At 69.4% G+C, this 55,482-nt stretch carries 53 protein-coding genes (2 of these 53 running past the window's edge); 30 read left to right on the top strand and 23 right to left on the bottom strand.

Annotated elements, in window-relative coordinates:
- Positions 1-172: the start of a class I SAM-dependent methyltransferase gene (locus tag ACO06I_RS05765; RefSeq protein WP_421931635.1), read on the bottom strand. 731 nt of this gene lie to the left of the window's left edge; only the first 172 of its 903 coding nucleotides appear in the window; its start codon is at positions 170-172; its stop codon lies beyond the left edge, outside the window.
- 158 nt (positions 173-330) lie between these two features.
- On the opposite strand from ACO06I_RS05765, the gene ACO06I_RS05760 reads away from it, so the two are divergent.
- From ACO06I_RS05760 to ACO06I_RS05740, 5 genes are read left to right on the top strand one after another with little or no spacing between them, the layout of a single operon-like run.
- Positions 331-963 (top strand): TetR/AcrR family transcriptional regulator, encoded by a 633-nt coding sequence (locus ACO06I_RS05760; protein WP_421931634.1) that lies wholly within the window; start codon positions 331-333, stop codon positions 961-963.
- Positions 964-974: 11 nt separating this feature from the next.
- A complete protein-coding gene (locus ACO06I_RS05755; protein ID WP_421931633.1) occupies positions 975-1,751 on the top strand; it encodes an ABC transporter substrate-binding protein in 777 nt (258 codons plus the stop codon).
- Positions 1,748-2,734, top strand: a complete 987-nt coding sequence (locus ACO06I_RS05750) for a FecCD family ABC transporter permease (RefSeq protein ID WP_421931632.1) — start codon at positions 1,748-1,750, stop codon at positions 2,732-2,734. Before ACO06I_RS05755 ends, ACO06I_RS05750 begins: the two co-directional genes overlap by 4 nt.
- Positions 2,731-3,492, top strand: a complete 762-nt coding sequence (locus tag ACO06I_RS05745; protein WP_421931631.1) for an ABC transporter ATP-binding protein — start codon at positions 2,731-2,733, stop codon at positions 3,490-3,492. The genes ACO06I_RS05750 and ACO06I_RS05745 overlap by 4 nt, the downstream gene beginning before the upstream one ends.
- Complete coding sequence (locus ACO06I_RS05740; protein ID WP_421931630.1) at positions 3,489-4,001, top strand: hypothetical protein; 513 nt, start codon at positions 3,489-3,491, stop codon at positions 3,999-4,001. The genes ACO06I_RS05745 and ACO06I_RS05740 overlap by 4 nt, the downstream gene beginning before the upstream one ends.
- 13 nt (positions 4,002-4,014) lie before the next feature.
- Here ACO06I_RS05740 and ACO06I_RS05735 read toward each other — a convergent pair whose 3' ends face one another.
- Positions 4,015-6,168 (bottom strand): transglycosylase SLT domain-containing protein, encoded by a 2,154-nt coding sequence (locus ACO06I_RS05735; protein WP_421931629.1) that lies wholly within the window; start codon positions 6,166-6,168, stop codon positions 4,015-4,017.
- A 128-nt stretch (positions 6,169-6,296) separates the two neighbouring features.
- Between ACO06I_RS05735 and dapA the strand changes: the two genes are divergently transcribed.
- From dapA to ACO06I_RS05720, 3 genes are read left to right on the top strand one after another with little or no spacing between them, the layout of a single operon-like run.
- Positions 6,297-7,181, top strand: coding sequence for a 4-hydroxy-tetrahydrodipicolinate synthase (gene dapA, locus ACO06I_RS05730; protein WP_421931628.1), 885 nt, complete (start codon positions 6,297-6,299; stop codon positions 7,179-7,181).
- Positions 7,181-7,636 (top strand): SsrA-binding protein SmpB, encoded by a 456-nt coding sequence (gene smpB, locus ACO06I_RS05725; protein WP_421931627.1) that lies wholly within the window; start codon positions 7,181-7,183, stop codon positions 7,634-7,636. Before dapA ends, smpB begins: the two co-directional genes overlap by 1 nt.
- A complete protein-coding gene (locus ACO06I_RS05720) occupies positions 7,636-8,385 on the top strand; it encodes a GNAT family N-acetyltransferase (RefSeq protein ID WP_421931626.1) in 750 nt (249 codons plus the stop codon). Before smpB ends, ACO06I_RS05720 begins: the two co-directional genes overlap by 1 nt.
- Here the strand turns inward: ACO06I_RS05720 and ACO06I_RS05715 are convergent, their stop codons facing one another.
- The 3 genes from ACO06I_RS05715 to ACO06I_RS05705 are packed head-to-tail and all read right to left on the bottom strand — an operon-like array spanning position 8,386 to position 10,045.
- Positions 8,386-8,793 (bottom strand): GFA family protein, encoded by a 408-nt coding sequence (locus tag ACO06I_RS05715; protein WP_421931625.1) that lies wholly within the window; start codon positions 8,791-8,793, stop codon positions 8,386-8,388.
- An 11-nt stretch (positions 8,794-8,804) separates the two neighbouring features.
- Positions 8,805-9,452 (bottom strand): uracil-DNA glycosylase, encoded by a 648-nt coding sequence (locus ACO06I_RS05710; RefSeq protein ID WP_421931624.1) that lies wholly within the window; start codon positions 9,450-9,452, stop codon positions 8,805-8,807.
- Positions 9,452-10,045, bottom strand: a complete 594-nt coding sequence (locus ACO06I_RS05705; protein ID WP_304697449.1) for an NYN domain-containing protein — start codon at positions 10,043-10,045, stop codon at positions 9,452-9,454. Before ACO06I_RS05705 ends, ACO06I_RS05710 begins: the two co-directional genes overlap by 1 nt.
- Before the next feature lie 35 nt (positions 10,046-10,080).
- Here ACO06I_RS05705 and folK point away from each other — a divergent pair, with 35 nt between their 5' ends.
- Positions 10,081-10,614 carry a 2-amino-4-hydroxy-6-hydroxymethyldihydropteridine diphosphokinase gene (gene folK / locus ACO06I_RS05700; protein ID WP_421931623.1) on the top strand — a complete coding sequence of 178 codons (534 nt, stop codon included), beginning with the start codon at positions 10,081-10,083 and terminating at the stop codon, positions 10,612-10,614.
- On the opposite strand, the gene ACO06I_RS05695 is transcribed toward folK, so the two are convergent.
- Positions 10,578-11,189, bottom strand: a complete 612-nt coding sequence (locus ACO06I_RS05695; RefSeq protein WP_421931622.1) for a DUF998 domain-containing protein — start codon at positions 11,187-11,189, stop codon at positions 10,578-10,580. The genes folK and ACO06I_RS05695 overlap by 37 nt on opposite strands.
- 148 nt (positions 11,190-11,337) lie before the next feature.
- On the opposite strand from ACO06I_RS05695, the gene rpoZ reads away from it, so the two are divergent.
- Positions 11,338-11,697, top strand: coding sequence for a DNA-directed RNA polymerase subunit omega (gene rpoZ, locus ACO06I_RS05690; RefSeq protein WP_215340105.1), 360 nt, complete (start codon positions 11,338-11,340; stop codon positions 11,695-11,697).
- A gap of 95 nt (positions 11,698-11,792) precedes the next feature.
- Positions 11,793-13,961 carry a RelA/SpoT family protein gene (locus ACO06I_RS05685; protein WP_421931621.1) on the top strand — a complete coding sequence of 723 codons (2,169 nt, stop codon included), beginning with the start codon at positions 11,793-11,795 and terminating at the stop codon, positions 13,959-13,961.
- On the opposite strand, the gene ACO06I_RS05680 is transcribed toward ACO06I_RS05685, so the two are convergent.
- The 4 genes from ACO06I_RS05680 to ACO06I_RS05665 all read right to left on the bottom strand — a co-directional run bounded on the left by ACO06I_RS05680 (position 13,958) and on the right by ACO06I_RS05665 (position 21,537).
- Entirely contained in the window at positions 13,958-17,131 is a 3,174-nt protein-coding gene (locus ACO06I_RS05680; RefSeq protein WP_421931620.1) for an amidohydrolase family protein, read from the bottom strand. The two genes, ACO06I_RS05685 and ACO06I_RS05680, sit on opposite strands and share 4 nt — an antisense overlap.
- Positions 17,132-17,175: 44 nt before the next feature.
- On the bottom strand, positions 17,176-19,611 hold the full coding sequence (locus ACO06I_RS05675) for a TonB-dependent receptor plug domain-containing protein (RefSeq protein WP_421931619.1): 2,436 nt from the start codon (positions 19,609-19,611) through the stop codon (positions 17,176-17,178).
- Between the two features lie 349 nt (positions 19,612-19,960).
- A complete protein-coding gene (locus tag ACO06I_RS05670; protein WP_421931618.1) occupies positions 19,961-20,662 on the bottom strand; it encodes a glutathione S-transferase family protein in 702 nt (233 codons plus the stop codon).
- On the bottom strand, positions 20,659-21,537 hold the full coding sequence (locus ACO06I_RS05665; protein WP_421931617.1) for a TauD/TfdA dioxygenase family protein: 879 nt from the start codon (positions 21,535-21,537) through the stop codon (positions 20,659-20,661). The genes ACO06I_RS05670 and ACO06I_RS05665 overlap by 4 nt, the downstream gene beginning before the upstream one ends.
- Positions 21,538-21,727: 190 nt before the next feature.
- Between ACO06I_RS05665 and ACO06I_RS05660 the strand changes: the two genes are divergently transcribed.
- Positions 21,728-22,624, top strand: a complete 897-nt coding sequence (locus tag ACO06I_RS05660) for an EamA family transporter (RefSeq protein ID WP_421931616.1) — start codon at positions 21,728-21,730, stop codon at positions 22,622-22,624.
- Here the strand turns inward: ACO06I_RS05660 and ACO06I_RS05655 are convergent.
- The gene (locus ACO06I_RS05655; RefSeq protein WP_421931615.1) at positions 22,612-23,136 is read right to left on the bottom strand and encodes a GNAT family N-acetyltransferase; all 525 of its coding nucleotides are present in this window, start codon (positions 23,134-23,136) and stop codon (positions 22,612-22,614) included. The two genes, ACO06I_RS05660 and ACO06I_RS05655, sit on opposite strands and share 13 nt — an antisense overlap.
- 77 nt (positions 23,137-23,213) lie before the next feature.
- On the opposite strand from ACO06I_RS05655, the gene pyrE reads away from it, so the two are divergent.
- The 10 genes from pyrE to aspS all read left to right on the top strand — a co-directional run bounded on the left by pyrE (position 23,214) and on the right by aspS (position 33,543).
- Positions 23,214-23,798 (top strand): orotate phosphoribosyltransferase, encoded by a 585-nt coding sequence (gene pyrE, locus ACO06I_RS05650; RefSeq protein ID WP_421931614.1) that lies wholly within the window; start codon positions 23,214-23,216, stop codon positions 23,796-23,798.
- Positions 23,795-24,553 carry a pyridoxine 5'-phosphate synthase gene (locus ACO06I_RS05645; RefSeq protein ID WP_421931613.1) on the top strand — a complete coding sequence of 253 codons (759 nt, stop codon included), beginning with the start codon at positions 23,795-23,797 and terminating at the stop codon, positions 24,551-24,553. The genes pyrE and ACO06I_RS05645 overlap by 4 nt, the downstream gene beginning before the upstream one ends.
- On the top strand, positions 24,550-24,948 hold the full coding sequence (gene acpS / locus ACO06I_RS05640; protein ID WP_421931612.1) for a holo-ACP synthase: 399 nt from the start codon (positions 24,550-24,552) through the stop codon (positions 24,946-24,948). Before ACO06I_RS05645 ends, acpS begins: the two co-directional genes overlap by 4 nt.
- Before the next feature lie 59 nt (positions 24,949-25,007).
- On the top strand, positions 25,008-26,147 hold the full coding sequence (gene bla, locus ACO06I_RS05635; protein ID WP_421931611.1) for a class A beta-lactamase: 1,140 nt from the start codon (positions 25,008-25,010) through the stop codon (positions 26,145-26,147).
- Positions 26,148-26,244: 97 nt separating this feature from the next.
- Positions 26,245-27,024 (top strand): signal peptidase I, encoded by a 780-nt coding sequence (gene lepB / locus ACO06I_RS05630; RefSeq protein ID WP_421931610.1) that lies wholly within the window; start codon positions 26,245-26,247, stop codon positions 27,022-27,024.
- A complete protein-coding gene (gene rnc, locus ACO06I_RS05625) occupies positions 27,021-27,719 on the top strand; it encodes a ribonuclease III (protein ID WP_421931609.1) in 699 nt (232 codons plus the stop codon). Before lepB ends, rnc begins: the two co-directional genes overlap by 4 nt.
- A complete protein-coding gene (gene era / locus ACO06I_RS05620; protein ID WP_304697463.1) occupies positions 27,716-28,648 on the top strand; it encodes a GTPase Era in 933 nt (310 codons plus the stop codon). Before rnc ends, era begins: the two co-directional genes overlap by 4 nt.
- A gap of 3 nt (positions 28,649-28,651) precedes the next feature.
- Positions 28,652-29,383: a DNA repair protein RecO gene (gene recO / locus ACO06I_RS05615; RefSeq protein WP_421931608.1), complete on the top strand. Its 732-nt coding sequence runs from the start codon at positions 28,652-28,654 to the stop codon at positions 29,381-29,383.
- A 57-nt stretch (positions 29,384-29,440) separates the two neighbouring features.
- A complete protein-coding gene (gene parC / locus ACO06I_RS05610) occupies positions 29,441-31,690 on the top strand; it encodes a DNA topoisomerase IV subunit A (protein ID WP_421931607.1) in 2,250 nt (749 codons plus the stop codon).
- 65 nt (positions 31,691-31,755) lie between these two features.
- Positions 31,756-33,543 carry an aspartate--tRNA ligase gene (gene aspS, locus ACO06I_RS05605; protein WP_421931606.1) on the top strand — a complete coding sequence of 596 codons (1,788 nt, stop codon included), beginning with the start codon at positions 31,756-31,758 and terminating at the stop codon, positions 33,541-33,543.
- 32 nt (positions 33,544-33,575) lie between these two features.
- Here aspS and ACO06I_RS05600 read toward each other — a convergent pair whose 3' ends face one another.
- The 3 genes from ACO06I_RS05600 to ACO06I_RS05590 all read right to left on the bottom strand — a co-directional run bounded on the left by ACO06I_RS05600 (position 33,576) and on the right by ACO06I_RS05590 (position 37,623).
- Entirely contained in the window at positions 33,576-34,499 is a 924-nt protein-coding gene (locus ACO06I_RS05600; RefSeq protein ID WP_421931605.1) for a pentapeptide repeat-containing protein, read from the bottom strand.
- 64 nt (positions 34,500-34,563) lie between these two features.
- Positions 34,564-35,052 (bottom strand): pentapeptide repeat-containing protein, encoded by a 489-nt coding sequence (locus tag ACO06I_RS05595; protein WP_421933601.1) that lies wholly within the window; start codon positions 35,050-35,052, stop codon positions 34,564-34,566.
- 75 nt (positions 35,053-35,127) lie between these two features.
- Positions 35,128-37,623, bottom strand: coding sequence for a ribonucleotide reductase (locus tag ACO06I_RS05590; protein WP_421931604.1), 2,496 nt, complete (start codon positions 37,621-37,623; stop codon positions 35,128-35,130).
- Positions 37,624-37,793: 170 nt separating this feature from the next.
- On the opposite strand from ACO06I_RS05590, the gene ACO06I_RS05585 reads away from it, so the two are divergent.
- Both ACO06I_RS05585 and ACO06I_RS05580 read left to right on the top strand, forming a co-directional pair.
- On the top strand, positions 37,794-38,192 hold the full coding sequence (locus tag ACO06I_RS05585; protein ID WP_421931603.1) for an NADH:ubiquinone oxidoreductase subunit NDUFA12: 399 nt from the start codon (positions 37,794-37,796) through the stop codon (positions 38,190-38,192).
- A 2-nt stretch (positions 38,193-38,194) separates the two neighbouring features.
- A complete protein-coding gene (locus ACO06I_RS05580; protein ID WP_421931602.1) occupies positions 38,195-38,842 on the top strand; it encodes a DUF2155 domain-containing protein in 648 nt (215 codons plus the stop codon).
- On the opposite strand, the gene aat is transcribed toward ACO06I_RS05580, so the two are convergent.
- Genes aat through ACO06I_RS05555 form a run of 5 tightly spaced genes read right to left on the bottom strand, consistent with a single transcriptional unit; the run spans position 38,779 to position 42,428 of the window.
- Complete coding sequence (gene aat, locus ACO06I_RS05575) at positions 38,779-39,429, bottom strand: leucyl/phenylalanyl-tRNA--protein transferase (protein ID WP_421931601.1); 651 nt, start codon at positions 39,427-39,429, stop codon at positions 38,779-38,781. The genes ACO06I_RS05580 and aat overlap by 64 nt on opposite strands.
- A complete protein-coding gene (locus ACO06I_RS05570) occupies positions 39,426-40,082 on the bottom strand; it encodes an SAM-dependent methyltransferase (RefSeq protein ID WP_421931600.1) in 657 nt (218 codons plus the stop codon). Before ACO06I_RS05570 ends, aat begins: the two co-directional genes overlap by 4 nt.
- Positions 40,083-40,102: 20 nt before the next feature.
- Positions 40,103-41,458, bottom strand: a complete 1,356-nt coding sequence (gene accC / locus ACO06I_RS05565; protein ID WP_421931599.1) for an acetyl-CoA carboxylase biotin carboxylase subunit — start codon at positions 41,456-41,458, stop codon at positions 40,103-40,105.
- Between the two features lie 4 nt (positions 41,459-41,462).
- On the bottom strand, positions 41,463-41,960 hold the full coding sequence (gene accB / locus ACO06I_RS05560; RefSeq protein ID WP_421931598.1) for an acetyl-CoA carboxylase biotin carboxyl carrier protein: 498 nt from the start codon (positions 41,958-41,960) through the stop codon (positions 41,463-41,465).
- Between the two features lie 30 nt (positions 41,961-41,990).
- A complete protein-coding gene (locus ACO06I_RS05555; protein ID WP_421931597.1) occupies positions 41,991-42,428 on the bottom strand; it encodes a type II 3-dehydroquinate dehydratase in 438 nt (145 codons plus the stop codon).
- 90 nt (positions 42,429-42,518) lie between these two features.
- Here ACO06I_RS05555 and thiS point away from each other — a divergent pair, with 90 nt between their 5' ends.
- The 3 genes from thiS to ACO06I_RS05540 all read left to right on the top strand — a co-directional run bounded on the left by thiS (position 42,519) and on the right by ACO06I_RS05540 (position 44,384).
- Positions 42,519-42,719 (top strand): sulfur carrier protein ThiS, encoded by a 201-nt coding sequence (gene thiS / locus ACO06I_RS05550; protein WP_310539010.1) that lies wholly within the window; start codon positions 42,519-42,521, stop codon positions 42,717-42,719.
- A 1-nt stretch (position 42,720) separates the two neighbouring features.
- Positions 42,721-43,518: a thiazole synthase gene (locus tag ACO06I_RS05545; protein ID WP_421931596.1), complete on the top strand. Its 798-nt coding sequence runs from the start codon at positions 42,721-42,723 to the stop codon at positions 43,516-43,518.
- 65 nt (positions 43,519-43,583) lie between these two features.
- The gene (locus tag ACO06I_RS05540) at positions 43,584-44,384 is read left to right on the top strand and encodes an SDR family oxidoreductase (RefSeq protein WP_421931595.1); all 801 of its coding nucleotides are present in this window, start codon (positions 43,584-43,586) and stop codon (positions 44,382-44,384) included.
- Positions 44,385-44,493: 109 nt separating this feature from the next.
- Here ACO06I_RS05540 and ACO06I_RS05535 read toward each other — a convergent pair whose 3' ends face one another.
- A complete protein-coding gene (locus ACO06I_RS05535) occupies positions 44,494-45,984 on the bottom strand; it encodes an FAD-dependent oxidoreductase (protein ID WP_421931594.1) in 1,491 nt (496 codons plus the stop codon).
- Between the two features lie 262 nt (positions 45,985-46,246).
- On the opposite strand from ACO06I_RS05535, the gene ACO06I_RS05530 reads away from it, so the two are divergent.
- Positions 46,247-47,053: a class I SAM-dependent methyltransferase gene (locus ACO06I_RS05530; protein ID WP_421931593.1), complete on the top strand. Its 807-nt coding sequence runs from the start codon at positions 46,247-46,249 to the stop codon at positions 47,051-47,053.
- On the opposite strand, the gene ACO06I_RS05525 is transcribed toward ACO06I_RS05530, so the two are convergent.
- From ACO06I_RS05525 to ACO06I_RS05515, 3 genes are read right to left on the bottom strand one after another with little or no spacing between them, the layout of a single operon-like run.
- Positions 47,050-47,778 carry a DsbA family protein gene (locus ACO06I_RS05525; protein WP_421931592.1) on the bottom strand — a complete coding sequence of 243 codons (729 nt, stop codon included), beginning with the start codon at positions 47,776-47,778 and terminating at the stop codon, positions 47,050-47,052. The two genes, ACO06I_RS05530 and ACO06I_RS05525, sit on opposite strands and share 4 nt — an antisense overlap.
- 37 nt (positions 47,779-47,815) lie before the next feature.
- Positions 47,816-49,219, bottom strand: coding sequence for a M48 family metalloprotease (locus tag ACO06I_RS05520; RefSeq protein WP_421931591.1), 1,404 nt, complete (start codon positions 49,217-49,219; stop codon positions 47,816-47,818).
- Between the two features lie 50 nt (positions 49,220-49,269).
- Complete coding sequence (locus ACO06I_RS05515; protein WP_421931590.1) at positions 49,270-51,933, bottom strand: Rne/Rng family ribonuclease; 2,664 nt, start codon at positions 51,931-51,933, stop codon at positions 49,270-49,272.
- Between the two features lie 408 nt (positions 51,934-52,341).
- On the opposite strand from ACO06I_RS05515, the gene ACO06I_RS05510 reads away from it, so the two are divergent.
- The gene (locus ACO06I_RS05510) at positions 52,342-53,547 is read left to right on the top strand and encodes an N-acetylmuramoyl-L-alanine amidase family protein (RefSeq protein ID WP_421931589.1); all 1,206 of its coding nucleotides are present in this window, start codon (positions 52,342-52,344) and stop codon (positions 53,545-53,547) included.
- A gap of 59 nt (positions 53,548-53,606) precedes the next feature.
- On the top strand, positions 53,607-55,482 hold the 5' portion of the coding sequence (locus tag ACO06I_RS05505) for a penicillin-binding protein 1A (protein WP_421931588.1). The gene runs 542 nt beyond the window's last position; the window shows 1,876 of its 2,418 coding nt (coding positions 1-1,876); its start codon is at positions 53,607-53,609; its stop codon lies beyond the right edge, outside the window.

Raw genomic sequence — 55,482 nt, 5'->3', positions numbered from 1 at the left:
CCTCGCCGAGGGACGGCGCCCACAGGCACTGGGGCTCGGGCCGGACCACCGAATAGCGCCCATAGCGCTCAAGCTTGCGCCCATTTCCTGAGTCCAGCAGGGCGTAGTCGGCCCAGCCGGTGGTGCGCATGACGCCGGGAGCCTCGGCGACGGTGGGGGCGGACTTGGTCATGTCTTGGCCTTACCCGCTCCGGCGCGCAGCCGTCCAGTCAACCGGCGGCGGAGCGTCGTGGCGCGCGGCGCCGTGATGTCGCAATGTTTCAGGACTGACTTGCGTGGGCGGAGCTTTTGGTTTCCGCTGCAAGCTGTTCGGTTGACGGAAGGATTCCCGTGACGACCACGGCAGTGACCACTCGGCGTTCGGCCCGCAAACCCAAGGGTGACGGACACCTGCGGCGTGAAGAGATTCTGACGGCCGCGGAGCGCATCTTCGTGGCCGAGGGCTATGAAGGCGCCACCATCCGCAAGATCGCCGACGAGGTGGGGGTCTCCTCCACCGCCCTCTACATGCACTTCCCCGACAAGGGCGGCATCCTGCTGGAGATCTGCGAGCGGACCATCATCCAGCTCCTGGAGCGCAACGCGGCCATCGCCGCCAAGCCGCTGGACGCCGCCACCCGGGTCAAGCAGATGCTGGACTCCTACATGCGCTGGGGTTTCGAGCACCCGAACGCCTATCTGCTTGTGTTCGCCGGCGTTCATCCCGTATCGCCCATCTGGCATGACGGCACGGCGGACATGAGCGCGCGATGCTACGACATCTTCAGCGGCGCGGTGCGCGAGATCGCGGCCGAGGGCCGCCTGCGGACCGGCACGGCCGACAGCGCGGCCCAGGCCCTCTGGGCGGCCTGCCATGGCGTGGTGGCCCTGCTGATCAGCCGTCCGAACTTCGACTGGGCCCCCACCGAGGAGCTGATCGAGGTCACGCTGGACGGCCTTATGAACGGTCTCGTCGTCGACTGATCGTCGCATCCTTGGTCGGCCTGGCCCTGGCGGGCCAAGCCCAGGCCGCGCCTCGGGTTCTTTCCCTGGACCAGTGCGCCGACCAGTTCGTCCTGGCGCTCAGCCCCCGGGAATCCATCGTTGGTCTCTCCACGCGGGCCGACGATCCGGATTCCCGCCTGCGGGCCCAGGCCAAGGGCCTGCCCCTGCGCCGCACCACCTTGGAATCGGCCCTGGCCGCCCGGCCCCAGCTCGTCGTTCGCTACTGGGGCGGCGATCCGCGGTTCGTGGCCCAGCTTGAACAGCGCGGCGTCCGCGTGGTGACCATCCAGGACGCCTCGGATTTCGACGGCGTGCGGGCCAATGTCCGCCGCGTCGCCGCCGCCCTGGACCGCCGGCCCCAGGGCGAGGCGGTGATCGCCCGGATGGACGCGCGGCTGGCCCGCTCGGCGGGCGCCTGGCGCGGAGCCACGGCCCTCTATATCACCCCGGGCGGCTTTACAGGCGGGCAGGGGACCTTGGTGCATCAGATCCTGAAATCCGCCGGCCTCACCCCGACCCCGCCGGGTCCCGGTTATCAGCCCGTCTCGCTGGAGCAATTGGCCCTGAAGCCGCCTCGGGCCGTCGTTCTGGGCTTCTTCGACAGCTTCATGTTGGCCAACAACCACTGGGGGATGGGCCGCCATCCGGTGATGCAGCGCCTGGCCGCCCGGCGCACGGTGGCCAGCCTGCCCGGGGCGATGCTCGGCTGTCCCGATCCCTCCGCCGCCGAGGCGGTGGAGATCCTGGCCGTCAGGGCGCCGCGATGAGCGGCCTGAGGCTCAACCTCCTGCTGGTCCTGGTCCTGCTTGGCCTGCTGGCGCTGGGCCTGCTGCTGGGGGAGACGCCGCTGAGCGGCGCCCAGTACGCCCAGGCCTTCACCGACCCCGCCTCCGCCCCCGGCGAGATTCTCTGGACCATCCGCGCGCCGCGCGCCGTGGCCGCCGCCGTGGTGGGGGGCGCGCTTGGCCTCGCCGGGGCGGTGATGCAGGGCCTGTTGCGCAATCCCCTGGCCGATCCCGGGGTGCTGGGAGTCTCCGCCGGCGCCGGCCTTGGTGCGGCCCTGGCCATCGCGCTCGGCCTGGCCGCCACGCCGGGCGGCACGGAGGTCGCGGCCCTGATGGCGGCGCTCGCCACCGGCCTGCTGCTCACCGCGCTCGCCGCGCGCTTCCGCGAGCCCGAAACCCTGATCCTGTTCGGCGTGGCGCTCTCGGCCTTCGCCGGGGCTCTGACCGCCCTGATCTTCAACCTCTCGCCCTCGCCGGTCACCACGGCGGAAATCCTGTCCTGGCTGATGGGCTCGGTGGCCAATCGTGGCTGGAACGATATCGGCCGCGAGATCCTGCCGATGGCCGCCGGCGCGGGCCTCTGCGTCTACGCCGCGCGCGGCCTGGTGATGCTGACCCTGGGGGAGGAGACCGCGGCGCTGTCGGGCCTGCCCATGGGCCGGCTGCGCGCCGCCGCGGTGGCGGGGGCGGCCCTGCTGACGGGAGCCGCCGTGGCGATGGCCGGGATCATCGGCTTCGTGGGCCTGGCCGCGCCGCACCTGGTGCGGGCCGGGGCGGGCGCCGATCCGGGTAGGACCCTGACCCCCTCCGCCCTGGCCGGCGCCGCCCTGTTGGTGGCCGCCGATGTCGCCGCGCGGATGATCCCGACCGACCAGGAACTGAAGCTGGGGGTGGTCACCGCCCTGTTCGGCGCCCCGCTCTTCGCCCTGATCGCCTGGCGCGCCGCGCGGAGCTGGCGCGCATGACCGCGGCCCTGTCCCTGCACGACGCCACGGTTCGCCGGGGCGAAGCCGAGGTGCTGGGTCACGCCAGCCTCGAGGTTCAACCCGGCGAGGTCGTGGGGGTCGTGGGCCCGAACGGCGCGGGCAAGACCACCCTGCTGCGGGCGGCGCTCGGCCTGGCCCGGCTCGCCACGGGCCGCGCCGAACTGGCGGGGCGCGACATCGCGGGCCTGGACGAGGCGGCCCGCGCGGCCCTGGCAGGTTACCTGCCCCAGGAGCGGCGCGTCGGCTGGAACCTGCCGGCCTGGCGGATCGCCAGCCTGGGGGCGGCCAGCAAGCCGCCAGCCCTGGCCCAGGCCGTCGCCCTGAGGGCCCTGGAGCGGGTCGGACTCTCCAATCTCGCGGAGCGCGGCGTGCTCGATCTCTCCGGCGGCGAACGGGCGCGGGTGCTGCTGGCCCGCCTGCTGGTCACGGGCGCGCCGCTGCTGGTGGCCGACGAGCCTGCCGCGGGGCTCGACCCCGACGCCCAGCTCCTGGCCCTGGACCTGTTCCGCGAGGAGGCCGCCCGCGGCGCCGCGGTGGTCCTGACCCTGCACGACCTGGGCCTGGCTGCCCGGACCTGCGACCGGCTGGTGGTGGTGGGCTCCGGCCGTATCGTCGCCGATGGCGCGCCGGCCCAGGCGCTCACGCCGCAGGTCCTGCGCCAGGTGTTCGGCCTGGAGGGCACCCTGGAGGCCACCTCCGCCGGCCTGACCCTGGCGGCGCGCAGGGTGCGGTCGTGAAGCTGCTGGGCCTGCCCGGGCGCGAGCCGGCGACCCTGGATCAGATGCAGGCCCTGCTCGCCCGCCTGGAGGTGGGCCAAACCGAGACGGAAGTCCGCCGGCACGGCTTCTGGGACACCGACTGGACCGACCCCGACCTGCTTCCGGAGGCCAGCGCCGTCAGTCGGATCTCGGCCGACCTGGTCGTCGCCAAGTCCATCGGAACCCTGATCACCATGCTGGCGGCGGCCCGTCACGGCTTTTCGCCGACCGCCTGCGTCTTCATCGCCACGCCCCTGAACCGCCTGATCGCCGAGGACCGCATCCCCCTGCTGGAGGCGCACTGCGACACCATCCCCACCCTGTTCATCCAGCAGGCGGAGGACTTCAACGGCGCCTACACGCCGCTCGCGGAGATCGTGGCGCGGCGCCCGCGCTGCACGGCGGTGGAAATCCCGGGCGGCGATCACCTCTATGAGGACGTGGACCTGATCGCGCCGCTGATCGAGGCCTGGGTCAACGAGGCCTGAGCGCCGCCGGCTGCTAGTTGGGAATGGGCCGCATCCCGCCGGCCGCCGCGCTCGGGCTTGTGTTCTGGGTCTCCACCATAGGGGTGGAGGGCGTGTACCCCGTGCCATAGGCGCCGCGCTTCAGGTCCTGGGACAGGGTGATGGGGGCGGTCCCGCCGTTCAGCCGGGCGCGGTAGACCTGCATCCCCTCCATTACCCGCATGACGTAGTTGCGGGTCTCGGAGAACGGGATGCACTCGATGAAGTCGATGGGATCGGTGGCCGCCCCGCGCGGGTCGCCGCAGAAGGCCGACCACTGGGTGGGGCGACCGGGCCCGGCGTTATAGGCCGCGATGGCCATGGGGTACGAGCCGGAGAAGGTCCCCACCATCTGGCCCAGATAGCTGGAGCCCAGGCGCATGTTGTAGTCGGGATCGTCCAACATGCCGGGCGAGTAGCTCACCCCCATCCGACGGGCCACCACCGAGGCGGTGCCGGGCATGAGCTGCATCATGCCGCGCGCGCCTGCGCCCGACCGGATCATCGGGTCGAAGCCGCTTTCCTGACGGGTGATGCCCAGGACCAGGGCGGGTTCGGGGGCGCCGGGGACGTCGGGCGCCGAGCGGATGGGATAGCCGCGCTCGGGCAGGATGAAGCCGCGCTGGGCGGCGGCCCGGACCACCTTCATCGAGGTGTCGATGTCGCCATAGCCCCGGGCCAGGTCCACCAGCAGAGCCTCTTCCTCGGCGGTGGGCAGGATGTCGTCCAGGGTCAGGACGAAGGTCTTGAACAGGTCCTTGTTCCCGATCTCGTAGAGCAGCCGGGCGGCGCGCACGGTCTCGCGGCCCTCGAAACGGTTGCGGTCGGCCTGGGTGATGATCGGGTCGCGCCCCAGGGTCAGCTTGCCGTAGCCGATCTTCTCGCCAGCCAGCTGGCCATAGAAGGTCGTGTTGTACTTGGCCGCCGCCCCATAATAGCCCTGGGCGCGATCCTGCTGACCGCGATCCTGGGCCGCCCGGCCACGCCAGTAGAGAGCGCGGGCCCGGGTGATCGGCGAGGAGCCGATCCTCTCGATGGCGGCGAAGTGGCGGTCGGCGTCCTCGGGACGCTTGAGCCGGGTCAGCGCGATCCAGCCGGCGTAGAACTCCGCCTCGGTGGCGTCCGTGCCCTGGGTGAGGCCGGTGTCGGCGGCGGCCTTGTAGGCGCCCAGGGAGTCGCCGTTGCGCAGCGACGAGATCACCAGCTGGTAGCGTTCGTCCCAGATCCGCTCGCCCATCTCGGTGAAGGGGATATCCGTCGGGAAGCTCTTCACCAGGCCGAGCGCGACCTGGTCCATCCCGCGGCGGCGCATATAGGCGGCGCGCTCGAAGGCCAGGCCGGGCGAGTTGCTGACGCTGGCGGGCAGGGCGTTCACCAGGGCGTTGGCGCTGGGGGAGTTCTGGCGCAGGGCCATGCGGGCCTGGGCGAGCTGGGCCTGGTCGGCCGGCAGCAGGGGGATCATGTCGCGTGCGGCGGGCCCCTGGGAGCCGAACAGGATGACGTCGGCGCGGCGGACATGGTCGTCCACGGTCAGCACATCGCCGAAGCGGGCCAGCATCGAGCGCTGCGGATCGGCCTCGAACAGGCGATCGCGCCAGAAGTGCCGGATCAGGTTCGCGGCCTCCTTGGACCTGCCGGTGGCGCGATAGGCCGAGGCCAGCGCGATGGCGCCCTCGGCGCTCACCGGCTCGGCGCCGCCGAACCAGTCGATGATCCGTTGCGGGCTCTGGCCGGAGGTTTCCAGCAGCTTCTCGGCCGCCACCTGGCGGCGGGAGGATCGCGGCCAGCCGGCCAGGTCGCGCCGGGCCTGATCGATCTCGAAGAAGCTCAGGGAATCGGCGGCTGAATCGGCGAGCGCCCAGGTGGCGATCTTCTTGGCGATCGGATCATTGATCATGGCGATCGCCGACCTGGCGCCGGTGACGTCGGCCCGCTTGGCCGACTCCAGGGCGCTGCGCAGGGCCGCGCCGTCGGCGTCCGACAGGGAGCCGCGATAGGCGGTTGGCTGGGTCTGGGTCAGCTCGATCGGGGGCGGGGGCCCCTCATAGGGACGGGGACCGTTGGCCGGCGGCTGTTGCGCCTCGGCGACACCGGACAGCAGAACGGCGGCGGCGGCGGTGAGGATTGCCTTGCGGGCCTGTGACGGCAAAACGAATTACTCCGGGTCGTGCGAAATACGGAACGAGTTGGTTGCGGCTTAGGGCCTGGCCGCCATATTGTCCGGCCAAATCTTGAGGCCGCAACAACTGGCCTCGCTTTCACGGCTTTTTGCAGACCATGTCCGAACCTTTGTTCAAGGGCGTCATCCCGGCCCTCGTGACGCCCTTCCGCGATGGCGCGATCGATGAGCCGGCGTTTGTCGCCCTCGTCGAGCGCCAGATCGCGGGTGGCGTCCACGGCCTGGTGCCCGTCGGCACCACAGGCGAAACCGCGACCTTGAGCCACGACGAACACCGTCGGGTTGTGGAGCTGTGCGTCGCCACCGCCGCGGGGCGTGTGCCGGTGATCGCCGGGGCGGGCTCCAATTCCACCGCCGAGGCCATCGAGCTGGTGCGCCACGCCAAGACCGTGGGGGCGGACGGCGCCCTGGTGGTGACCCCCTATTACAACCGCCCCAGCCAGGAGGGCCTCTACGCCCACTATGCGGCGATCAACGAGGCCGTTCAGCTTCCGGTCCTGGTCTACAACGTGCCCACGCGCACCAGCGTCGACATCTCCGACGCCACCCTGGGGCGGCTGTCGAAGCTGCCCAATATCGTCGGCGTCAAGGACGCCACCGGCGACATGACGCGGGCCACGATGCAGCGCCTGCTCTGCGGCCTGGACTGGGTGATGCTGTCGGGGGACGACCTGACGGCCCTGGGCTATATGGCCCACGGCGGCCACGGCTGCATCTCGGTCACCTCCAATGTCGCGCCCGACCTGTGCGCGGCCTTCTACAACGCGGCCCTCGGCGAGGACTGGAAGACCGCCCTCTACTGGCAGGACCGGCTGATCGGCCTGCACAAGGCCCTGTTCTCCGACGCCTCCCCGTCACCCACCAAGTTCGCCCTGGGCCACCTCGGCCTTTGCGAGGACCACGTCCGCCTGCCCATCGCCCCGTGCTCGGAAACCGCCCGCCACGAGGTCCTGGCCGCCTTGCGGGACACCGGCCTGATCTGATGGCCGGCAAGCTCATCGCCGAGAACCGCCGCGCGCGGTACGACTACTTCCTGGAGGAGACCTTCGAGGCCGGTCTGATGCTGACCGGCTCGGAGGTGAAGTCCCTGCGGGTCGGCCGGGCCAATATCGCGGAGTCCTACGCCGCGGTGGAGGGCAAGGACATCGTGCTGATCAACGCCGACATCCCGCCCTACGGCCAGGCCAACCGATTCAATCACGAGCCGCGCCGGCACCGGAAGCTGCTGCTCCACCGCAAGCAAATCGACAAGCTGATCGGCGCCGTCCAGCGCGAGGGCCGGACCCTGGTGCCCACCAAGCTCTATTGGAACGACAAGGGCCTGGCCAAGCTGGAGATCGCGCTCGCCAAGGGCAAACAGACCCACGACAAGCGGCAAGCCACCGCCGACCGTGACTGGCAGCGCGACAAGGCCCGCCTGATGCGCGACCGGGGCTGATGATCGAGGCGGCCCAGATCGAGGCCATCGAGCGCGCGACCCTGGCGGCCGTGGCGCCCGAGGAGGTGCTGGAGATCGAGGGCTGGCTTGTCGGCCTCGATCCCGGCTCCATCCGCCGCGCCGCCAGCGCCGTACCCCTGCGCCACGACCTTCCCGCCGACCCGGAGGTGTTCGACCGCATCGAGGCCGCCTATTCCGGCCGCGGCCTGACCCCGGCCTTCCGCATCGCCGACGGCCCGGGCCTGGAGGCCGTCCGCGCCGAGTTGACCCGCCGCGGCTATGTCTCCGAACAGCCCACCCTGGTGAAGACCGCGCCGCTCGAATCGGTGGCCGTCGTGACGGACCAGCCTCCCGCCGAGGTGGCCGAGCGGCCGGATGAGGCCTGGGCGGCGGTGTTCCTCGGGGAGGGGTTCGACCCCGTCGACGGCGCCTATCGGGTCAAGGCGCTCAGCCGGTCGGCCGGCGCCCGCTTCGGTATGGTGCGGGATGGCGCGCGCACGGTGGCGGTGGGTTGCGGAACCCTGGGTCACGGCTGGGCCAGCTTCCACGGCATGCGCACCGACCAGAGCCGCCGAGGCGAGGGCCTGGCGGGGCGCGTGCTGGCGGGCCTGGCGACCGCGGCGCGCGAGCGAGGCGTCGAGCGCGCCTTCCTGCAGGTGGAGGAGAAGAACGCTCCAGCCCGCTCGCTCTATCGCCGGGCTGGGTTCGAGCAGGCCTGGCGCTATTTCTACTGGAGCAAGCCGAGCTAGCTACTCGCCGTAGTTTCCTGGAATCTGCTTCACCCCGTCGCCGATCCCATGCCAGTCGGGCTTGGACGCCACGTTCATGTGCAGCACGGGCCGTACGATCGGATCGTCGTCAAGGGCCGAGGCGGCGATGGGAAAGACCTCGTGGTGGCCCACGGGTTCGCCAAGCGATGATCCGCAGACCGCGCAGAAGCAGCGCTTGTGGATCCAGGGCGCGGGCGGTTCATAGGTGCGGATCTGGTCGGCGCCGGTGAGCAGCCGGAAGTCGGCGGCCTTCACCATCACCACCGCCGACGACAGACCCGAGGCCTTCCGGCAGCGGTCGCAGTGGCAATAGGTCAGGTGGAGGGGCGTTCCGGTGATCTCGAAGGTCACCGCGCCGCAGAGGCAGCTTCCCTTGATCGGCGCCATGACCGCCCTCCCTAGCTCTCGATCAGCGCCCTGGCGCGCCGGAACACCGCCTCGAACATCTCGCCCGTCAGCCGGCCGGTGTTCGTGTTGAGCCGCGAGCAGTGGTAGCTGTTGAGGATCACATAGGGTCCGGCCTGGAACTCGGTCCCGTGGCCGGGCGGCCCCGCCGAGGCCTTCAGGCCGATGGCCTTGAGGACATTGCGCCGCGACACGTCCCCCAGGGTGATGATGACCTTGAGCCGGGGCAGGGCGCCCAGGCGCGCGCTGAGGAAGGGCCGGCAGGTCGCCTCCTCGCTGGTCTCGGGCTTGTTGCCGGGCGGGGCGCAGCGGACGGCGTTGGTGATCATGCAGTCCACCAGCTCCAGCCCGTCGTCGGGCCGGGCCTCGTAGATCCCCCGGGCGAAGCCGGTCTTCAGCAGAGTCTCGTAGAGCATCACCCCGGCCCCATCGCCGGTGAAGGGCCGCCCGGTGCGGTTGGCGCCGGTGCGGCCGGGCGCCAGGCCCGCCACCAGCAGGCGCGCGGTCTCGTCGCCGAAGGAGGGGGCCGGCCCGTTCCACCAGTCGGGATGGTCGGCGCGGTTGGCCGCCCGATAGGCCACCAGGCGCGGGCAGAGCGGGCAGTCCCGTGGCGGCTCGGCCACGGCGGTCGTGACGGACATCAGGCCTCGGCGTCCGCCTCGCGGTCGGCCCCGGTGCGGCTTTCCTGGATGAAGCGGGGCAGGCGCGAGGGCCGGCCGATGATGTCGGCCAGGTCGGCCAGGTCGATGAAGCAGTCGGCCTGACGGCGCAGGTCGTCGCTTGCCATCGGCGGCTGGGACTTCACGGTGGAGACCACGGTCACCCGCGCGCCCTTGCGTTGGACCGCCTCCACCAGGCAGCGGAAATCGCCGTCGCCGGAGAACAGCAGCAGATGGTCGGCATGGGCGGCCATCTCCAGCATGTCGACGGCGATCTCGACGTCCATGTCGCCGCGCCAGCGCTTGCGCCCCTGGGCGTCGGTGTATTCCCGGGCGGGCTTCGTCACCAGGCGGAAGCCGTTATAGTCCAGCCAGTCCACCAGGGGACGGATCGGCGAATACTCCTGATCCTCCACGAGCGCGGTGTAGTAGTAGGCGCGCACGAGGATTCCGCGCTTGCGGAACTCTTCCAGCAGCTTGCGATAGTCGATATCGAAGCCGAGCCCCTTGGCGGCCGAATACAGGTTCGCGCCGTCAATGAAGAGCGCCAGCCTGTCCGTGGGATAAAATGTCATTGGGATCGGAAATCCAAATAGGGGGCGGGGGGCGCATGGACCTGGACGGGACCGTCATCGTCGCGCTGGGCGGTAATATGGCCGGCGACTATGGTTCGTCCGAAGCTCTTCTGGAGGCGGCGCTCGCTCGTTTCGCCCAGGCGGGATTGCCTGTGGTTCGCCGGTCGTCCTGGTGGAGCTCTGCCGCCTGGCCGGACCCGACCGTCAACGAGTATCGCAACGGCGTCGCGCTTGTCGAGACGAAGCTTGGCCCGCTGGAAGCTCTGCATACCCTTTTTTCAATCGAGGCGGCCTTCGGTCGCGTGCGGAGCGAGAAAAACGCGGCGCGAACCCTCGATCTGGACCTCATCGCCCATGGTCAAGCTGTGCTGGCGCGACAGGACCTGACCCTGCCGCATCCCCGCGCCCACGAGCGGCTGTTCGTCATGGGGCCGCTGGCGGAGATCGCCCCGGACTGGCGTCATCCGACCCTGGGGGCGACGGCGCGCGAACTGGCCGCCCGCGCCACCGTCGGCCTGGACGCGCGGCCGGTTCAGGCCGACGCGGCGCGCCGCCGGCCCATGGCCTGATCCAGGCAGAGGGCGGCCACCGCGATCCACGGGATGCTGCTGAGCGCATAGGCCCGCTGCCACAGGCCGACGTCGGCCCGGTGAACCAGGCCACCCACCCCCATCATGATGGCGAACAGGGCGCCCGAGGCGATCAGCACCAGCAGCAGGAAGGTCTTCAGGCCGGTCATCTGGGCCCGGCCGGTGAGAGCCAGGAAGACCAGCAGGGGCGCGACCTGGATCGCCATGCCCAGGCCAAAGCCGCCGTGCCGCTCGTCGGGCATGGGGAACATGCCGCCCATGATCATCGAGACGCCCCAGAGGCTGATGCTCAGCCCCGCGAGGCTCGAGAAGATCCAGCCCTTCGACAGGGCCCGCAGCACCAGGGCGAATCCCAGGCCGGCGAGGACCGCGCAGACCCCGGCGGAGATGATTCCGTAGTTGAAGATCTCGGGCCGGGCCGCCGATGCCGAGCCCAGTTCGCTGGCGTACTGGGTGACGTGGCTGTAGCCGGGATAGAAGAGGGATCCGACGATCACGGCGCCGAAATAGAGGACCGGCGCGGCGATGCCGAGCCGCAAGAGCCACCTGTCCATATGACCGCTCCAAGCTTGACTGTGAGCGTCAGCTTGGCCGCCTGCGACCATTCACGTCAAGTCGGGCCCCGATTGGCGCCGTTGCGGCGTTGCACAATGAGCTCAAACCCTCTATTTTGTTCGGTTCTACCCCCGACTTGAGGATTCCATGGCCCGCGTCACCGTCGAAGATTGCATCGAACGAGTTCCGAACCGCTTCAGCCTCGTGCTGCTGGCGGCCCATCGGGCCCGCGCCATTTCGGCCGGCTCGGCCATCCTGGTCGATCGCGACAACGACAAGAACCCGGTCGTCTCCCTGCGGGAAATCGCCGATGACGTGGTGGACGCCGAGGAGCTCCGCGAGACCCTGATCGGGACCCTGCAACGCGTCGACGAGCGTTCGGAAGCCGAGGAAGAGGCCGAAACCCTCGCCCTGCTGGCCGATCCGACCCACATGCAGATGAGCGAGCTGGAACTGGTCCGCGCCCTGCAGAGCGACCGTGACGGCGGTCAGGAGGAGCGGTACTGAGCCCGGAAGGCGCAGAACCCCTCACGCTTACGGCGGCGCCTGACACCGCCGCCGACCAGAAGATCGCGCCGCCGAGTCCGTCTCGGCCGCCGCGCATGCTCCGCCAGTATGAGTTGATCGAGAAGGTCCGCTCCTACGACCCGACCGCCGACGAGGCGATCCTGAACCGCGCCTATGTCTACGCCATGCGCATGCATGGCTCGCAGAAGCGCGCCTCCGGCGACCCCTATTTCGCCCACCCCATCGAGGTGGCCGGCATCCTCACCGACTACCGGCTGGACACCGCGACCATCGTCACGGCCCTGCTGCACGACGTGATCGAGGACACCCCGGTCAGCGCCCAGGACATCACCGACCTGTTCGGCTCGGAGATCAGCGAGCTGGTGGAGGGCGTCACCAAGCTCACCAAGCTGGAGCTCAACAGCGAGCACACCAAGCAGGCCGAAAACCTGCGCAAGTTCATCCTGGCCATCTCCAAGGACGTCCGCGTCCTGATGGTCAAACTGGCCGACCGCCTGCACAACATGCGGACGCTGCACTACATAAAGAGCCCGGCCAAGCGCGAGCGGATCGCCCGCGAGACCCTGGACATCTACGCGCCGCTAGCCCGCTCCATCGGCTGTCACCGCATCTGTTCGGAGCTGGAAGAGCTGGCCTTCGAGCACCTGAACCCGGTGGCCCGCGACGCCATTGGCCGCCGGCTTGAGGCCCTGCGCATCGAGCAGGGCGGCGCCGTGGCGGTGGTCTCCGGCGAGATCGCCTCGAAGCTGGAGGCCGGCGGCCTGACGGCCCGGGTCTTCGGCCGCGAGAAGAACCCCTATTCGATCTGGCGAAAGCTGCAGCGCAAGTCGATCGGCTTCTCGCAGCTCTCCGACATCTACGCCTTCCGGGTGATCGTGGACTCCGAGGAGGACTGCTACCGGGCGCTGGGGGTCATCCACCGCGCCTGGCCCAGCGTGCCCGAGCGGTTCAAGGACTTCATCTCGACGCCCAAGCGCAACAACTACCGCTCGATCCACACCACGGTGGTGGGCCCCAAGGGCATGCGCATCGAAATGCAGATCCGCACCGAGGCCATGGACCGGGTGGCCGAGGAGGGCGTGGCCGCCCACTGGCGCTACAAGGACAAGTCCTATGGCTTCGACGCCGAGGCCCAGGCCGACGCCGGCGGCCGCGACCCGCTGCTCAACCTGCGCCACCTGGTCCAGGTGCTGGAGCACGGCGGCGACGTCGAGGAGCTGGTGGAGCACGCCAAGCTCGAGATGTATCTCGACCAGGCCTTCGTCTTCACGCCCAAGGGCAAGCTGGTCAGCCTGCCCCGCGGGGCCATGCCCCTGGACTTCGCCTATGCCGTCCACACTGACGTGGGCGACACCTGCATCGGGGTGAAGATCAACGGCGAACTCAAGCCCTTGCGGACGACTCTTCAGAACGGGGATGTGGTCGAGGTCATTCGCGGCGCCAAGCCGGTGGTGCCCCCGGACTGGCGCTCCCTGACCGTCACCGGCCGCGCCCGCTCGGCCATCCGCCGCCACATCCGCCAGACCGAGAAGGAAGAGTTCACCCGGCTCGGCCGCGCCACGGTGGACCAGACCTTCGAGCGCGCCGGCAAGGCCCGCAAGGACGTCTCCCTGAAACCCGCCCTGGAGCGCTTCGCCGTCGCCGGCGAGGACGACCTGTTCGAGATCGTCGGCCGCGGCCGCATCTCGCCGACCCAGGTGTTGGACGTGATCTTCCCGGGCCTCAAGGCTTCGGACCGCGAGGCGGCCACCGCCGTGCGCCGGATCGAAGGCGGCAAGGCCGCCCGGCTCTATGTGCGCGGCGGCGGCCTGACCCCGGGGGTCTCCCTGCACTTCGGCCAATGCTGCACCCCGGTGCCCGGCGACCGCATCGTCGGCATCATCGAGCCCGACGGCGGCGGGCTGACGGTCCACACCATCGATTGCGCCAAGCTGGCGGAATACGAGGACAAGGAAGAGCTCTGGCGCGACCTGCAGTGGACGCCGGAGGCCGAGCGCAACACGGTGACCCTGTCACGCCTCACCGCCACCATCCGCAACGCCCCTGGCGTGCTGGGCCAGGCCTGCACCGTGATCGGCGAGGCCGGCGGCAACATCGTCAACCTGCGCATGCACCGCCGCCACGCCGACTTCTTCGACGTCGACTTCGATGTCGAGGTGAAGGACGCCCGCCACCTGACCCACATCGGCGCCGCCCTGCGCGCCAACCCGTCCATCGAGACGGTGGAGCGGGGAAAAGGCTAGACCTCGACCGCCACGAACCGCCGTCGTCCGTTCTGCTGAACGGCGCAGAACGGATCGACGCAGCAGGCGGCGCGGCCGGATTCCACATAGGCCGCCTCGTGCCACCATTGGCCGCCCCTCCGGGTCGCGAAGGGCTTGACCGGCGTCGCCTGCGCGCGGGCGACATCCTTGAAGGGGGCGATCAGGCCGGCGATGTCGAAGACCTCGCCATTCTTCATCACCTGGCGCACGGCGGCGGCGTCCTCGATGCGGACCAGGGGATTGCCCTCGGTCACCACCAGGTCGGCCAGGGCGCCGACGGTGAGCGTGCCCAGGGGCTGCTCCAGGAACTCACCGGAGAACCGGGTGGCCGTGGTCAGGGCCTCGAAGGGGGTCAGGCCGTACTTCACCATGGCGCGCAGGTTCATGTGCAGGCTGACGCCGTTGAAATCGATGGGAGAATCGGTCCCGGTCACCACCCGTCCGCCGCTGCGCAGGATGTCGCGCAGGTGCTCGACATTGTGGGCGAGGGAGGCCAGCGCCACCGAGGGATCTCCGGCGGCGGCCTGTTCGGCCCGTTCCAGCAGCCGGGCGTATTCCCACGGCGGATAGAGGGCCTTGGTGCGGGCGTCGTCCACCAGGGAGCGGTCCTGGCCGTACATGGCCGAGGCCGAGAACAGGGTGGGGGTTCGCCGCGCCCCGCTCTGCACGAAGAGCGCGGTTACGTCCTGGTAGCTGACCCCCATCGCGCTGGTGGTCCGCGAATAGCCGAACCGGCTGGTGGCCCCGATGTGCTCCATGCCGTCCAGACCGAAGCTCAGCGCCGGATAGTGGTAGTGGGAGGTGACGGGCAGGCCCCGCGCATGGGCCCACTGGGTCAGCTCGCGGCTGGCGGCGAGCGGCAGGCGCACATAGGACTTGATGAGGTCGTAGCCGAGCGCCTCGACCCGATCCAGCTCCAGCTTCATCTGGCCCGGCTCGGTCACCGGCCGCATGAAGTTGTAGTAGATGCGCGAGCCGTCGATGGCCTCGCCGGTGGAGAAGTAGCGCGGCCCGACCCGGGCGCCGGCGTCGAGGGACTCCCGATCCTCCACCATGTGATAGGCGGGCGAGCCCGGCGAACGGGTGGTGGTGACCCCCAGCGCCAGCCACAGCCGGCCCTCGCGGTCGCCATAGCCGTAGCCCTGCATCTGGCGGTGGGCGTGCATCTCCACCAGGCCCGGGATCACCGTGGCGTCGCGGGCGTCGACCAGCCGCGCGTCGGCGGGGCCCTGGCCGGCGGGCAGGATGGCGGCGATGCGGTTGCCCTCCATCACGATGTCCCGATCCCGCGCCACGTCCGGGCCGGTTCCGTCCCACAGCCGTCCGGCGCGCACCACGGTGCGGCCCTGCGGCTTGGCGTTGGCCCAGGTGAGGGCCAGCTTGATGGTCCTGGGCGCGCCGCCTGCGGCCGGGATCAGCCGCAGCTTGCCGCCTGACAGGTAGAGAATCTGGCTGGAATCCCCGCTCCAGGTGGGGGCGTCGGTGACCTCGTCGTTCAGGGCCTTGGGGGCGCTGGTGAACCTGCCCTGGGCGTCCACCGCCACCGTCCACAGGCGGCTGGCGAAGACATAGGCCAGGGTCTTGCCGTCCGGCGACCAGACCGGTCCGTCGTCGCCGCGGGTGCCGAGAGACTTGTGGGGGGCGTGGGGCTGGTAGGTGGTCGCGCCGGTGGCGAGGTCCACCGTCATGATCTCGCTGAGACCCTCGCGGAAGCGGGCGTTGTAGGGTTTGAAGGCGGCCAGCGCGATGGTCTTGCCGTCCAGGCTCCAGCTCGGCTTGCCCGGTTCCCAGATCGCCCCGAAGCGCTGCTTGATGGCGCCGGTGGCCACCTCGACGGTGTGCAGGGCGCCGGTCTGGTCGAGGAAGGCGATCTGCTTGCCGTCCTTGGACCAGGCGGCCGAGACCGCCGCCCCGGCGTGCCGGGTCACCTGGCTGTCGGCGCCGGTGACGAGGTCGCGGACCCAGATGTCCAGCTTGCCGGCGCGGTCGGTGGAGTAGGCGAGCAGCTTGCCGTCCGGCGACCAGGCGGGGTCGCATTTCCAGAAGCTGTCCTTGATCAGGGCCGTCGGCTTGCCGCCGCCGGCGGGCAGGATCCAGAGGTCGTTGAGGGCGCGGAAGGCGATCTGGGTTCCGTCCGGCGACAGGGCCGGGCTGCCGACGCCCACCACTGGCTTGGGGCGGGTGGAATCGTAGTCCCGGGTCTTCTTGGCGTAGCGCGGGGTGCTGACCGGGACGGCGAGGGAGAACTCGATGGTCCTGGCGCCGCCGGGACCGCGCCGCTTGATCTTGCCGTCGGCCGCATAGACCAGGTCGCCGCCCGGCAGCCAAGTCGGGCGGAAGGGGAAGATATCCTCGCCCTTCACCAGGGCGCCGCCGGCGCCGCGCAGCTCGGAGACCCCGGACTCGATGACATGGTAGACGATGTCCTTGCCGTCCGGGGTGAAGCTGGGGCTGTGCAGCTCGGTCGGGTTCATGCGGTCGGCCGAGGCCTTCAGGGTGGCCGCGGTCGCCGCCTTGCCGGCGGCGTCGACCACCTCGACGCGGGCTCGGTCGACGGCGAAGGCGATTCTGGCCCCATCCGGTGACCAGCAGGGTTCGCAGGCCTGACCCTTGGCCTGGGCCCACAGCTTGATGGCGCCCGTCGCTAGGTCCAGGACGTGGATGGCGTAGGGGCCGGTGGTGTCCGAGGCGAAGGCGATCGTCTTGCCGTCCGGCGACCAGCGGGGCTCGCGGCAGTCGAAGGGCCCCTTGGTGAGCTGCTTGAGGCCGGTTCCGTCGGCGGCGACGGTCCAGAGGTGGAAATTGCCGTCCCGATAGGACTGGAAGACCAGGGCGCGGGAATCCGGCGACCAGTCGGGTTGGGCGCCGTCGGTCAAATCATCGGTGAGGCGGGTCGCCGCCCCGCCTTCGATGGGCACGGTCCAAATCACCCCGAACAGGTCGAAGGCCACCGCCTTGCCGTCCGGGGCGGCGGTGACGGCGATATTGGTTCCCTCCACCAGCGTGACATATTGCGGGCCGGGGGCCGGGCGAGCGACGACGGGCTTGGCGACCGCCCCCGCGGCCGGGACGGATGAGACGGCCAGGACCGTCCCGCCCAGGGAAAGCAACCGACGGCGATCCACTCCGCCGCCACGCCCGTCGTCCATGATGCTCTCCGCCTTGAAGAAAACCGCCGGCCGGACCGGACGCCTTAGAAGGTGACCGCCATCTTGCCGTAATAGAAGCCGCCGCTGATGCCGTATGGCGAGTACTGATTGTAGTAGGCGAACTGCGGCGTGCCCCGGTTGGCCACCTTGGTGATGTCCGGGTACTCGTTGAGCAGGTTGTTGGCGCCGATGGAGACCCGCACGTTGTCGGTGACGTCGTAGCTGAGATCGAGGTCGACGATTCCCTGGGGCGCCAGGGTCTCGTCGTTCACCGGGTTGGCGGTGCGCTGGATCACCTCGCCGAAACGGGTGATGCGCAGGACCGCCTCGAAGTCGCCGACGGTCCAGTCGGCTGAGACCACCTGTTTGTCGCGGGGCGTGCCGACGGTGAAGTCGCCGATCTTCACCCGATCGATCAGCACCAGTCCGGCGGCGGCCAGGGCCGGGGGCGGCGGGGTGATGCGGTCGAACTCGCTCTTGTTGTAGTTGGCCGCGAAGGTCCACTTGACCGAACCCCAGCCGTCGAAGTCTGTGCGGTAGTCGGCGACGAAGTCGATGCCTTGGGTCGTCGTGTCGGCAGCGTTGGCGTAGTAGAAGACCGCCTGCTGCGGGTTCAGCCCCTGGCTGGCCAGGGCGGCGGAGACCGTCGCGTTGGGACCCAGGGTCCCGCTCTGCATGATCCGGTCCTTGATCTGGATCTGGTAGACATCCAGCGTCACGTTCATGCGGGGCAGGGGCTGGGCCACCAGGCCGATGGAGTAGTTGGTGGAGGTTTCCGGCTCCAGCGGCTTGGCGCCGAGCGCGATGGCGGCGGGGTTGTCCGGCGGCAGCAGCTGGACGGGATAGAGCACGGTCCCGGTGGGGAAGGAGACCCCGATGGTGCTGGAGGAGCCGTAGTGCTGCTGCTGCAGCGACGGCGCCCGGAAGCCGGTTGAGGCGGTGCCGCGGATGGCGAACCCGTCCCAGGGTTCAAATCGCGTGGAGAACTTGGCGGTCTTGGCCTCTCCGAAGTCCGAATAGCTCTCGTAGCGGCCGGCCAGAGAGACTTCCCAGTTGTCGGTGATCTTCTGCTCGAAGTTCAAATAGGCGCTGGTGTTGTTGCGGCTGAAGGTCCCGGCCGAGAAGGGCGGGAAGCCGGTCACGCCCTGCGAGCCGCCGGAGGTCACCTGACCCGCCAGAGGCGTGCCGGCCGGGGCGCGGTAGTTGCCGTTGACGTAGGACGCCAGCTCGCCGGCCTCGATGGTGAACTCGTCCTTGCGGTACTCTAGGCCGGCGGCGGCGAACAGGGGCGCGGCGAAGAGGCCGGTCTCGAACTCGCGGGTCAGATCGAAGTTGGTGGTCCATTCCTCGAAGGCCAGGGTCCCCAGATAGAAGAAGCTGGGGCTGGCCGGGCCCATGGAGGCGTTCAGCGAGTTCTCGTAATAGCCCACCTCGTTGCGGCTGAAGGTGGTGGACAGGTCCCAGTTGAAGCCCAGGAGGTTGTCACCCTTGGCGCCGGCGGCGATCTGGTAGTCGCGGTCCTCCAGGAACAGGCGCGGCGAGTAGCCGTCAGGATAGACCGCGGTGTTGTTGTTGAGGGAATTGGGGTTGCGATAGGTCAGCCAGGCGGCGGTCTTGCGGCTGGAGATGGTGCCGAAGGAATAGAGTTTCAGGTGGTCGCCGACCGGCAGGCCGGCGCTGTAGCCCGCCGAATAGAGCTGGAGCTGCGGCGAGCCGGGGTGGCTGGTGTGGCGGCTCAGGGTGCTCTCGCGAGGGTCCAGCGTGCCGGGCGAGGGCGCGAAATAGAGCTGGGTGGTGTTGGGGGTCAGCTCGCCGCGATCGGTGCTGTTCTGGGTCTTGGCGTCCAGGGTGACGCTCAGGAAGCCGCCGTCGCCGAAGGAGAAGCCCATATTGGCCGAGGCCTGGGCGGTCTTGCCGTCCCCCTGGCCGGTGGCGCCCACCAGGGCGTTGAAGCCGCCACCGGAATCGTTGGTCTTCAGGATGATGTTGATGACGCCGGCCAGGGCGTCGGAACCGTACTGGGCCGAGGCGCCGTCCCGCAGCACCTCGATGCGCTCGATGGCCGAGGAGGGGATCAGGTCCAGGTCCGGCGGCGACTGGCCGTTCTGGGTGGTGCCGTTGACGAACAGGATGGCGGTGTTGTGCCGCCGCTTGCCGTTCACCAGCACCAGGGTCTGGTCGGCCGACAGGCCCCGCAGGGACACGGTCTTGATGGCGAAGCTGGCCCCGGCCCCGGAGTTGGAGGTGTTGGCCGAGGGCACCAGGGTGGAGATCAGGTCGCGGGTGGACTGCTTGCCGCTCTTGGCCAGCTCGGCCGAGGACAGGACATCGATGGGCGCCAAGCTGGTGGTGACCGTGCGCGAGGTGGCCCGGGTGCCGGTGACGATGACCTCGTCGACCTCGGTGGCCTTCTGCGCGAAGGCCGGTGTGGCCGCCAAGCCCAGAACCAGCAGGCTGGCCGCTGTCAGATACGCTTTCATGCCGTCTATCCCCCGTTACGGATGATTGGAAACGCCGGCCTGGACTCCTCCATGGGTCGCTGATGCTCAATTCTTGACGGTGTCATCAAAGACAACCGCGCTGAGTCATCGATCTTCCGCGCCGAGGCGCTCGCGGAATGCGAGTGACCCTCAGCGTAGGTGACGCGTGAATACTTCGTGCTGGGACGATGCCCGCCCCGTCCTCTTGCCAGGTTAGGAGACAGAGCCGGGGGGCCGGCGTCAATCTACAGAAGTCGGCGGGCGACTATTGATCCAACCCTGGCGACGCATTCAGCAGGCGGACGGTCGCCTGCCCATTCCGCGGTCAGGCTCGGACCGGCCTGATCGCTCAGGTTGCGGCGCGCGCGGCGCTCGCCATGGCCTTGGCTGCGGCCTGCTCTCGCGCGATGGCGTCGCGAGTCTCGGCGATCAGGCGCTCGGCGATGGGATCGGTCTGGATCGCCCGCCAGTAGGCCGCCAGCTTCGGCAGACCCTCGAGGGGGGCCGGAGTCCCGAACAGGCTGGGAATCCACTCGCAGGCCAGGACCAGTTGCGGGGTGATGGCGCCGTCGGCCTGGGTCAGGCTCGAGCCCACCGCATAGCCCTCGGTCCCGACGTATTCTTCCAGGAAGCCCAGGGCCTCGGCCACCTTGTCCGTGGCCGCGCGGATGGCGATGGGGTCCCAGTGCTTGCGCGAGCGCGCCGAGAAGCTGAACAGCGGGACCATGGCCATGACCACGTAGAAGTCGCAGATGCGGCTGAGCAGGCGCATCTGGGCGCGGCCCCAGGCGTCGGCCGGCTGGGTGGCCGGGGTGGGATAGGCCTCCTCCAGATACTCGCAGATCACCTCGGACTCGGGCAGGGCGCGGCCGTCGTCCAGCACCAGGGCCGGAACCCGGCCGATGGGATTGATGGTCAGGTAGTCGCCCTTGGACTCCGCCGAGGAGTGGAAGCCCGGGGGTTCGATGATCTCCACCGCCAGGTCCTTGGCGTAGATCATCAGCCGCACGCGGGTGGGGAAGGGCGAGGAATAGGTCTGGAACAGCTTCACCGGGCGTGGGCCAGCCGATCGGCCCCGGTCTTGGCCTCGACTCCGGGCCAGGCGTCCACCGTCACCCGCCGCATGTGCCGGCGCTGGCCGGGATAGTCGTTCAGGGCATAGTGCCAGACCGAGCGATTGTCCCAGAAGGCCACCGAGCCTGGGGACCAGGCGAACCGGGTGGTGAAGCGCTCGCCGCGGCAGTGGTCGAACAGGAAGTCCAGCAGGGCCTTGGACTCCCGGGTGCTCCAGCCCTCGATCTTCATCGTGAAGGCGGGGTTCACATAGAGCGCCTTGCGACCGGTTTCGGGATGGGTGAGCACCACGGGGTGGATGAACTCGCCCGTCGCCCCCTCGGCCTCGGCCACGTTCATGGAGGAGCGCTTCTGGGCCGAATGGCCGCTGGCGGAATATTCCCGGCCCGCCGAATGGACGGCGTTGAGGGTCTCCAGGGTGGCGCGCAGGCCGGGCGTCAGGGCCTCGAAGGCCGCCGCCTGGCTGGCGAACAGGGTGTCGCCGCCATAGTCGGGCAGTTCCACCGCGTAGAGGATCGAGCCGATGGAGGGATGCTCCAGGAAGCTCATGTCGGAGTGCCAGCCGCCGCCGAAGTTCACCTTGTCCTGCGGCTCCTTTATGATCTCCATCACCTCGGGGTGATCGGCCATGCCGGCGACATAGGGGTGGATGTTCAGCGGGCCGAACCGGCGGCCGAAGGCCAGCTGCCGCTCGGGCGTCAGGGCCTGGTCGCGGAAGAAGATCACCTGGTGCTCGACGAAGGTCTGGCGGATTTCGGCGATGGTCTCGTCGCTGAGGTCTCGGGACAGGTCGACTCCGGAGATCTCGGCGCCCAGGGCGCCGGCGGTGCGGCGGATGCGCAGGTTCGGCATGGCTCTTGTCCTCCCGGACGCCTGGGGGCGCCTCTGGTTGCGATTTCGTCACGTCCGGGCTCGCCGTTCAATCCCCGTGGTCCGCAGTTTTTCTGCCGCGAGGGGGGAGGGCGGCCAGGGCGTCCGCCTAGCTTTTCGGAGCGACGACGCCTAAGTCCGGCCCAAGGCCTCGCTTCCAAGGACGATCCCCATGACCTCCACCGCCCTGACCTGGCGTTCGGCCCTGCTGGCCCTGGCCGTGGTGGCGGTGTGGGGCACCAACTTCGTGGTGATCAAGGTGGCGCTGGCCCACCTTCCGCCGCTCACCTTCGCCACCCTGCGCTTCACCTTCGCCCTGCTGCCGGCGGTGTTCTTCCTCAAGCGTCCCGCCGTGCCGTGGCGCAACCTGGCGGCCTATGGGGTGCTGATCGGCCTGGGCCAGTTCGGCATGCTCTATCTGGCCATGCAGCATGACATCTCGCCGGGCCTGGCGTCGCTGGTGGTGCAGGTCCAGGTCTTCTTCACCATCGGCCTGTCCATGTGGCTGACCGGGGAGCGTGTGAAGCGCTTCCAGGTGGCGGCCCTGCTGCTGGCCACGGCCGGCCTGGCGGTGATCCTGTGGCACACGGACGGCTCCACCACGCCGCTCGGCCTGGGCCTGGTCCTGATCGCCGCGGCGAGCTGGGCTGGGGGCAACCTGGTGCAGCGCTCTACCCCGGGGGTCAATTCCCTGGCCTATGTGGTCTGGGCCAGCCTGTTCTCCGTCCCGCCGCTGCTCATCCTGTCCCTGGTGTTCGAGGGGGCGCCGCGGATCATCCAGGGCGTGGCGCACGCCGACGCCGCCACCTGGGCCGCGGTGCTGTGGCAGTCGGTGGGCAACACCCTGTTCGGCTACGCCGCCTGGGGCTGGCTGCTGGCCCGCTATCCGGCGGCCACCATCTCGCCGCTCGCCTTCTTCGTGCCGGTGTTCGGCATGGCGGCCTCGGCGGCCCTGCTGGGCGAGCCCATGCAGGGCTGGAAGCTTGCGGCGGCTGGTCTGGTGCTGGGGGGCCTGGCGCTCAACATGTTCTGGCCCATGCTGCGCCGGCCGGTCCTTCAGGCCTCGTAGGCGTACATCCGGTAGGGAACATCCACGCCCTGGGGCCTGGAGAACTTCATCGTGTCCTCGACGAAGTGGAAGCCCAGCCGCTTGAGCACCGCGCCCGAGGCCGGGTTCTCCGCATTGTGCCCGGCGACGATGCGCTTCAACCCGACGGTCCCGACGGCGAAGTCCATCAGGGCGGCGGCGGCCTCGCGGGCGTAGCCCTGGCCCCAATAGGGCTCGTCGAACCAGTAGCCGATCTCGCCATAGGTCCCGGAGATGTCGTCGATATCGGCCGTTCCGATCATCACCCCATCGAGGAGCACGGCGAAACGGTAGGCCGTGCCGGCGGCCCATTCCCTTCCGTGCAGGTCGGCCCATTCGACCATGGCGTCGTCCGTTGCTGGCCAGGGCGCCAGGCGCAGCATGCGGGTGACGTTCCAGTTGGACTGGATCTGGGCCATGCGCGGGGCGTCGCCGGGTTCGGTGGGACGCAGGATCAGGCGGGCCGTGGTCAAGCGGATGTCGCGGCTCAGCATGGATTGCGTCTCTCCCACCACCATCCCAGATGACAGCCTGACGTGGTTTCGCTAAGCCGCGTCAAGGAGGCGCTCTCATGAACACCGAACAGGTCCTGGAAGAATTCCGCGCGTCGGGCGCCCTGCGCGAGGGCCACTTCGTGCTCTCCAGCGGGCTGCATTCGGGGACATTCCTGCAGAAGAACCTCGTCTTTCAGTATCCCGACCGGACCGAGCGACTGTGCAAGGCCCTGGCGGCCAAGATCATCGAGGCCGTGGGCCCGGTGGACCTGTGCATTTCGCCGGCGGTGGGTGGCATCATTCCGGGCTACGAGACCGCGCGGCACCTGGGGGTGCCGTCGATGTATGTCGAGCGCGAGGGCGGGTCCTTCAAGCTGCGACGAGCCTTCTCCATCCCGCCGGGGGCGCGGATCGCCATGGTGGAGGACATCGTCTCCACCGGCCTATCCTCGCGGGAATGCGTCGACGCCATCAAGGCGGCCGGCGGCAACGTCGTGGTGGCCGCGGCCATCGTCGACCGCTCCGGCGGCAAGGCCGATCCCGGCGCGCCCTTCGTGGCGCTCGCTCGTCTGAACGTCCCGGCCTATCCGGCCGACCAGCTGCCGCCCGAGCTGGCGGCGATCCCGGTGGAAGACCCGGGCAGCCGGAGACTGCACGGATGAGCCGTCTTCGCCTGGGGGTGAATATCGACCACGTGGCCACCATCCGGAACGCCCGGGGCGCCACCTATCCCGATCCCGTGCGGGCCGCTGAAATGGCCATGGCCGCCGGCGCCGACGGCATCACCGCCCATCTGCGGGAGGACCGCCGGCATATCTCCGATGCCGACATGGACGCGCTGGCCGCCATCACCCGCCGGCGCGGCATCCCGCTGAACTTCGAGATGGCGGTGACCGCCGAGATGGAAGCCATCTGCCTGGCGCACGTCCCGCACGCCGCCTGCCTGGTGCCCGAGCGCCGGGAAGAGGTGACCACAGAGGGCGGTCTGGACGTGGTCAAGGGCCACAACGCCATCGCCCCCACCGTGCGCCGCTTCGTGGAAGCCGGGATACGGGTCTCCTGCTTCGTGGACGCCGACCTGGAGCAGGTGGCCGCCGCCAAGTCCGTCGGCGCCCAGGTTGTGGAGCTGACCACCGGCCCCTATTGCGACGCGGTCCGCGACCGGTCGCCCGAGGCGCCGCTCCTCCTGGAGAAGCTCCGCGCCACCGCCGCCGAGGCCCACCGCATCGGCCTGGAGGTCCATGCCGGCCACGGGATGGACTATGAGAGCGTCAAGCCGGTCGCCGCGATCGGCGAGGTGATGGAGCTCAACATCGGCCACTTCCTGATCGGGGAGGCGATTTTCGTGGGCCTGACCCCGGCGATCCAGCGCATGCGCGCCCTGATGGACGAAGCCCGCGCCGAGCGCGCGGCATGATCCTGGGGATCGGCTCGGACCTGTCGGACATCCGCCGGGTCCACGCGACCCTGGAGCGGTTCGGCGAGCGCTTCACCCACCGCATCTTCACCGAGATCGAGCGCACCCGCTCGGAGCGCAAGCCGGACAAGGCGTCGAGCTACGCCAAGCGCTTCGCCGCCAAGGAGGCCTGCGCCAAGGCGCTCGGCACAGGCATGCGGGCGGGCGTCTTCTGGCGCGACATGGGGGTGGTGAACATGCGGTCGGGCCAGCCCACCATGGCGCTCACCAACGGCGCCCTGGCCCGCCTGGAGAAGATGGTGCCGGCCGGCCACAAGCCGGTGATCCACCTCTCGCTCACCGACGACCACCCCTACGCCCAGGCCTTCGTGATCATCGAGGCCGTGCCGGAATAGAGCATCTCGTCACGGGCGAGGACGGGTGAGACGCGCGCCGTTCGTGCTAGGATTGCGCCATGTCGGGGGCCTCCGCAAAAACGCACGACCGGCGCCGCCTGCGCTTTTCGCTGGCGCTGGTGACCCTGGTCCTGGCGCTCGCCTGGCCCCAGGCGCGGCGACCGGCCGAGCGTCTGCCGGCGGGGCGCACCGTGCAGCAGGCCGTCGCGGCCACCGAGGCGCCCGATCTCTCGAAGACGATCATCGCCCTCGGGCGCGGCTTCGATGGACGGGTCGGCATCGCCGTGCGCGATGTCGACGAGGGCTGGACGGCCTCCTTCGACGGAGACAGCAAGTTCCCCCAGCAGAGCGTCTCCAAGCTCTGGGTGGCCCTGGCGGCCCTGGACGCCGTGGACCGGGGCAGGATGGCGCTGGCCGACACCCTGGTGGTCCGCAAGGACGACCTCAGCATCTTCCACCAGCCGCTGCGCAAGTTCGTCGGGGCGAACGGCTATCCGGTCTCGGTGCGCGAACTGATCCGCGGCGCCATCGCCCAGAGCGACAACGCCGCCAACGACATGCTGGTGGCCCATGTCGGCGGCCAGGCCGCCGTCCAGGCGATCCTCGACTCCCATCGCCTCAAGGGGGTCTGGGCCAGCCCGCCCGAGAAGGTGATGCAGGCCCAGATCGCCGGCCTGGACTGGAAGCCGGAATACTCCTTCGACCGCACCTTCTGGACCGAGCGCGACACCCTGTCGCCCGAGGCCCGGTCGGTGAACCTGGATGAATACCTGCAGGACCCCTATGACGCGGCCACCCCGGTGGGACTGGTGACCGCTCTGGCGCGCCTGCAGCGCGGGGAGCTGTTGTCGCCGGCCTCGACGGATCTGCTGCTGGACATCATGGCCGACACCGAGACCGGGCCCAGCCGGCTGCCGGCTGGTCTCGCCCCGGGCTGGCGCCTGGCCCACAAGACCGGGACCGGCCAGGTGATGGGGCCGGTGGCCACCGGCTTCAACGACGTGGGGATCATGACCGCCCCGGACGGCCACCGCTACGCGGTGGCGGTGATGATCGCCCAGACCCGCCGTCCGACGCCGGAGCGCCAGGACCTGATGGCCGCCGTGGCCCGCGCCGTGATCGCTCATCACGACCGCCACACCACCGCCCAAACCGGCGTCTATGGCCAAGCTTCGGGCGATGCGACCCATTCGCCTTGATGAAGAGTTCACGGGCGCGACTCTTGCCGCTGAGCTATGCAGCGGTTAGCTACAGCCTCTCCATGCCCCGGCGCGCCGGTTGTTTTCGGAACCCAATATGACTGACGACGTGCACAGCGCGGGCTCCGAGAAATCAGGCGCCATGAACGAGATCGTGGAGATCGTGAAGACGGTCGTCTACGCCCTCATGATCGCGCTGTTCCTGCGGGTGATCTTCTTCCAGCCCTTCACCATCCCGTCGGCCTCGATGGAACCCACCCTGCTGGAGGGCGACTACATCATCGTGTCGAAGTATTCCTACGGATACTCGAAGAACTCGATCCCCTTCAGCCCGCCCCTGTTCAAGGGGCGGATCATGGAGCGCATCCCCGAGCGCGGCGACGTCATCGTCTTCAAGCTGCCCCGCGACGGCCACGTCGACTACATCAAGCGGCTCATCGGCCTGCCGGGCGACCGGATCCAGGTCATCGGCGGCGTGCTGCACATCAATGGCAAGGCCATTCCGCGCAAGCCGCTGGCCCCGGTGATGGTGGATTCCGGCTACGGCTTCACCCGCAACGTCGAGCGTTTCGAGGAGACCTTCCCGAACGGGAAGCGATTCATCACCTATGACTTCGGCCCCGACGGCGACGTCGACAACACCAAGGTCTTCGTGGTGCCCGAGGGGAACTACTTCTTCATGGGCGACAACCGCGACAACTCCCTCGACAGCCGCGTGGCGCCCGAGGCGGGCGGCGTGGGCTACGTCCCGGCCGAGAACCTGGTGGGCAAGGCCCGCATCATCATGCTGTCGTGGAACAAGGGCGCCTCGCTCTTCAAACCTTGGACCTGGGTCCTGGACGCGCGGCCCAGCCGGTTCTTCCACAGCCTGAAATGAACAAGCGCGACGTCGCGGTCTCCGAACTCGAGGCCCGCATAGGCCACGTTTTCAAGGACCGGGACCTGCTGGAGCGGGCCCTGACCCACGCCAGCGTCGGCGATGGGGCCACCAAGGTGCGCCACAACGAACGGCTGGAGTTCCTGGGGGACCGGGTGCTCAACCTGCTGGCCGCCGAGGCCCTGATGGCGCTCAACACCGAGGCCCGCGAGGGCGAGATGAGCCGGTTGATGGCGGCCCTGGTGAACTACCACGCCTGCGCCGAGGTCGCCCGGTCCGTGGGTTTGCCCGACGCCCTGCGCCTGGCGGCCAGCGCCACCAAGATCGGCGCCCGTGAGAACGACACGGTCCTGGGGGATGCGTGCGAAGCCCTGATCGCGGCCCTATATGTCGACGGCGGCATGGACGCGGCCCGGACCTTCTTCCAGACCTTCTGGGCGGACCAGTTCGCGACCCTGGACGAGCCACGCAACAAGGATCCCAAGACCCGGTTGCAGGAGTGGGCCCAGGCCCAGGGGCTGGCCCTGCCGGCCTACAGCCTGGTCTCCCGCACAGGCCCCGACCACGCTCCGGTCTTCACCGTCCAGGTGGCGATCGCCGGCTATGAATCCCAGGCCGCCGAGGGCCGATCGAAACAAGAGGCCGAAAAGGCCGCAGCTCAGGTAATGTTGTTGAAACACGAGACCACCCAATGACCCGTGCAGGTTTTGTCGCCATCATCGGCGCGCCCAATGCGGGCAAGTCCACCCTGACCAACCGGATGGTGGGCGCGAAGGTCTCCATCGTCACCCAGAAGGTCCAGACCACCCGCTTCCCGGTCCGCGGCGTCGCCATCGAGGGCGACACCCAGATGGTGCTGGTGGACACGCCCGGCATCTTCACGCCGCGCCGCCGCCTGGACCGCGCCATGGTCCGCTCGGCCTGGGGCGGGACCGAGGACGCCGACGCCATCGTCCACCTGGTGGACGCCGCCGCCGAGATCGCCGTCAACGAGGGCCGGGGCAAGGCCGCCGACCGCCGTGGCATGGCCGACGTCGACACCATCGTCGAGGGCCTGAAGGCCTCCGGCAAGCAGGTGATCCTGGCGCTCAACAAGATCGATGGCGTCAAGCGCGAGAACCTGCTGGCCATCTCCCAAAGGCTCTTCGAAACAGGCGTCTACAGTGAGGTCTTCATGATCTCGGCCGCCACCGGCGCCGGGGTCGACGACCTGACCAAGCGGCTGGTGGAGCTGATGCCCGAGGGGCCCTGGCTCTATCCCGCCGACCAGACCGCCGACCTGCCGGTCCGGCTGCTGGCGGCCGAGATCACGCGGGAGAAGATCTATCTGCGTGTCCACGAGGAGCTGCCCTACGCGGCGGCGGTGGAGACCACGTCCTTCGAGGAGCGCAAGGACGGCTCCCTGCGCATCGAGCAGACCATCTATGTGGAGCGCGAGAGCCAGCGGCCCATCGTGCTGGGCGCCAACGGCCAGACCCTGAAGTGGATCGGCCAGAAGTCGCGCGAGGAGCTCACCACCCTGCTGGGCGTGACCGTGCACCTGTTCCTGACCGTGAAGGTCGACGAACGCTGGGCCGACAAGCGCGAGTTCTACGGCGACGTGGGCCTCGACTTCGACGTCTAGCCCATGGAATTCGAAGACGACGCCTTCGTGCTCTCGGCCCGGCCCCACGGGGAAGCCGGGGCCATCGTGGAGTTCCTGACCGCCAACCACGGGCGCTACGCCGCCCATGTGGCCGGCGGGACCTCCCGGCGGCTCAAGCCGCTGTTGCAGGCCGGGTCGCGGGCCGTGATCGCCTATCGCGCCCGGGTGTCCGACCAGCTCGGCTCGGCCACCCTGGAGCCGGTGGGGGAGGGACCCTCGGCCCTGTTTGACGATGCGCTCGCCCTGGCGGGCCTGGCCGCCGCCGCCGCCGTGGCCGCCGCGGCCCTGCCGGAGCGCGAACCGCACGCCGGCGCGTTCTACGCCTTCGAGGCCCTGACGGATTCCCTGATCCACCCCGACATCTGGCCGGCCATCTTCGTGCGCTTCGAGGCGGGGCTTCTGCAGGACCTGGGCTTTGGCCTGGACCTGTCGAAGTGCGCCGCCACCGGGGTGCTGGACGACCTGATCTATGTCAGCCCCCGTACAGGCCGGGCGGTGAGCCGGGCGGCGGGCGAGCCCTACAAGGACCGGCTGCTGGCCCTGCCGCCCTTCCTGCTCTCGGCCCAGGGGGGCATCGCGCCCGGCGACGTCGGCGCGGGCCTCGACCTGACCGCTCACTTCCTGCAGGCCTTCGTCTTCAATCCGCTCAATCGCCCCCTTCCGCCGGCCCGTCTCTGGCTTGTGGACCGTCTATCTGACGCAGACCGGCTCTAGAGACGCCGCCGCCGCGGCCCGCTAGAATCACCACGCAACCGAGTTCGCGATTCTCCCATGACCAAACACACACCCCCGCCGTTCGACGGTGACGGCGAGCGCATCATCGACGAGCCGCTGACCGAGGCCCTGTCCCGGCGGTATCTGGCCTATGCGCTCTCCACCATCACCGGCCGGGCCCTGCCCGACGTGCGCGATGGCCTCAAGCCCGTGCACCGGCGGCTGATGTACGCCATGCGCATGCTGCGCCTGGACCCCACCACCACGGCCAAGAAGTGCGCCCGCGTCGTCGGCGACGTCATCGGTAAGTATCACCCGCACGGCGACGTGGCGGTCTACGAGGCCCTGGTGCGCCTGGCCCAGGACTTCGCCCAGCGCTACCCGCTGGTCGACGGCCAGGGGAACTTCGGCAATATCGACGGCGATAACGCCGCGGCCATGCGCTACACCGAGTGCAAGCTCACCGTCGCCGCCCAGCTGCTGCTGGACGGGATCGACGAGGACGCGGTGGACTTCCGCTCCACCTATGACGGCGAGGACGAGGAGCCGGTCGTCCTGCCGGCCGGCTTCCCGAACCTGCTGGCCAATGGCTCGTCGGGCATCGCCGTGGGTATGGCCACCTCCATCCCGCCGCACAACGCCGCCGAACTGATCGACGCCTGCCTGGTGCTGCTGAGCAATCGCGAAGCCACCACGATGGACCTGCTGGAACATGTCCAGGGCCCCGACTTCCCCACCGGCGGCGTGATCGTCGAACCCAAGGCGTCGCTGGCGGAGACCTACGAGACCGGTCGCGGCGGCGTCCGCGTCCGCGCGCGCTGGTCCAAGGAGGACAATGGCCGCGGCACCTATCAGATCGTCATCACCGAGATTCCGTACCAGGTGAAGAAGGCCGACCTGGTGGAGCAACTCGCCAGCCTGATCGAGCTCAAGAAGGCTCCGCTGCTCGGCGACGTGCGCGACGAGAGCGCCGAGGACGTGCGCCTGGTGCTTGAACCCAAGAGCCGCAACGTCGAGCCCGAGGTGCTGATGGAGAGCCTGTTCAAGCTCTCCGACCTGGAGACCCGCTTCCCGGTCAACATGAACGTCCTCGACGCCCGTGGCACGCCCGGCGTCATGAGCCTGAAGCGCTGCCTGCAGTCCTTCCTGGATCACCGCCGCGAGGTGCTGATCCGCCGGGCCCGCTTCCGCCTGAACAAGATCGAGGCCCGGCTGCACATCCTCGACGGGATGCTGATCGCCTTCCTCAATCTGGACGAGGTGATCCGCATCGTCCGCTACGAGGAGGAGCCCAAGGCCAAGCTGATCGAGGCCTTCGAGCTCTCCGATCTGCAGGCCGACGCCATCCTCAACACCCGCCTGCGCCAGTTGGCCCGGCTGGAGGAGATGGAGCTGCGCCGCGAGCACGCCGAACTGGCCGAGGAACGCGACGGCCTGGTGAAGATGCTGGGGGACGAAAAAGCCCAGTGGAAGCTGGTGGGCGTGGGCCTGAAGGACGTCCGCGCCATCCTCGGGCCCGACACCACCCTCGGCCGCCGCCGCTCGACCTTCGACACCGCTCCGGTGGTGGACGCCGACGCCGCCATGGAGGCGATGATCGTGCGCGAACCGATCACCGTGATCCTCTCCGAACGCGGCTGGATCCGCGCGGCCAAGGGCCGGGTGGAGGACCCTTCGGAGCTGAAGTTCAAGGAGGGCGACAAGCTCGGCTTCCTGGTCCCGGCCGAGACCACCGACAAGCTGCTGATCTTCGCCTCCGACGGCCGGTTCTTCACCGTCGGCTGCGACAAGCTCCCCTCGGCCCGTGGCCACGGTGAGCCTCTGCGGCTGATGCTGGATCTCGACGACAAGACCGACATCGTCGACATCTTCCCGTTCAAGGCGGGCGCAAAGCGGGTGATCGCCTCGAAGGAGGGCTACGGCTTCGTCATGCCGGAGGAGGAGGCCATCTCCGCTCGCCGTGCCGGCAAGCAGGTGCTGAACGTCGGCGCCAAGGGCGCGGCCTTCGCCATGCCGGCGACGGGGGACCACCTGGGGGTCATCGGCGACAACGGCAAGATCCTGATCTTCCCCCTCGCCGAACTTCCCGAGATGCCGCGCGGCAAGGGCGTGAAGCTGCAGACCTACCGCGAGGGCGGCCTGCGCGACGCCATCATCTTCAACGAGGCCGACGGCGCTGCGTGGATCGACCCCGCCGGCCGCACCCGGGCGTGGGCCGAGTGGAAGGACTGGCTCGCGCGGCGCGCCGCCGCCGGCAAGTTGGCCCCCAAGGGCTTCCCGACGAGCAAGCGGTTCAAGCCGAAGTAGGGGGGCGGCCAACTTGACTTTCGACCCCCCTCATGCGCCCTTCCGCGCCTTGATTTTCTAGAGCTTTGGCGACCATGCATCCCCACCGTTCCCATACCTGCGGCGCCCTCCGGTCGACGGACACGGGTCAGAATGTCCGCCTGTCCGGCTGGATCCACCGCAAGCGCGACCACGGCGGGCTGATGTTCATCGACCTGCGCGACCATTATGGTCTCACCCAGCTGGTGATCAGCCCGGAGACACCCGGCTTCGACCGCGTCGAGCGGCTGCGCGCCGAGAGCGTGATCCGGGTGGACGGCCAGGTCCTGGCGCGCTCGGGCGACACCATCAACCCCAACCTGCCCACCGGCGAGGTCGAGATCCGCGTGTCGTCCATCGACGTGATCTCCGAGGCCGCCGAGCTGCCGCTGCCGGTGTTCGGTGAGCCCGACTATCCGGAAGAGATCCGGCTGAAGCACCGCTATCTCGACCTGCGCCGCGAGACCCTGCACAAGAACATCGTCCTGCGCTCCAAGGTCATCCACTCGATCCGCAACCGCATGATCGGCCAGGGCTTCCTCGAGTACCAGACCCCGATCCTGACGGCCTCGTCGCCGGAGGGCGCGCGCGACTTCCTGGTGCCCTCGCGCCTGCATCCGTCCAAGTTCTACGCCCTGCCGCAGGCCCCCCAGCAGTTCAAGCAGCTGCTGATGGTGGCCGGCTTCGACCGCTACTTCCAGATCGCCCCCTGCTTCCGCGACGAGGACCTGCGCGCCGACCGCAGCCTGGAATTCTACCAGCTCGACGTGGAGATGAGCTTCGTCACCCAGGACGACATCTTCGCCGCCATCGAGCCGGTGATGCACGGCGTCTTCGAGGAGTTCGCCGACGGCAAGAGCGTCACCCCCTATCCGTTCCCGCGCATCCCCTACCGTGACTCCATCGCCTGGTACGGCAGCGACAAGCCCGACCTGCGCAACCCCATCAAGATGGCCGACGTCTCCGAGCGCTTCCGCGGCGGCGGTTTCGGCCTGTTCGCCCGCATCCTGGAAGACGCCAAGAACGCGGTCTGGGCGATCCCGGCTCCGAAGGGCGGCAGTCGCGCCTTCTGCGACCGCATGAATTCCTGGGCGCAGGGCGAGGGCCAGCCGGGCCTCGGCTACATCTTCTGGAGCGAAGACCAGGGCGCCTGGGGCGGTCCCATCGCCAAGAACCTGGGCGCTGAGGCCACCGATACCCTCATGAAGGAAATCGGCCTGGGGCAGGGGGATGCGGCCTTCTTCGTCGCCGGCGATCCGAAGAGCTTCTACAAGTTCGCCGGCTCGGCCCGCACCAAGGTGGGGACCGACCTGAAGCTGATCGACGAGGATCGCTTCGAATTCGTCTGGATCGTCGACTTCCCGATGTTCGAGATGAACGAGGAGACGAACCACGTCGACTTCTCACACAACCCCTTCTCCATGCCGCAGGGCGAGATGGAGGCCCTGGAGACCAAGGACCCCTTGGACATCCTGGCCTACCAGTACGACATCGTCTGCAACGGCTACGAGCTGTGCTCCGGCGCGGTGCGGAACCACCTGCCGGAACTGATGCTGAAGGCCTTCGAGATCGCCGGCTACGGCCCCAGCGTGGTCGAGGAGCAGTTCGGCGGCATGCTCAACGCCTTCCGCCATGGCGCCCCGCCGCACGGGGGCCTGGCCCCCGGCATCGACCGCATCGTCATGCTGCTGGCCGGCCAGACGGCCATCCGTGAGGTCATCGCCTTCCCGCTGAACCAGCAGGGCCAGGACCTGCTGATGAACGCGCCGTCGGAGGTCGAGGAAAAGCAGCTCAAGGAACTGCACGTCCGCCTGGCCCCGCAGATCAAGGTCTAGCCCCCGGCCGCTTCGCTTCGGCGGAGCGAGCCTCAGTGCGTGGCGATGATGTAGCGCGGCTCGCTGGGCGGCGTCGGCGCGCGAATTCGGCCCGACGGCGGGGCGGGCGGCGCGGGCGGGGTCGGCGGACGCCATCCGGTCCAGCGCACCGTGGCGCCGTGGCAGCCGCGGGCGACGAGTCCCTGGGGCAGCTTGGTGGAGGCGTCGGTGCAGGCCTCGTCAAGCTGATCCTGGTCCAGGTTGCGGGCCTTGGACAGGTCCACCCCGTAGAACACGGCCCGGCGCAGGCTGGCGTCGCGGAAATCGGCCCCGGCGAAGGTCGCGCCCGAAAGCACGGCGTTGTCGAGATTGGTGTCGCGGAAGGAAGCCCGGTCGAACCGCCCGCCCGCCAGGACAGCGCCCTGCATGCCGGCGTCGCGGAAGCTCACGTCCCGGGCGTCGGCGCGGCTGAAATTGGCGCCCATCAGTTCGCCGTCGTTGAGCTGGGCGCCCCCCATGGAGGCCCTGCCGAAATTGGCCCCCTGGGCCGACAGGTCACGCAGGTCGGCGTTGGAGAGGTCGGCGCCGACGAAGTTGACGCCCTTGGCTTCCACGTCCCGCAGCTTGGCGTTGGACAGGTTGGCCGAGCCGAAATTGGCGCCGATCATCTCGGAGTCCGACAGGTCGGCGCGGGACAGGTCGGCGTTGGCGAAATTGGCCCCGTAGAAGCGGGCTTCGCGCAGGTCCGAGCCCACCAGGGCTGCGCCGGCGAAGTTGGCCCCGTTGAACTGGGCGCCTGTCAGCTTGCGGCCCGACAGCTCGCACTTGGCGCAGGCGCCGCCGAAGGAGACCAGCTTGGCCACCTCCTTGTCGCCGATCATGGCGTTGGCGACCCCGGGGGTGACCGCCGTGAGGGCGGCCAGGACCCCGGCGAGGGGAGCGATGCGGGACAGGGCGATGCGGAATAAGCCGAACATGGGAGACACCATGTGCCTACGGCGAGGGGCTGCGGCTACTTAAATCGCGGTAATTCTTGACAGATTAGCACGCCGGCACACGCAGGCCGGGTGGCAGGCGGGTGGCGCCATCCCCGCAGGCGCGGTTCAGCTGGCCCTGGGTGAGCCCACGGGCCCGGGCCATCTCGGCGCCGGAGAGGTTGGTCCCGTCCAGCTTCGCGCCGGCGAAGTTGGCGCCCTCCAGATAGGTCCCGACGAAGCTGGCGTGGGTCAGGTCCGCGCGGGCGAAATTGGCGCTGGAGAAGACCGCGCCATAGGCGTTGACGTCCCGCAGGTCGGCGCCGCCGAAATTGGCGCGGTTCATCACCGAGAGGCTCAGGTCCGACTGGCGCAGGCGGGCGCCGGCATAGTTTCGGCCCTTGATCTCCAGACCGGAGAAATCGGCCTGGAAGAGGTTGCAGCCGGGACAGTTGGCGCCGCGCCGGGCGGCGGCGATCTGGCCGGCGTTCTGGGCCAGGGCCGGCGTGGCGGCGGCCAGCGCGGCGATCAGGCTGAGCAGGACGAGCGGTCTCATCATGGAACGGCTCCGGGCGACAGGTCCCGTTCCGATTAGGCCAGCAAGCTTAAGGCCTGGTGACCATGAGGCGTTTCAGCCCGTCCGGCCGCTGTCCTGGGGGCCGGCGCGGACCCCGCAGCTCTCGCAGATCAGGCTGGCGCCCTTGCGCACCACCGCCAGGTCGCCGCAGGCGGCGCAGACGTCGGCTTCCAGCCGCGCGCCCCGCGCATTGGCGCTGGGCAGGAAGACCAGGTTGTCCGGCGTGGCGCCCCGGGCGAAGCCGCGGGAGATGAAGTGGGAGGCCGGCTGCGGCTCGCTCTCCTCGGCGTCGCCCTCGGCCTTGCCCCGGCCCAGGCCGTCGGCGTTGAGCTCCCCGTCGGCGTTGGCCAACTCGTCGCGGCCCAGATAGGAGATGCCCAGCTCGCGGAAGATGTAGTCGAGGATCGAGGTCGCAGACTTCACCGAGTCGTTGCCGGTCACCGGCCCGGCGGGCTCGAAGCGGGTGAAGACGAAGGCGTCGACGAACTCCTCCAGCGGCACCCCGTACTGCAGGCCGATGGAGATGCCGATGGCGAAGTTGTTCATCAGCGATCGGAAGGCGGCGCCTTCCTTGTGCATGTCGATGAAGATCTCGCCCAGCTCGCCGTCGTCGTACTCGCCGGTGTGCAGATAGACCTTGTGGCCGCCGACGGCCGCCTTCTGGATATAGCCCTTGCGGCGGTCGGGCAGCTTGCGGCGGGTGCGGTCGCGCTCGACGATGCGTTCCACGATCCGCTCCTGCGGCGGGGGCGGGACAGCCGCCTCGGGCTCGCGGACGGCGCGCGGCGGAGGCTCGGCAACCTTGGGCAGGTCCAGGGCGAAGCTCAGGGGGGCGTCGCCGCGGCGGATGCGCAGGGCGGCGGCGCGGGCCTGGCCGGCCTCGGCCAGCAGGGCCTGGGCGTCTGCCGGCGCGGTGTCCCACTCCAGCTCGATCTCGGCGATGGCGGGCAGGTGCAGGGCCGGCTGCAGGGCCGCCAGCATGGTGAAATAGGGGGTCGGCCCCAAGTCCTCGGCGGTGAGGAACACCGCCCGCTGGTCGGGGGTCAGGAAGGGGGCGTCGGTCAGGGCCCCGGCGCCGAGGACGTGGGCCTCGGCCACCGCGATCTCGTCGTCCGAGAAGCCGGCCTGTCTCAGGGTGTCGAAATCGGGGTCGGCCAGATCGGCGTCGCTGGCGCCCAGGACGTCGGAGAGGAAGCCCGCATCCACCACCTGGGGCGAGAAGGCGTCCCGCAGATGGGCGGCGAAGGGCAGGGCGGCCTCGGCCGCGGCGATCTCGTGATCGGTGAAGCCACGGGCCTTGAGGGCCACATGGTCGATGGCCGGCGAGTCCGACAGGTCCAGCCGGCCCAGCAGGTGGGCGCGGGCCGCGGCGGGGTCGACCCCCAGGACGGCCAGGCCCCGCAGGGCGGCCTCCGACAGCACGCGGGTGTGGGCGCCGTCCTCGGTCTCGGCGACGGTCACGGCGCCCAGCCAGGGGGCGGCGGCGGCCGAGGCCCCGCCCAGGCGCAGGGTCAGGTCCGGATCGTCGAACACCGCCAGCCCGCCGGCCAGCGGGATGTCGGCCATGGCCTGGCGGGCCTTCAGATAGAGGTCGCGGGCGGCGTCCCGGCCTTCGCGCGAATCATAGGCCAGACCCTGGGCGGCCAGCCAGTCGGCGATCCCGCCCAGTCCGAGGGCCACGGGGCCTCCGAAGGCGGCCAGGGCGATGGCGGCCAGGCCCACGGCGTCGTCGAAGCCCGAGGCGTCGAAATCCTCGCCGGTTCCAAAGGCCAGGACGTCGATGCCGCCGCGGGTCGCGGTCCAGGTCTCGGCGATCCCGGCGCCCGCGCCCGGCGCGAAGGCGGCCACCACGGCGCCGGTCTCCCAGGACGCGGCGGCCAGGGCGACCTGGGCGATGGCCTGGTCGGCGGCCACCTGGGCGATCAGGCCGGGGCCGTCCCCGCTCTCGAACTGGGCCTGGGCCGACCAGATGTCCTCCCCGGCGCGGGCGAGCGTCATGGCGTCCATGATCATGACATCGGTGGCGCCGGCGGCGCGGGCGGCCTCGGCGGCGCGCGCCAGGCCGAGATTGGACTGCGGATCGGCGCAGGCGGCGGGATCGCCCTCGCAGCGCGCGATGGCGTCCATCACGCCTTGCAGGCCCTGGGCCAGGGCGGTGGCGGCGGCGCGGGCGGCGACCCGGCCCCGGCGACGGGCGCGCAGGGTGTTCAGCGCCTTTTCGAAGCCGGGCTCCCCGGCGGCGATCAGGGTGGGGGTGTCGTGGGCGCGGGGCTCGGCGATCGCCAGGCGTCCGCTGAGCAGGGCCGCGCCCAGGTCGCGGCGGAAGGCCGCGCGGGCTCGGGAATCGGTGAGCAGCCCCAGCGACCCGGCCTGTTCGGCGATGGCGTCGGCCTTCTGGAAGATGGCGGCGGGCAGGTCGGTGTCGCCGTCCGCCCAGTCCAGCCACGCCTCGACCCGCGCGTCGGTCCAGCCGGCAGGCGCCAGCACCTCGACCACGCTGTCGGCGCGCTCAAGAGGCCTGCGCTCGATCCTCGCCGGTTCGCTTCGCAACGGTTTGACTCCCACCGGGCGAGGTTAGGCGCCCAAGGGGCCGCCCGCAACAGATGTTGTGGTCGCAGGCCAGTTCTCAACAACATCTTGCGGCGTTCGCGCCGCTGGACGCTCGAAAGGCGCCCGCCTATAGTCCGCCCGCCTCCCAACCCCGTTGGATCTTCAAAATCGTGCTCAAGTCGATCTTTACCTGGTGGAACGGCGCCACGCTCGGCGCCCTCTTCACACTCTGGCGTCGCGCCGTCTTCGTGGGCCAGGATGACCTGGGCAACAAATACTACCAGGCCAAGGACGACAGCGATTCCTACGACAAGGGCCGCAAGCGCCGCTGGGTGATCTACCAGGGCTACGCCGAGGCCTCCAAGGTGCCGCCCGATTGGCACGGCTGGCTGCACCACACCTTCGAGGAGCCCCCGACCCGCGAGCCGCTGAAGCGGCAGGTCTGGGAGAAGGACCACCAGCCCAACCTCACCGGCACCGTCAACGCCTGGCGCCCCAAGGGCTCCATCAGCCGTGGCGGCGAACGCCAGAAGGCGACCGGCGACTACGAGGCCTGGCGGCCGGAATAGTGGTGGCGCGCGCCTTCCTCAGCCTGACGGTCGGTCTCGGCGCCCTGGCGGCGGCGGGGCTCGTGGCCGCCCAGACTGCGCCCCCGGCGCCGATCGGTCCGACGCCCGGACCCGCGCCCGTCGCGCCGTCCCCCCTGCCGCCCGCCGGCGCCCCGGCGCCTGCCGAGGAAGCCCCGCCGGCCATCGTGCCGGTCCCTGCGCCCGTGGCGACCCCGCCGGTCCAGGCCTCCGAGGTCGCGCCCGCCGCACCCCCCAAGGCCCAGGTGGTCGAGAAGCCGGCTGAGAGCACCACCAAGCGCGCCCGCTACGACGTCGCCATCATCCAGGCGCTGGACAAGGTCACCGCCGAGACGGTCCGCTTCGAGGCCGCCGTCGGCCAGCCGGTGCGCTACAAGACCCTGGTCTTCACCGTGAAGGCCTGCGAGCAGGCCGCCCCCGACGAACCGCAGGAAGACGCCATCGCCTATCTGACGGTGGATTCTCAGCCCAAGGCCGCGCCGGGCAAGCCGACCCCGCCGCCGCGCCAGGCCTTCAAGGGCTGGATGTACGCTTCGTCGCCGGGCCTGAACCCCCTTCAGCACCCGGTCTATGACGCCTGGCTGATCACCTGCAGGGCCGCGGCCCCCGTCGTGGCCGCCGGCAGCCGCTGAAAATCGGCCTCGACGGCCAGGGCCCTGCTCAACCGCCGACGATAGACCGCCCGTGAGATTTCCTGGGTTCCGAACTGCGCCAGGTGCTCGGTCATGAACTGGGTGTCCAGCAGCAGGAACCCGCCCGCGATCAACCGGGCCACCAGGTGAACCAGGGCGATCTTCGAGGCGTCGGTGGCGGTGGAGAACATGCTCTCGCCGAAGAAGGCCCCGGCCAGGGACACGCCATAGAGGCCCCCCACCAGGTCCTCGCCGCGCCAGCACTCGATGCTGTGGGCGTGGCCGATGGCGAAGAGTTCGGCGTAGAGCCGCTCGATGGGCCGGTTGATCCAGGTCTCCACCCGGCCGGGCCGCGCTTCCGCGCAGGCCGCCACCACCTCGGAGAAGGCGGTGTCGATGCGCACCTCATAGGGCTCGCGCCGCACCGTGCGGGCCAGGCGGTGGGAGACGTGGAAACCGTCCAGGGGGATCACGCCGCGCCGTTCCGGATCGATCAGGAACAGCGCCTCGTCCTCGCGGGCGTCGGCCATGGGGAAGACGCCGCGGGCGTAGCAGTCGAGGAGTTCCGCGGCGCCGAAGGTCTTCATGGCCTGGGACGACAGGTCCAGACCTGCCAGGCGCCGCCCCAGGGGGCGCTCACCACCGCCTCGTCCAACACGTCGGTATTGGCCTTGATCTGCCGCCACAACCGCAGGGACTTCAGCCCCAGCCACTGGGTGAAGCCCAGCAGGCCGCCGGGGTTCAGCAGCTTGGCGTAATGGGCGATCAGGGCGTCCGGATCGCCAAGGTATTCAAGGCACTCGGGGAAGACGATGACGTCGAACTTTTCGTCGGTCTCGAACCGCGCCCCGTCGCCGGTGACGAAGTCCACGACCCCAGGCTTCAGCTCGCCCGCCAGCCGCTGTCGGGCGCGCTCGACGCCGAGCTCGGAGAGATCGACCCCCAGATAACGGGCCGGGGCGAAGGCGCGGATCGAATCGTAGAAGGCGCCCTCGCCGCAGCCGATGTCGAGGACGCGGGGATGCGGCTTGGCCTCGGCCACCAGGGCGGCCAGCAGGCGATGGTGGTGGCGCTGGTCGCTCTCCAGCAGCTCGTCATAGGCGCCCTTGGCGTAGTAGCCGTCCCAGACCTTGGCGGGGGCCGCCTTGGGCCCATCGCCGCGGCGCATGAACAGCTCGCCCACCCAGGGCCGGTCGATGGCCGCCAGCTCCAGGAAACGCCGCCAGCGCAGATAGGCCATCGTTCCCCCTCCGCCGCCGATCAGGCCGACAGGTCGGCCTGTTCCTTCATCCAGCGTTCCAGCCAGTGGATGTCGTAGTTTCCGGCGATGATGTCGGGCTGGTGGATCAGCTCCTGGAACAGCGGGATCGAGGTCTCGATGCCGCCCACCACCATCTCGCCCAGGCAGCGGTTCAGGCGCGCGATGCACTCCTCGCGGTCGCGGCCGTGGACGATGAGCTTGCCCACCAGGCTGTCGTAGTCGGGCGGGATCGTATAGCCCGCATAGAGGGCGCTATCGAGCCGCACCCCCAGGCCGCCGGGGGCGTGGAAGTCGGTCACCAGGCCCGGCGAGGGCGCGAAGGTCTTCGGGTTTTCGGCGTTGATCCGGCACTCGATGGCGTGGCCCTCGAAGACGATGTCCTCCTGGCGGAAGGACAGCGGCAGGCCCGCGGCGATGCGGATCTGCTCGCGCACCAGATCGATGCCGGTGATGGCCTCGGTGACCGGGTGCTCCACCTGCAGGCGGGTGTTCATCTCGATGAAGAAGAACTCGCCGTTTTCGTACAGGAACTCGATGGTCCCGACGCCGAGATAGCCGATGGCCTTGATGGCATCGACCACCACCTTGCCGATCTTGGCGCGTTCGGCCGGGGTGATGACCGGCGAGGGGGCTTCCTCCAGCACCTTCTGGTGACGCCGCTGCAGGGAGCAGTCGCGTTCGCCGAGATGGCAGACATTGCCGAAGCTGTCGGCGATGACCTGGATCTCGATATGGCGCGGGGTCTGGAGGTAGCGCTCCATATAGACCGCGTCGTCGCCGAAGGAGGCGCGCGCCTCGGCCCGGGCCGTCGAGACCGCCTCGGCCAAGTCTTCCATCGTCTCGGCGACCTTCATGCCGCGTCCGCCGCCGCCGGCGGCGGCCTTGATCAGGACGGGGAAGCCGATCTGCTTGGCGGCGGCGAAGGCCTCCTCCTCGGTGGTCACGGCGCCGTCGGAGCCGGGGACCACGGGGATACCCGCGTCCTTCACCGCCTGCTTGGCGGTGATCTTGTCGCCCATCATCAGGATGTGCTCGGCCTTGGGGCCGATGAAGGTGAAACCGTGCGCCGTGACGATCTCGGCGAAGCGGGCGTTCTCCGAGAGGAAGCCGTAGCCCGGATGGATGGCCTGGGCGCCGGTGATCTCGGCCGCGGCGATGATCGAGGGGATGTTCAGGTAGGACTTGGCCGCCGAGCGCGGGCCGATGCAGACGCTCTCGTCGGCCAGCCGCACCCACATGGCGCCGGCGTCGGCCTCGGAGTGGACCGCCACCGTCGAGATGCCCATTTCCTTGCAGGCCCTGTGGACCCGCAACGCGATCTCGCCCCGGTTGGCGATGAGGATTTTCTCGAACATCGGACTATTCGATGACGACGAGAGGTTCGCCGAACTCCACCGGGTCGCCATCGCCCACCAGGATCTCGGCGACCTTGCCGGCCTTGGGCGCGGGGATCGGGTTCATGGTCTTCATGGCCTCGATGATCATGAGGGTCTGGCCGGCGGCCACGCTGTCGCCGACCTTCACGAAGGGCGGGGCGTCGGGCTGGGGCTGCATGTAGACGGTGCCGACCATGGGCGACTTGACCAGGTCGCCATTGCGACGGGCCTCGGCGGCGACAGCCGCGGCGCTGGGCGGGGCGTCGAGGGCCGGGGCGGCCGGCGCGGCCGGGGCGTGAGCCATCGGCTGGTGCTGGACATACTGCATCGGCGCGGCGGTCATGGTGCGGGCGACGCGGATCTTCAGGCCCGAATGCTCGACCTCGATCTCCGACAAACCGGTGTCGGTGAGGATGTCGGCCAGTTTGCGCACCAGGCGCGCGTCGATCGGATCGGCGGGCGCCTTGGGAGTGCTAGCCATGGAAAAGACCCTTATTCTTAGGCTTGGAGGTTACGCGGACTGACCCGCGGCGGCCTCGACGGCCAGGACATAACTTGCCGCGCCGAAACCCGACACCAGTCCGGTGGCGGCCAGCGAGACATAGGTTTCACGGCGGAACGCCTCGCGCGACGCCGGGTTCGAGAGGTGGCACTCGACGATGGGGATATCGAGCATCTTCAGGGCGTCCAGCAGGGCGATGGAGGTGTGGCCATAGCCCGCCGGGTTGATCACGAGGGCGGAAGCTTCGGTGCGGGCTTCCTGCACCCAGTCGATCAACTGGCCTTCGTGGTTGGATTGATGGAACACGACGGTTCGCCCCAGGGCGGCGGCGCGTTGCTCACAGAGCTTGCGCACATCGTCCAGCGTGGCTTTTCCGTAAATCTCCGGCTCGCGGACGCCCAGGAGGTTGAGGTTGGGCCCGCTCAGCACATAGATCGGTTTCGACATTCGGCTCCGCCGTCGATTCCGCCGTCTTGTAACGGGCGGCGGCGGGGGTCACAAGCACTGGGAATGGACGACGTGTTGGACGAGGCGGTCATGACCCTGACCATCAACGGCGAGGAGCGCTCGTTTTCGGGCCTTTCGGACCTGGCGGCCCTGGTGGTGAGCCTGGGCCTGGACCCCCGCAAGGTGGCCGTGGAGCGCAATCTCGAGATCGTGCCGCGCTCGGCCTATGGCGCGACCGCGCTCTCCGACGGCGACCGGATCGAGATCGTCCACTTCATCGGAGGCGGCTGACATGGACGGAACGACTCACACCCAGACCCAGGACGACACCTGGAGCGTCGCCGGCCGCACCTTCACCTCGCGGCTGATCGTCGGCACCGGCAAGTACAAGGACTACGCCCAGAACGCCGCCGCGGCCGAGGCCTCCGGCGCCGAAATCGTCACCGTGGCCCTGCGCCGGGTGAACCTGTCCGACCCCAGCCAGCAGATGCTGGTGGACTATGTGAAGCCCGACCGCTTCACCTACCTGCCCAACACCGCCGGCTGCTTCACCGGCGAGGAGGCGGTGCGCACCCTGCGCCTGGCCCGCGAGGCCGGCGGCTGGGACCTGGTGAAGCTGGAGGTGCTGTCGGACCCCAAGCTGCTCTATCCCGACATGGAAGAGACCTTGCGCGCCCTGAAGATGCTGATCGCCGAGGGATTCCAGGTGATGGTCTATTGCACCGACGACCCGGTCTACGCCCGCAAGCTGGAGGAGGCCGGCGCTTGCGCCGTCATGCCGCTCGCCGCGCCGATCGGCTCGGGGATGGGCATCCTCAACAAGGTCAATATCGGCCTGATCATCGAGCAGGCCAAGGTGCCGGTCCTGGTGGACGCAGGCCTGGGCACCGCCTCGGACGCCGCCATCGCCATGGAGATGGGCTGCGACGCCGTGCTGATGAACACCGCCATTTCCGACGCTCGCGACCCTGTCCGGATGGCCAGCGCCATGAAGCACGCGGTCATCGCCGGGCGGCAGGCCTTCCTGGCGGGCCGTATGCCGCGCCGGGTCTATGGCGATCCGTCATCGCCGCAGTCGGGGTTGATCTGACGGGGGCTGGCATTCCCTAGCGCCACGGGTCCAAGCTCCATGCCAACAACAAGGGAGGAGCCGCCATGGGACAGGCCAAGGGACGCAAGTCGATCTTCATCACCGGGGCCGCCTCGGGCATGGGGCGGGAGACCGCGCGGCTGTTCCACGAGAAGGGCTGGTTCGTCGGCGGCTATGACGTCAACGCCGAGGGGCTTAAGGCCCTGGAGGCCGAGTTGGGGGCCGAGAACTGTGTCGTCCGCGTCCTGGATGTCACCGACCGCGCCGATTTCCAGGCGGCCTTCGCCGAGTTCGGCGCCGCCACCGGCGGCAAGCTGGATTTGCTCTACAACAATGCCGGGATCGGCCGGGGCGGCCCCTTCGCTGACCAGCCCTTCGAGGACGTCCTGGCCGTGGTCCAGGTCAATTTCGTCGGCGTGCTGATCGGCATCCACGAGGGGATCGGCCTGCTGAAGGCCACCCCGGGGTCGCTCTGCTTCACCACCTCGTCATCCTCGGCCACCTTCGGCATGGCCGGGATCGCGGTCTATTCGGCCACCAAGCATGCCGTGAAGGGCCTGAGCGAGGCCCTGTCGGTCGAGTTCAAGGCCTATGGCGTGCGGGTCGCCGACGTGCTGCCCGGCCTGATCGACACCCCGATCCTGCCCCCCGGGGCGGCGGCGGGGGCGCCCAAGGAGGGCCTGTTCCGCGCCATCCCGCCCATGGAGGTCGCCAAGGTGGTCTGGGAGGCCTACCACTCCGACAAGCTGCACTGGTACGTGCCGCCGGAACTGGTGGAGCTGGACAAGGCCGCCACCCTGGCGCCCGAGGCGACGCGGGACCAGATGGCCGCTGGGTCGCTGTTCTCCATGCAGACCCCGGACTAGAGCACGTCAGGCGGAAGTGGATGCCGGTTCCGCCGCCCGACGTGCTCTAAGTTTTTGAATCTAGGCCCTTCTTGCCGCTTCAGATGAGACCATCTGAAGCGGTCAGGGTCTAGGCGGCTTCCTTCAGCCGCTCTATGTCCAGCTCCGGCGACAGGCCCAGGGTCCGCATCATCGCGGTGCGATCTGGGCCCAGCTTGGGGGGATAGGCCGCCGCATTGGCCTTCTTGCCCCGCGCCCAGTAGCCCATCACCCGCAGCAGGTTGGCCGGGCGCTTCAGCCAGGCCGAGGGATCCTCGAGCATGTGGAAGCCCCGCAGGGCCTGCCGCAGCAGGCCGATGTCGGAACGGACCGCCACGGCCACCCCGTCCTCCAGGAACCGCTTCATCAGGCGGGCCTTCAGCCTCGGCCGATAGCCGGGGGTCAGCGTGTTGCGGGCCAGGCGGATGGCCTGCCGGTCCTGGTTGAGCATGTCCTGATAGTAGGGCTTGAGGCTCGAATTGATGCGGCCCTGATAGGCCAGCAGCCGCGCGGCCGGATCGGCGGACTCGGTGAGCGAGTCGCGCAGGGCGTAGGCGCTGACCGCCGCGAAGGAGCAGCCCCGGCCGTAGAGTGGATTGGTCCGCACCAGGCTGTCGCCCAGGGGGAAATAGCCCAGCACCGTGGCCTCGCCCGCCGGGGCCATGTCGCGCCAGCGGCTGTGCAGGTCGCCCATGCCGAACACCCGGCTGACGCCGCGCGACCGCGCCGGATCGATCCAGGGGACCAGGCCCGGAAGCTGGGCGCAGATGGCGTCGAACACCGCCGGATCGACGATGGCCCTGCGCATCTCCAGCTCGATCTCCGGCACGCACATGGTGATGGAGAACCAGCCGTTGTCGGCCGGGAAGACCCCGTACTTCAGGAAGCCCAGGTCGCCGGTGCCGGGCGACTTGCCGCGCGGCGGCTCGGACATGCCGGGGTTCAGACGGTAGTGGCGGGTGAAATAGAGGATGCCGGCGGTCTCCGAGGCCTCGGTGACGGCCGCGCCCGCCGCCACGAGCTGCTCGATGGCCGCGGTGGTGCGGCCGGCGGCGTCCACCACCAGGTCGGCGGTGAGTTCCTCGCCGCCCTCCAGGGTGACCCCGGTGACCCGGACGGGAGACCCCGGCTGCAGCCTCAGGCCGGTGACGAAGACGCCGGAGCGGATCTCCACATTGGCCAGCCGCTCCACATAGCGGCGCATCACCAGCTCCAAGGTCGTGCGACGGCTGGTGAGCACCACGAAGTCGCGGTCGACGGGTTCTGGACGATAGCCCTTCTTCAGCTCGTCGCTCAGCATCTGCTCGAAGCCCAGGTCGCGGGCGCCGGCCTCCAGCAGCTCGGCCAGCAGCTGTGGATGCTCGTCGCGCAGGATCAGCCGCAGGCGGGCCAGGAAGGCGTGGCTGTGGCGCAGATGGCCGACCCCGCGGCGGGCCCAGTCGGCGAAGGCCTCGTCGGCGTCGCCCTCCGGCGGCGGTGGGTCGCGTTCCAGCAGGATGAGCGTGCGGTCGGGACCAGCCAGGGCCAGGGCGGTGCAGAGCCCGCCGATTCCGGCCCCGATCACCAGTACGGTTTCGGTCATGTCGCCTCCCCGGCGTTTTCTTTGATGGTGACACGGGCGCCCGGGGGGAAGGGAAGGGGGGACTTTACAGGTCTGGTTGTCAAGGCTATCGCCCTGCCATGCTGCGTTGCGCCGCCCAGATCATGACCTCCACCATCGCTCCCTCGCGGGGCGTTGGAGGGCGTGCGCGCGACTAGCCGCTTCCTTCAACAGCCCCGCCGGACACGGACGGGGCCTTGAGAGGATCGCCCTGTCTCCCGGATCACCGAGACAGGACCACCCGATGCCCCACGACGACCTCAACCCAAACGCCTTCTACGGCGGCGGCCTCGCCGTCGAGAGCTATGATCTGTTCGCCGCCCAGAACGGCAAGCTGACCGGCGACATCGACTTCTACCTCGACCTGGCCCGCGACCGCGGCGGCAGGGTGCTGGAGCTGGCCTGCGGCACGGGACGCATCCTGACCCCGCTGGTGGAGGCCGGGTTCGAGGTCACTGGGGTCGATATCTCGCGCGCCATGCTGGACCTGGCCGACCGCAAGCTGCAGGCCCTGCGGCCCTCGGCCTGGGGACGGGCGCGGCTGATCTGCTCGCCCATGCAGGACTTCGAGACCCAGGAGCGATTCGACCTGGTGCTGATCCCGGCCAGGTCCTTCCAGCACCTCACCGATCCGGCCGACCAGAGAAAGACCCTGGAGCGGGTCTGGCGCTGCCTGAATCCCGGCGGGATGCTGGTGATCGACATGTTCGACCCGCGGCTGGAGATGTGCGTCGGGACGCCTGATCCCTGGCCGGCGCGGGAGGTGGTCGATCCCGCCAGCGGCCGGCGTTTCCGGCGCACCTGCCTGGGCCGCCACACCGATCCCTTCCGCCAGACGACCGGCGAACGGATGCGCATCGAGGAACTGGACGTCCGGGGTTCGGTCCTGGGCAGCCATGAGACGTCCTGGACCCTGCGCTGGTCGACGCGCCAGGAGATGGCCTACCTGCTGGAGCTCACCGGCTTCGAGGCGGTCAGCGTCTATTCGGACTTCCAGCGCTCGCCGCCCGCCTATGGCGGAGAGCAGCTCTGGGTCGCCCGGGCGGTCTAGCCGATGGTCTTCAGGTCGCCGGCCTTGGCCTGGGCGATGGCGGCGCGCAGGGCCGGCAGGTCGGCGCCGGGGATCATCCGGTCCCCGACGATGAAGGCCGGCGTACCCTCGATGCCCAGGGCCTGGGCCAGTTCATGGGTGTCGCTGATCTGCTTGTTGATGGCCGCCGACTCACCGGCGGCCTTGGCCTGGGCGGGGTCGACGCCGACGGCGGCGAGGTGGCGGTCGATCGCCGCCTCGTCCAGCGCCTTCTCGCCCATGAAGCCCTGATAGAGGGCCAGGCCGTTGGCCTTGCCGGCGGGGGTCAGGGCGACCTTGGCGGCCAGGTTCGATTCGCCGCCAAAGATCGGGAATTCCTTGAATACGAAGCGGACATCCGGGTTGTCCTGGATGATCTTCACCACCTCGGGCGCGGAGGTCTTGCAGTAGCCGCAGCGGTAGTCGAAGAACTCCACCACCGTGATCTTGCCGTTCGGGTTGGCCACGAAGTCGCGGGGGTCCTGTTCCAGGGCCTTGCGATGCTTCACCAGGCCGGCCTTGGCGATGTCGGCCGCGTTGGCGATCTTCTTTTCCTGCAGCTTCTGCACCGCCTCCTCGATGACCTCGGGATGCTCCAGCAGATAGGCGCGCACCTTCTGGCCGAAGGCGGCGTCGGCCGTCTTCTGGCAACCGGAGAGCGACAGGACGGCGACGAGCGCCAGGGCGGCGGCTGGGAGGAGTTTCATGACGGCTGCTTAGCTTGAAGGGCGGGGATTGCGAAGGTCAGCGGAGCGAGCCGCGGCGGATCGAGCCTTCCTTGGCCAGATCCTTGAGGTCGTCCTTGCTGGGAGAAGAGGCCAGGACGATGTCGGTGGCGCGGCGCCATTCGGGCGTCGCCTTGTCCAGCTTCTCGCGGGCGCGCATGGCGAAGACCAGGGCCTGCTGCCGGTTGCCGATCTGGAAATTGTATTCGGCGGTGGCGTAGCGGGCCAGGCCGTCCTGTTCCTTGTGGTCATAGGCCTGGGCCAGCAGACGCCAGGCCTCGGCGTTCTCCTCGTCCAGGGACAGGGAGCGCTTCAGCTCGCCGATTCCCTCGTCGACCTTCTTCTCGTCGGTGAGCGCGATCAGGGTCTGGCCCAGATTGATGCGCAGCAGCGGCGCCTCGGGCTTCAGTTCGACCGACTTGCGCTGCGGCGCCTCGGCCTCGTCGGCCCGGCCGAACTCGAACAGGATCTGGCCCTTCAGCTCGTAGAGGTAGGGGTTGTCCGGGTGCTCGGCGAGGAGGCCGTCGATGATCTTCAGCGCCTTGTCCGGCTCCTTGAGCTGGTAGTAGGCGATCGCCCGGCCATAGCGGGTCGTGTAGGATTGATCCTTCTCGTCCAGCTTGCCCATCACCAGCTGGGGATTGATGAAGGCGTCGAGCTTCATCTTCATGACCGCGTGTTCGGTCATCGCTTCCGGCGCGTCCTTCGCGCCGTAGTGGGCCAGGACCTCGGCGCGGCCGCGCAGGGCCTCGATCCGGTCGGAGGACAGGGGGTGGCTGCGGAAATAGGCGAAACGCCGCGCTTCCTGGAAGACCTCCTGATAGCGGAAGTTGTCGAAGAACTCGACGAGGCCGCGGCCCGACAGGCCGGCCTTCTCCAGATAGGTCAGGCCCGCCTGGTCGGCGCGGGATTCCTGCTCGCGGCTGTAGCCCATGGCCCCCAGGGCCCCAAAATAGTTGGCGCTGCCCACCAGGGCCGCGGCGCCCTCGGCCGAGCCCGCCAGGGCCGCCAGCACGCCCAGGCCCATGGTCAGCAGGAAGGGCTTCATGCCCGCGGCGTTCATGTCCCCGGAACGGGCGGAGTGGCCGCCGGCCAGGTGGCCGATTTCGTGGGCCATGACCCCCTGAAGCTGGTTGGGGTTCTCGGTCTCCAGAATCAGGCCGGTATAGACCGCCATCTGGCCGGGCCCGGCCGAGGCCTGCAGGTCCTTCGATCCGATCAGCAGGATGTGGATGGCCTTGGCGTCGACGCCCGCGGCCTCGAACAGCGGCGTGGCGTCCTTGCGGAGGGTCTCTTCGATCTCGGTGTCGCGGATCAGCGACACCCCCTCCTGGGCCCGGGCGGGGGCCGCCTGGAGCACCAGGCTGAGGGCGGCCGTCGCCGTCAGGACCAGCCGGGGAAGCGAACGGGCAGGGGACGCCATTCCAGAAACTCCTAGCGCCCCCCAGTCCTTCATGCGGTCAGCCTAACCCGTCAGCCCCGACGCCACCAGCCTTTGCGGGGCGCGGCCGGCGGGGTGGAGATTTCCGCCGGATCGGGTTCCTTGACCTTGGCGGCCACGGGTTCCGGCGCGGGCGCCGGTTCCGGAGCCACGACCTCGGCCCCGGGCTCGGCCACGGCCTCTTCGGCGGCGGCTTCCACCGGCGCGGCCTCGGCCTTGGGCTTGCGGGCCCGGGTCTTCTTCACCGGGGCGGCGGGCGCCTCGGCCTCGACGACCGGCTCGGGCTCGGGAAGCGGCGCGGCCGCCTCTTCGATCACCGCGACCGGATCGGGCGCTTCCTCGCGGGCCGGAGCCTCGGCGGCTTCACCCTCTTCGCCGGCGCGACCGCGGCCTCGGCCACGACGCGCACGGGTCTTCTTGGGCTTCTCGTCCAGGGCCGGCAGTTCGACCCACATGTCGTCGCCGCCTTCGACCGCGGGCGCGATCATCGGCGAGCTTTCCTGGACCACGGTCTCGGCGGCCGAGGCGACCGACGCGGCGGCGCTGTCATTGGCCGGCGCCGGGGTGCGGAAGTCTTCCGCCGGATCGTGCCAGACGAAGGGGTCGTCGCCGTAGGGCACCCAGGGACGGGTCCAGGAGAAGGCGTCCTGCGGACGGCTGTCGTCGCGCATCCGGCGACCGCCCCTGCGGCCACGCCGGCGGCGTCGGCCGCCCTGGCCGTCGTCCTCGAACTCACCCTTGGCCTCGACCGGCGCGCGCGGCTCGGCGGCCGGCTGGTCGGGGCGAGGTTCACCGTCGCGACGTCCGCGGCGACGGCGACGGCGACCACGGCCGGCGCGCTCGCCGTCGTCCTCGCCACGTTCCTCGGTGCGGCCCTCGGCCTGGCGGGCCACCACGGGATCGCGGCCGCCCTCGTACTCTTCGTCTTCCTCGGCTTCGAGGATCTCTTCGTCGTCTTCTTCCTCGTCCTCGATGGCGCTGTCATCGAAGTCGTCGTCGTCAGGCACATAGGCCTGCAGCGGCGTGTGATGCACCACCGCGTGCTCGGGCCGCGCCTCGCTGGCCGTGCGCTCGATCTCGTGCTCGGCGTGGGACATGGCGTCGTCGATGACGATGGTGACGAACAGGCCCAGACCTTCGTGGATGCGGGCCAGGTGGCTGCGCTTCTCGTTGAGGATGTAGAGGCCGACGGCGCGCGGAACCTTCAGGGTGGCTTCGCCGCCGCCCTTCAGGGCCTCGCCCTCGACGGTGCGCAGGGCCGACAGGGCGCTGGACTCCACCGAACGGACGCGGCCGGTGCCGGCGCAATGTTCGCAGACGTGGGTGGTGCCTTCCAGCACGCCGGAACGACGGCGCTGGCGGCTGATCTCCATCAGGCCAAAGCTGCTGATCTTGCCCATCTGGACCCGCGCGCGGTCGTCCTTCAGGGAGTCCTTCAGCTTCTTCTCGACCGCCCGGTTGTTCTTCGACTCATCCATGTCGATGAAGTCGATGACGACCAGGCCAGCGAGGTCGCGCAGACGCAGCTGGCGGGCGGTCTCTTCGGCCGCCTCCATGTTGGTCTTCAGCGCGGTGGCCTCGATGTTCCGCTCACGCGTCGCGCGGCCGGAGTTCACGTCGACGGCCACCAGGGCCTCGGTCTGGTTGATCACCAGATAGCCGCCCGAGCGCAGGGGGACGGTGGGGGTGTAGATCTGGGCGAGGTGGTCCTCGACCTTGTGCTTGACGAACAGCGGGGTCGGCTCGCGGTAGGCCTGAACCTTCTTGGCCTGCGAGGGCATCAGCATGCGCATGAAGTCGCGGGCTTCCTTGAACCCGGCCTCGCCCTCGACCCAGACCTCGTCGATGTCCTTGTCGTAGAGGTCGCGGATCGTGCGCTTCACGAGGTCTTCTTCCTCGTAGATCAGCGCCGGGGCGACGGAATGCAGGGTCTTGTCGCGGATGTTCTCCCACAGCCGCAGCAGATACTCGTAGTCCCGCTTGATCTCGGCCTTGGTGCGCTTGGCGCCGGCGGTGCGCACGATCAGGCCCATGCCCTGCGGCACGTCCAGGCTCTGGACCACGCCCTTCAGGCGCTTGCGGTCGGTGGCCGTGGTGATCTTGCGGGAAATGCCGCCGCCACGGGCGGTGTTGGGCATGAGCACGCCGTAGCGGCCGGCCAGCGACAGGTAGGTGGTGAGGGCCGCGCCCTTGTTGCCGCGCTCTTCCTTGACGACCTGGACCAGCATGATCTGCCGGCGGCGGATCACTTCCTGGATCTTGTAGCGACGCATCAGCCGCCGGCGACGCCGGGCGACCTCCTCGTCCATGACGTCGTCGTCGTCGTCGCTGTCGGTGGCGGCGTCTTCCTCGTCGTCATCCTCGGACGTGGGATTGCCCCGGCCGCGAGGCTCGGGGTGGTCGTCTTCGTCCTCGGCCTCTTCGCGCATCAGCGCTTCGCGGTCGGCCACCGGAATCTGGTAGTAGTCCGGGTGGATTTCGTTGAAGGCCAGGAAACCGTGCCGGTTGCCGCCGTATTCGATGAAGGCGGCCTGGAGCGAGGGTTCGACCCGCGTCACCTTGGCGAGGTAGATGTTTCCCCGGAGCTGTTTGCGGTTCTGGCTTTCGAAATCGAATTCTTCAATCCGGGTTCCGTCGACCACCACCACACGCGTCTCTTCTGCGTGAGCGGCGTCGATAAGCATTTTCTTGGACATATAGGCGATCTCCGTGGCGCGCCTGGAGCTCTCGGCTCGGGCGCTGCCGGTTTGTCATGAGGGCGCGCACGCCTTCGCCGGCCGCGTCAGGGACGCGGGCGGTGCAAGGCCGAAAAGGGGCTCGAGCGGCGCTGCCCATAGTGTGTTTCCCAGGCGCGCTTTGATGGAGCGCGGATCGGATTGATGCGTCATGGCCGAGGATTCGGCCGAAGCCGACGCAGGCTTTCGCGCGGAACATGGTCCTGACAGGCAGGACGTCCTCCAGCGCGGCCGCGACATTGCAACACTAAGCTGAAAAAAGAAAGACAATCGGCTTCAGCCTCGGTTCAGCCTGGAGGGGTTAACCGTTTCTCCACGCTGTTAAGGGGTATATGGGGTTCAAATCAGATGCGTGTGGTGTGGGGCCGGATGCTCGCGAAAGTAGGCGGCGTCTTCGAAAAGTTCGGAAAGCGTACCCTGGCGGCGGTCGCCGCGGGCGTGTGCTGTCTCGCCTTCGCGGCCGTGGGCCAGGCCAACGCCTCGGGCGGCGGCGTCCTCAAGGTCCGCCTCGGCGGCGACCAGACTGAAACCCGAATCGTCATCGACCTCGACCGCTCCGCCACCGCCAAGGTGGCGTCCGATGGCCAGGACGACCGCCGCGTCGTCATGAACCTGCCGGGGGTCAATGTGGACCGCACCCTGCAGGGCGCAGGCCAGGGGCTGGTGAAGACCTGGATGCTGGATGGCGGGCCGATGGGCGCGCGCCTGCGGATCGATCTGGCCTCCGACGCGGTGATCAAGCGCCGCTTCCTGCTGCCGCCGGCCGACGGCGCGGCCAACTACCGCTATGTGATCGACCTGGCCGCCGCGACGCCCGGCGCCGCCAACGCCGGCCGGGTGATGATGATCTCGGCGCCCGCCGCCATCCGTCCGCCGCCGCTGTCGCTCAAGAAGACCGTCGTCATCGACGCCGGCCACGGCGGCAAGGATCCCGGCGCCATCGGCGCCATCGGCTCCAACGGCTACGAGAAGGACGTCACCCTGGCCGCGGCCCTGGCGCTGAAGTCGCGCCTGGAGCGCACCGGCCGCTACCGCGTCGTCATGACACGGTCGGCCGACGTCTATGTGCCCCTGGAAACCCGCGTGCCGATCGCCCGCAAGTCGGGGGCCGACCTGTTCATCTCGCTGCACGCCGACTCGGGCCCCACCACCAACACCCGCGGCGCCAGCGTCTACACCCTGGCCGACCGCGCGGTGGCCCGCTCGGCCAAGCTGGTCTCCAAGGACGACTGGTTCATGAAGGCCGGACTGCAGGGGGACCGGGGCGTCTCGGGCATCCTGTTCGACCTGACCCAGCGCTCCACCAAGAACCGCTCGGCCAAGTTCGCCGAGATGCTGCTCGACCGGATTTCCGACGGCGACATGCTGCTGCTGCGCCGCAGCCACCGCGAGGCCGGCCTGGCCGTTCTGCTGGCGCCCGACGTGCCCGCCGTGCTGCTGGAGATGGGCTTTGTGAACAACGCCGAGGACGAGGCGTTCCTCCGTGATCCGGCCGGCCGGGCCAGGCTGATGAACGCCGTCGGCGACTCCATCGACGCCTATTTCGCCCAGGAAACCCGGCTGGCCTCGCGCTAAGTCCGAAGGCCGCGCAAATCCGGCTTTCCCTTTTTCCAAACCCGCTCTAGACGATGGCGATGCGGGAGGAGGGCGCCCGCGGAGGTCTGTCAGTCTTGAACCCCCCGGAAAGATGGGTCGCGATCGCCGGCGTCGCCGTGTTGAGCGCAATCGCGGTGGCTGGGTTCGCCATCGCCATCTATGCGGCCTGGCTGTTCCACGACATGCCCGATGCGGGCGACCTGGTGGACTATCGCCCGCCCACCGCCACCCGAGCCTATGCCTGGGACGGCACCCTGATCGGCGAATTCTCCCGCGAACGCCGCATCTTCGTCCCCTACGACAACATCCCGCCACAGCTGGCCCAGGCCTTCCTGGCGGCCGAGGATCGCAACTTCTTCCAGCACTCGGGCGTGGACGCCATGGGCCTGACCCGGGCGATGATGCGCAACGTGCTCAACGCCGCCCGGGGCAAGCGCCTGGAGGGCGGCTCCACCATCACCCAGCAGGTGGCCAAGAACGTCCTGCTCACCAGCGACGCCACCGTCGGCCGCAAGCTGAAGGAGGCCATCCTGGCGCGGCGTCTGGAGCAGACGCTGAACAAGGAGCAGATCCTCGAGCTCTATCTCAACGAGATCTGGCTGGGGTACCGCTCCTATGGGGTCGGCGCGGCGGCCTACAACTATTTCGGCAAGTCGATTTCCGACCTCAGCCTGGCCGAGTGCGCCTATCTGGCGGCCCTGCCCAAGGGGCCGGACAACTACCATCCGATCCGGCGCAAGGCGAACGCCATCGCTCGCCGCAACTGGATCATCGGCCAGATGGCCGACCTGGGCTGGGTCAGCCGCGCCGACGCCGACAAGGCGCTGAAGGAGGACCTCAAGGTCCAGAACGCCCCCAGCCGCGCCAAGTACCGCGACGCCGACTTCTTCGTCGAGGAGGTGCGCCGCCGGGGCCTGGCCACCCTGGGCCAGAGGCTGAATGAGGGTGGCTACTACATGCGCACCACCCTCGATCCGGAGATGCAGACGGCCGCCCGCGTGGCCCTGATGCATGGCCTGGAGCAGTACGACCGCCGCCACGGCTGGCGCGGCGCCTGGGGCCACGTCACCATCGCGCCCGGCTGGGAAGCGCTCGCCAAGAAGAAGACCCTGCCGGCCGAACGCCGCAGCTGGCGCCCGGCCGTGGTCACCGAGTCCTCCAACAGCAACGTCCGCATCCAGGTGGCCGAGAGCGGCGACACCGGCGCCCTGGTGGGCGAGGACGTCGCCTGGGCCCGCGCCGGCAAGGGCGTGCCCGTGGTGGGCGACCTGATCTTCGTGGAGCCCGTCGAGGGCGGCGGCTACCGCCTGAAGCAGGTGCCCGCGGTCAACGGCGCCCTGGTGGCCATGGAGCCCAACTCCGGGCGCGTCCTGGCCATGGTGGGGGGCTATTCCTTCTCGCTCTCCAACTTCAACCGCTCCACCCAGGCGATGCGTCAGCCGGGTTCGGCCTTCAAGCCCCTGGTCTACGCCACGGCGCTGGAGAACGGCTACACGCCGGCCAGCGTGGTGATGGACAGCGCCATCACCCTGAAAGGCAACGCCGGCGAGGACTGGACGCCGGAGAACTACAACAAGAAGTACTATGGGGCGCTCGCCCTGCGGAAAGGCCTGGAGCTGTCGCGCAACGCCATGACGGTGCGCCTGGCCCAGGGGGTCGGCATGTCGAAGATCCGCGACATGGCCATCAAGCTGGGCGTGGTGCGCGACATGGAGCCGGTGCTGGCCATGGCCCTGGGCGCCGGCGAGACCACCCCGTTCAAGCTGACCGCGGCCTACGCCTCCTTCGTCAATGGCGGGCGCAAGGTCGAGCCGCACCTCATCGAGCTGGTGCAGGACCGCGAGGGCAAGACCATCTTCCGCGCCGACAAGCGCGACTGCGCCCGCTGCGACGCCGGCTTCAACGGCGATGAGA

The organism is Phenylobacterium sp. (genome assembly GCF_965229015.1).
Classification (GTDB): Bacteria; Pseudomonadota; Alphaproteobacteria; order Caulobacterales; family Caulobacteraceae; genus Phenylobacterium.
The sequence above is the reverse complement of the archived record's forward strand: the minus strand, read 5'-3'. Positions and strand labels throughout refer to the sequence as shown.

Coding starts and splice junctions, on each gene's coding strand:
- ACO06I_RS05600 (WP_421931605.1), bottom strand. CDS start 34,499: ATGTTCGGCTTATTCCGCATCGCCCTGTCCCGCATCGCTCCCCTCGCC.
- ACO06I_RS05535 (WP_421931594.1), bottom strand. CDS start 45,984: ATGACCGAAACCGTACTGGTGATCGGGGCCGGAATCGGCGGGCTCTGC.
- dapA (WP_421931628.1), top strand. CDS start 6,297: ATGTCCGAACCTTTGTTCAAGGGCGTCATCCCGGCCCTCGTGACGCCC.
- ACO06I_RS05705 (WP_304697449.1), bottom strand. CDS start 10,045: ATGACATTTTATCCCACGGACAGGCTGGCGCTCTTCATTGACGGCGCG.
- ACO06I_RS05595 (WP_421933601.1), bottom strand. CDS start 35,052: ATGAGACCGCTCGTCCTGCTCAGCCTGATCGCCGCGCTGGCCGCCGCC.
- smpB (WP_421931627.1), top strand. CDS start 7,181: ATGGCCGGCAAGCTCATCGCCGAGAACCGCCGCGCGCGGTACGACTAC.
- ACO06I_RS05715 (WP_421931625.1), bottom strand. CDS start 8,793: ATGGCGCCGATCAAGGGAAGCTGCCTCTGCGGCGCGGTGACCTTCGAG.
- recO (WP_421931608.1), top strand. CDS start 28,652: ATGGAATTCGAAGACGACGCCTTCGTGCTCTCGGCCCGGCCCCACGGG.
- ACO06I_RS05520 (WP_421931591.1), bottom strand. CDS start 49,219: ATGGCGTCCCCTGCCCGTTCGCTTCCCCGGCTGGTCCTGACGGCGACG.
- ACO06I_RS05660 (WP_421931616.1), top strand. CDS start 21,728: ATGACCTCCACCGCCCTGACCTGGCGTTCGGCCCTGCTGGCCCTGGCC.
- bla (WP_421931611.1), top strand. CDS start 25,008: ATGTCGGGGGCCTCCGCAAAAACGCACGACCGGCGCCGCCTGCGCTTT.
- rpoZ (WP_215340105.1), top strand. CDS start 11,338: ATGGCCCGCGTCACCGTCGAAGATTGCATCGAACGAGTTCCGAACCGC.
- accC (WP_421931599.1), bottom strand. CDS start 41,458: ATGTTCGAGAAAATCCTCATCGCCAACCGGGGCGAGATCGCGTTGCGG.
- ACO06I_RS05665 (WP_421931617.1), bottom strand. CDS start 21,537: ATGCCGAACCTGCGCATCCGCCGCACCGCCGGCGCCCTGGGCGCCGAG.
- ACO06I_RS05750 (WP_421931632.1), top strand. CDS start 1,748: ATGAGCGGCCTGAGGCTCAACCTCCTGCTGGTCCTGGTCCTGCTTGGC.
- ACO06I_RS05545 (WP_421931596.1), top strand. CDS start 42,721: ATGGACGGAACGACTCACACCCAGACCCAGGACGACACCTGGAGCGTC.
- aat (WP_421931601.1), bottom strand. CDS start 39,429: ATGAAGACCTTCGGCGCCGCGGAACTCCTCGACTGCTACGCCCGCGGC.
- ACO06I_RS05745 (WP_421931631.1), top strand. CDS start 2,731: ATGACCGCGGCCCTGTCCCTGCACGACGCCACGGTTCGCCGGGGCGAA.
- ACO06I_RS05555 (WP_421931597.1), bottom strand. CDS start 42,428: ATGTCGAAACCGATCTATGTGCTGAGCGGGCCCAACCTCAACCTCCTG.
- accB (WP_421931598.1), bottom strand. CDS start 41,960: ATGGCTAGCACTCCCAAGGCGCCCGCCGATCCGATCGACGCGCGCCTG.
- ACO06I_RS05510 (WP_421931589.1), top strand. CDS start 52,342: ATGCTCGCGAAAGTAGGCGGCGTCTTCGAAAAGTTCGGAAAGCGTACC.
- ACO06I_RS05710 (WP_421931624.1), bottom strand. CDS start 9,452: ATGTCCGTCACGACCGCCGTGGCCGAGCCGCCACGGGACTGCCCGCTC.
- thiS (WP_310539010.1), top strand. CDS start 42,519: ATGACCCTGACCATCAACGGCGAGGAGCGCTCGTTTTCGGGCCTTTCG.
- era (WP_304697463.1), top strand. CDS start 27,716: ATGACCCGTGCAGGTTTTGTCGCCATCATCGGCGCGCCCAATGCGGGC.
- folK (WP_421931623.1), top strand. CDS start 10,081: ATGGACCTGGACGGGACCGTCATCGTCGCGCTGGGCGGTAATATGGCC.
- ACO06I_RS05720 (WP_421931626.1), top strand. CDS start 7,636: ATGATCGAGGCGGCCCAGATCGAGGCCATCGAGCGCGCGACCCTGGCG.
- rnc (WP_421931609.1), top strand. CDS start 27,021: ATGAACAAGCGCGACGTCGCGGTCTCCGAACTCGAGGCCCGCATAGGC.
- pyrE (WP_421931614.1), top strand. CDS start 23,214: ATGAACACCGAACAGGTCCTGGAAGAATTCCGCGCGTCGGGCGCCCTG.
- ACO06I_RS05570 (WP_421931600.1), bottom strand. CDS start 40,082: ATGGCCTATCTGCGCTGGCGGCGTTTCCTGGAGCTGGCGGCCATCGAC.
- ACO06I_RS05645 (WP_421931613.1), top strand. CDS start 23,795: ATGAGCCGTCTTCGCCTGGGGGTGAATATCGACCACGTGGCCACCATC.
- ACO06I_RS05540 (WP_421931595.1), top strand. CDS start 43,584: ATGGGACAGGCCAAGGGACGCAAGTCGATCTTCATCACCGGGGCCGCC.
- ACO06I_RS05530 (WP_421931593.1), top strand. CDS start 46,247: ATGCCCCACGACGACCTCAACCCAAACGCCTTCTACGGCGGCGGCCTC.
- lepB (WP_421931610.1), top strand. CDS start 26,245: ATGACTGACGACGTGCACAGCGCGGGCTCCGAGAAATCAGGCGCCATG.
- ACO06I_RS05515 (WP_421931590.1), bottom strand. CDS start 51,933: ATGTCCAAGAAAATGCTTATCGACGCCGCTCACGCAGAAGAGACGCGT.
- ACO06I_RS05680 (WP_421931620.1), bottom strand. CDS start 17,131: ATGGACGACGGGCGTGGCGGCGGAGTGGATCGCCGTCGGTTGCTTTCC.
- ACO06I_RS05695 (WP_421931622.1), bottom strand. CDS start 11,189: ATGGACAGGTGGCTCTTGCGGCTCGGCATCGCCGCGCCGGTCCTCTAT.
- ACO06I_RS05675 (WP_421931619.1), bottom strand. CDS start 19,611: ATGAAAGCGTATCTGACAGCGGCCAGCCTGCTGGTTCTGGGCTTGGCG.
- ACO06I_RS05655 (WP_421931615.1), bottom strand. CDS start 23,136: ATGCTGAGCCGCGACATCCGCTTGACCACGGCCCGCCTGATCCTGCGT.
- ACO06I_RS05685 (WP_421931621.1), top strand. CDS start 11,793: ATGCTCCGCCAGTATGAGTTGATCGAGAAGGTCCGCTCCTACGACCCG.
- acpS (WP_421931612.1), top strand. CDS start 24,550: ATGATCCTGGGGATCGGCTCGGACCTGTCGGACATCCGCCGGGTCCAC.
- parC (WP_421931607.1), top strand. CDS start 29,441: ATGACCAAACACACACCCCCGCCGTTCGACGGTGACGGCGAGCGCATC.
- ACO06I_RS05525 (WP_421931592.1), bottom strand. CDS start 47,778: ATGAAACTCCTCCCAGCCGCCGCCCTGGCGCTCGTCGCCGTCCTGTCG.